This is a genomic window from Microbacterium canaveralium (assembly GCF_047238045.1).
Lineage (GTDB): Bacteria > Actinomycetota > Actinomycetes > Actinomycetales > Microbacteriaceae > Microbacterium.
Map to the genome: position 1 here is coordinate 1981014 of NZ_JBDFMA010000003.1, position 57671 is coordinate 2038684.

At 69.5% G+C, this 57671-nt stretch carries 51 protein-coding genes and 2 riboswitches (2 of these 53 cut by a window edge); of the genes, 20 read left to right on the forward strand and 31 right to left on the reverse strand.

Translation table 11 applies throughout. From position 1 onward, the window contains the following. A protein-coding gene (locus ABC271_RS10480) for an ATP-dependent helicase (protein ID WP_412924812.1) crosses the window boundary here: on the reverse strand, positions 1-1899 show its 5' portion. Its footprint begins 1383 nt before the window's first position; the window shows 1899 of its 3282 coding nt (coding positions 1-1899); its start codon is at positions 1897-1899; the stop codon falls past the left edge of the window. Next, complete coding sequence (locus tag ABC271_RS10485; protein WP_412924813.1) at positions 1896-5111, reverse strand: ATP-dependent helicase; 3216 nt, start codon at positions 5109-5111, stop codon at positions 1896-1898. The genes ABC271_RS10480 and ABC271_RS10485 overlap by 4 nt, the downstream gene beginning before the upstream one ends. Before the next feature lie 160 nt (positions 5112-5271). Here ABC271_RS10485 and ABC271_RS10490 point away from each other — a divergent pair, with 160 nt between their 5' ends. Next, complete coding sequence (locus ABC271_RS10490; protein WP_412924814.1) at positions 5272-5496, forward strand: DUF3107 domain-containing protein; 225 nt, start codon at positions 5272-5274, stop codon at positions 5494-5496. 7 nt (positions 5497-5503) lie between these two features. Beyond that, a complete protein-coding gene (locus ABC271_RS10495; RefSeq protein WP_412924815.1) occupies positions 5504-5791 on the forward strand; it encodes a hypothetical protein in 288 nt (95 codons plus the stop codon). Positions 5792-5826: 35 nt separating this feature from the next. Here the strand turns inward: ABC271_RS10495 and ABC271_RS10500 are convergent, their stop codons facing one another. Continuing rightward, positions 5827-6540 carry a ferritin-like fold-containing protein gene (locus tag ABC271_RS10500; RefSeq protein WP_412924816.1) on the reverse strand — a complete coding sequence of 238 codons (714 nt, stop codon included), beginning with the start codon at positions 6538-6540 and terminating at the stop codon, positions 5827-5829. Between the two features lie 150 nt (positions 6541-6690). Between ABC271_RS10500 and ABC271_RS10505 the strand changes: the two genes are divergently transcribed. Further along, positions 6691-8139, forward strand: coding sequence for a DEAD/DEAH box helicase (locus ABC271_RS10505; protein WP_412924817.1), 1449 nt, complete (start codon positions 6691-6693; stop codon positions 8137-8139). 56 nt (positions 8140-8195) lie between these two features. Here the strand turns inward: ABC271_RS10505 and ABC271_RS10510 are convergent, their stop codons facing one another. Continuing rightward, a complete protein-coding gene (locus tag ABC271_RS10510) occupies positions 8196-9056 on the reverse strand; it encodes a PHP domain-containing protein (protein ID WP_412924818.1) in 861 nt (286 codons plus the stop codon). 103 nt (positions 9057-9159) lie between these two features. Here ABC271_RS10510 and ABC271_RS10515 point away from each other — a divergent pair, with 103 nt between their 5' ends. The 4 genes from ABC271_RS10515 (at position 9160) to ABC271_RS10530 (ending at position 13802) form a co-directional block, all read left to right on the forward strand. Beyond that, the gene (locus tag ABC271_RS10515; RefSeq protein ID WP_412924819.1) at positions 9160-10191 is read left to right on the forward strand and encodes an endonuclease/exonuclease/phosphatase family protein; all 1032 of its coding nucleotides are present in this window, start codon (positions 9160-9162) and stop codon (positions 10189-10191) included. Between the two features lie 37 nt (positions 10192-10228). After that, positions 10229-11647: an aminopeptidase P family protein gene (locus tag ABC271_RS10520; protein ID WP_412924820.1), complete on the forward strand. Its 1419-nt coding sequence runs from the start codon at positions 10229-10231 to the stop codon at positions 11645-11647. 68 nt (positions 11648-11715) lie between these two features. Further along, the gene (locus ABC271_RS10525) at positions 11716-12081 is read left to right on the forward strand and encodes a DUF6507 family protein (protein WP_412924821.1); all 366 of its coding nucleotides are present in this window, start codon (positions 11716-11718) and stop codon (positions 12079-12081) included. Beyond that, the gene (locus tag ABC271_RS10530; protein ID WP_412924822.1) at positions 12078-13802 is read left to right on the forward strand and encodes a hypothetical protein; all 1725 of its coding nucleotides are present in this window, start codon (positions 12078-12080) and stop codon (positions 13800-13802) included. The genes ABC271_RS10525 and ABC271_RS10530 overlap by 4 nt, the downstream gene beginning before the upstream one ends. A gap of 490 nt (positions 13803-14292) precedes the next feature. On the opposite strand, the gene ABC271_RS10535 is transcribed toward ABC271_RS10530, so the two are convergent. Both ABC271_RS10535 and ABC271_RS10540 read right to left on the reverse strand, forming a co-directional pair. Then, positions 14293-14961 (reverse strand): alpha/beta hydrolase family protein, encoded by a 669-nt coding sequence (locus ABC271_RS10535; protein ID WP_412924823.1) that lies wholly within the window; start codon positions 14959-14961, stop codon positions 14293-14295. Further along, positions 14958-15767 carry a YflT domain-containing protein gene (locus ABC271_RS10540; protein WP_412924824.1) on the reverse strand — a complete coding sequence of 270 codons (810 nt, stop codon included), beginning with the start codon at positions 15765-15767 and terminating at the stop codon, positions 14958-14960. The genes ABC271_RS10535 and ABC271_RS10540 overlap by 4 nt, the downstream gene beginning before the upstream one ends. 71 nt (positions 15768-15838) lie before the next feature. On the opposite strand from ABC271_RS10540, the gene ABC271_RS10545 reads away from it, so the two are divergent. From ABC271_RS10545 to ABC271_RS10555, 3 genes are read left to right on the forward strand one after another with little or no spacing between them, the layout of a single operon-like run. Beyond that, the gene (locus tag ABC271_RS10545; protein ID WP_412924825.1) at positions 15839-17158 is read left to right on the forward strand and encodes a magnesium transporter MgtE N-terminal domain-containing protein; all 1320 of its coding nucleotides are present in this window, start codon (positions 15839-15841) and stop codon (positions 17156-17158) included. Then, positions 17158-17691 (forward strand): DUF1003 domain-containing protein, encoded by a 534-nt coding sequence (locus ABC271_RS10550; RefSeq protein ID WP_412924826.1) that lies wholly within the window; start codon positions 17158-17160, stop codon positions 17689-17691. The genes ABC271_RS10545 and ABC271_RS10550 overlap by 1 nt, the downstream gene beginning before the upstream one ends. Continuing rightward, on the forward strand, positions 17688-18839 hold the full coding sequence (locus ABC271_RS10555; RefSeq protein WP_412924827.1) for a P-loop NTPase: 1152 nt from the start codon (positions 17688-17690) through the stop codon (positions 18837-18839). Before ABC271_RS10550 ends, ABC271_RS10555 begins: the two co-directional genes overlap by 4 nt. 3 nt (positions 18840-18842) lie before the next feature. Here the strand turns inward: ABC271_RS10555 and ABC271_RS10560 are convergent, their stop codons facing one another. Then, on the reverse strand, positions 18843-19214 hold the full coding sequence (locus ABC271_RS10560) for a twin-arginine translocase TatA/TatE family subunit (protein WP_412924828.1): 372 nt from the start codon (positions 19212-19214) through the stop codon (positions 18843-18845). Positions 19215-19285: 71 nt separating this feature from the next. On the opposite strand from ABC271_RS10560, the gene ABC271_RS10565 reads away from it, so the two are divergent. Further along, positions 19286-19924: an O-methyltransferase gene (locus tag ABC271_RS10565; protein WP_412924829.1), complete on the forward strand. Its 639-nt coding sequence runs from the start codon at positions 19286-19288 to the stop codon at positions 19922-19924. Between the two features lie 76 nt (positions 19925-20000). Here ABC271_RS10565 and ABC271_RS10570 read toward each other — a convergent pair whose 3' ends face one another. The 3 genes from ABC271_RS10570 to dapE form a co-directional block, all read right to left on the reverse strand. Continuing rightward, positions 20001-20174: a DUF3117 domain-containing protein gene (locus tag ABC271_RS10570; protein ID WP_076490128.1), complete on the reverse strand. Its 174-nt coding sequence runs from the start codon at positions 20172-20174 to the stop codon at positions 20001-20003. A gap of 95 nt (positions 20175-20269) precedes the next feature. Continuing rightward, positions 20270-21493 carry a hypothetical protein gene (locus ABC271_RS10575; RefSeq protein WP_412924830.1) on the reverse strand — a complete coding sequence of 408 codons (1224 nt, stop codon included), beginning with the start codon at positions 21491-21493 and terminating at the stop codon, positions 20270-20272. Next, the gene (gene dapE / locus ABC271_RS10580) at positions 21490-22566 is read right to left on the reverse strand and encodes a succinyl-diaminopimelate desuccinylase (protein WP_412924831.1); all 1077 of its coding nucleotides are present in this window, start codon (positions 22564-22566) and stop codon (positions 21490-21492) included. Before dapE ends, ABC271_RS10575 begins: the two co-directional genes overlap by 4 nt. Positions 22567-22606: 40 nt before the next feature. On the opposite strand from dapE, the gene dapD reads away from it, so the two are divergent. After that, complete coding sequence (dapD, locus tag ABC271_RS10585; protein ID WP_412924832.1) at positions 22607-23521, forward strand: 2,3,4,5-tetrahydropyridine-2,6-dicarboxylate N-succinyltransferase; 915 nt, start codon at positions 22607-22609, stop codon at positions 23519-23521. 222 nt (positions 23522-23743) lie between these two features. On the opposite strand, the gene ABC271_RS10590 is transcribed toward dapD, so the two are convergent. From ABC271_RS10590 to ABC271_RS10615, 6 genes are all read right to left on the reverse strand, one after another. After that, positions 23744-25042, reverse strand: coding sequence for a citrate synthase (locus tag ABC271_RS10590; protein WP_412924833.1), 1299 nt, complete (start codon positions 25040-25042; stop codon positions 23744-23746). A gap of 223 nt (positions 25043-25265) precedes the next feature. Continuing rightward, the gene (gene dapC / locus ABC271_RS10595; protein ID WP_412924834.1) at positions 25266-26369 is read right to left on the reverse strand and encodes a succinyldiaminopimelate transaminase; all 1104 of its coding nucleotides are present in this window, start codon (positions 26367-26369) and stop codon (positions 25266-25268) included. A gap of 3 nt (positions 26370-26372) precedes the next feature. Continuing rightward, the gene (gene fdxA / locus ABC271_RS10600; protein ID WP_022878250.1) at positions 26373-26693 is read right to left on the reverse strand and encodes a ferredoxin; all 321 of its coding nucleotides are present in this window, start codon (positions 26691-26693) and stop codon (positions 26373-26375) included. Between the two features lie 50 nt (positions 26694-26743). Next, the gene (locus ABC271_RS10605) at positions 26744-27139 is read right to left on the reverse strand and encodes a histidinol dehydrogenase (protein ID WP_412924835.1); all 396 of its coding nucleotides are present in this window, start codon (positions 27137-27139) and stop codon (positions 26744-26746) included. 21 nt (positions 27140-27160) lie between these two features. Continuing rightward, the gene (locus tag ABC271_RS10610; RefSeq protein ID WP_412924836.1) at positions 27161-27475 is read right to left on the reverse strand and encodes an AzlD domain-containing protein; all 315 of its coding nucleotides are present in this window, start codon (positions 27473-27475) and stop codon (positions 27161-27163) included. Then, complete coding sequence (locus ABC271_RS10615) at positions 27472-28191, reverse strand: AzlC family ABC transporter permease (protein WP_412924837.1); 720 nt, start codon at positions 28189-28191, stop codon at positions 27472-27474. The genes ABC271_RS10610 and ABC271_RS10615 overlap by 4 nt, the downstream gene beginning before the upstream one ends. Positions 28192-28255: 64 nt before the next feature. Here ABC271_RS10615 and ABC271_RS10620 point away from each other — a divergent pair, with 64 nt between their 5' ends. Together ABC271_RS10620 and ABC271_RS10625 are read left to right on the forward strand one after the other, a co-directional pair. Further along, positions 28256-28807 (forward strand): helix-turn-helix domain-containing protein, encoded by a 552-nt coding sequence (locus ABC271_RS10620; RefSeq protein ID WP_412924838.1) that lies wholly within the window; start codon positions 28256-28258, stop codon positions 28805-28807. 38 nt (positions 28808-28845) lie between these two features. Further along, complete coding sequence (locus ABC271_RS10625; protein WP_412924839.1) at positions 28846-29199, forward strand: DUF2200 domain-containing protein; 354 nt, start codon at positions 28846-28848, stop codon at positions 29197-29199. Between the two features lie 9 nt (positions 29200-29208). Here the strand turns inward: ABC271_RS10625 and typA are convergent, their stop codons facing one another. The 10 genes from typA to ABC271_RS10675 form a co-directional block, all read right to left on the reverse strand. Then, a complete protein-coding gene (typA, locus tag ABC271_RS10630; protein WP_412924840.1) occupies positions 29209-31122 on the reverse strand; it encodes a translational GTPase TypA in 1914 nt (637 codons plus the stop codon). A 138-nt stretch (positions 31123-31260) separates the two neighbouring features. Beyond that, entirely contained in the window at positions 31261-32940 is a 1680-nt protein-coding gene (locus tag ABC271_RS10635) for an ABC transporter family substrate-binding protein (RefSeq protein WP_412924841.1), read from the reverse strand. A 4-nt stretch (positions 32941-32944) separates the two neighbouring features. Continuing rightward, positions 32945-35137, reverse strand: coding sequence for an ABC transporter ATP-binding protein (locus ABC271_RS10640; RefSeq protein WP_412924842.1), 2193 nt, complete (start codon positions 35135-35137; stop codon positions 32945-32947). After that, positions 35130-36053 (reverse strand): ABC transporter permease, encoded by a 924-nt coding sequence (locus ABC271_RS10645; protein ID WP_412924843.1) that lies wholly within the window; start codon positions 36051-36053, stop codon positions 35130-35132. Before ABC271_RS10645 ends, ABC271_RS10640 begins: the two co-directional genes overlap by 8 nt. A gap of 1 nt (position 36054) precedes the next feature. Next, complete coding sequence (locus ABC271_RS10650) at positions 36055-37035, reverse strand: ABC transporter permease (RefSeq protein ID WP_412924844.1); 981 nt, start codon at positions 37033-37035, stop codon at positions 36055-36057. Between the two features lie 226 nt (positions 37036-37261). Then, entirely contained in the window at positions 37262-37807 is a 546-nt protein-coding gene (locus ABC271_RS10655; RefSeq protein ID WP_412924845.1) for a PH domain-containing protein, read from the reverse strand. 38 nt (positions 37808-37845) lie between these two features. Continuing rightward, positions 37846-39510, reverse strand: coding sequence for an ABC transporter ATP-binding protein (locus ABC271_RS10660; protein ID WP_412924846.1), 1665 nt, complete (start codon positions 39508-39510; stop codon positions 37846-37848). Next, on the reverse strand, positions 39507-40454 hold the full coding sequence (locus ABC271_RS10665) for an ABC transporter permease (RefSeq protein ID WP_412924847.1): 948 nt from the start codon (positions 40452-40454) through the stop codon (positions 39507-39509). Before ABC271_RS10665 ends, ABC271_RS10660 begins: the two co-directional genes overlap by 4 nt. Beyond that, complete coding sequence (locus ABC271_RS10670) at positions 40444-41373, reverse strand: ABC transporter permease (RefSeq protein ID WP_412924848.1); 930 nt, start codon at positions 41371-41373, stop codon at positions 40444-40446. The genes ABC271_RS10665 and ABC271_RS10670 overlap by 11 nt, the downstream gene beginning before the upstream one ends. A 160-nt stretch (positions 41374-41533) precedes the next feature. Beyond that, complete coding sequence (locus ABC271_RS10675) at positions 41534-43147, reverse strand: peptide ABC transporter substrate-binding protein (protein WP_412924849.1); 1614 nt, start codon at positions 43145-43147, stop codon at positions 41534-41536. A gap of 164 nt (positions 43148-43311) precedes the next feature. Between ABC271_RS10675 and ABC271_RS10680 the strand changes: the two genes are divergently transcribed. Next, positions 43312-44169, forward strand: coding sequence for a CPBP family intramembrane glutamic endopeptidase (locus ABC271_RS10680; RefSeq protein WP_412924850.1), 858 nt, complete (start codon positions 43312-43314; stop codon positions 44167-44169). Between the two features lie 16 nt (positions 44170-44185). Here ABC271_RS10680 and ABC271_RS10685 read toward each other — a convergent pair whose 3' ends face one another. After that, positions 44186-45925 carry an ABC transporter substrate-binding protein gene (locus ABC271_RS10685; RefSeq protein WP_412924851.1) on the reverse strand — a complete coding sequence of 580 codons (1740 nt, stop codon included), beginning with the start codon at positions 45923-45925 and terminating at the stop codon, positions 44186-44188. Between the two features lie 247 nt (positions 45926-46172). Between ABC271_RS10685 and ABC271_RS10690 the strand changes: the two genes are divergently transcribed. Next, positions 46173-47183: a hypothetical protein gene (locus tag ABC271_RS10690; RefSeq protein WP_412924852.1), complete on the forward strand. Its 1011-nt coding sequence runs from the start codon at positions 46173-46175 to the stop codon at positions 47181-47183. Positions 47184-47230: 47 nt separating this feature from the next. On the opposite strand, the gene gcvP is transcribed toward ABC271_RS10690, so the two are convergent. The 4 genes from gcvP to ABC271_RS10710 all read right to left on the reverse strand — a co-directional run bounded on the left by gcvP (position 47231) and on the right by ABC271_RS10710 (position 53158). Next, positions 47231-50110: an aminomethyl-transferring glycine dehydrogenase gene (gcvP, locus tag ABC271_RS10695; protein ID WP_412924853.1), complete on the reverse strand. Its 2880-nt coding sequence runs from the start codon at positions 50108-50110 to the stop codon at positions 47231-47233. Next, positions 50107-50481, reverse strand: a complete 375-nt coding sequence (gene gcvH, locus ABC271_RS10700) for a glycine cleavage system protein GcvH (protein WP_412924854.1) — start codon at positions 50479-50481, stop codon at positions 50107-50109. The genes gcvP and gcvH overlap by 4 nt, the downstream gene beginning before the upstream one ends. Beyond that, positions 50478-51665, reverse strand: a complete 1188-nt coding sequence (locus tag ABC271_RS10705; RefSeq protein WP_412924855.1) for a glycine cleavage system aminomethyltransferase GcvT — start codon at positions 51663-51665, stop codon at positions 50478-50480. Before ABC271_RS10705 ends, gcvH begins: the two co-directional genes overlap by 4 nt. A 47-nt stretch (positions 51666-51712) precedes the next feature. Next, positions 51713-51822: riboswitch (glycine riboswitch) on the reverse strand. Continuing rightward, positions 51823-51917, reverse strand: a riboswitch (glycine riboswitch). It lies immediately after the preceding riboswitch. A gap of 65 nt (positions 51918-51982) precedes the next feature. Beyond that, a complete protein-coding gene (locus ABC271_RS10710) occupies positions 51983-53158 on the reverse strand; it encodes a MarP family serine protease (RefSeq protein WP_412924856.1) in 1176 nt (391 codons plus the stop codon). A 107-nt stretch (positions 53159-53265) separates the two neighbouring features. Between ABC271_RS10710 and ABC271_RS10715 the strand changes: the two genes are divergently transcribed. The 4 genes in view from ABC271_RS10715 to nadC are tightly spaced (at most 12 nt apart) and all read left to right on the forward strand, a layout consistent with a single transcriptional unit that may run on beyond the window. Then, positions 53266-53988 (forward strand): NUDIX hydrolase, encoded by a 723-nt coding sequence (locus ABC271_RS10715; RefSeq protein ID WP_412924857.1) that lies wholly within the window; start codon positions 53266-53268, stop codon positions 53986-53988. A gap of 12 nt (positions 53989-54000) precedes the next feature. Next, a complete protein-coding gene (nadA, locus tag ABC271_RS10720; protein WP_412924858.1) occupies positions 54001-55332 on the forward strand; it encodes a quinolinate synthase NadA in 1332 nt (443 codons plus the stop codon). Further along, the gene (gene nadB, locus ABC271_RS10725) at positions 55329-56840 is read left to right on the forward strand and encodes an L-aspartate oxidase (protein WP_412924859.1); all 1512 of its coding nucleotides are present in this window, start codon (positions 55329-55331) and stop codon (positions 56838-56840) included. Before nadA ends, nadB begins: the two co-directional genes overlap by 4 nt. Continuing rightward, a protein-coding gene (gene nadC / locus ABC271_RS10730) for a carboxylating nicotinate-nucleotide diphosphorylase (RefSeq protein ID WP_412924860.1) crosses the window boundary here: on the forward strand, positions 56834-57671 show its 5' portion. It continues 20 nt past the right edge of the window; 838 of the gene's 858 nt are visible here — the first part of the coding sequence; it begins with the start codon at positions 56834-56836; its stop codon lies off the right edge, out of view. Before nadB ends, nadC begins: the two co-directional genes overlap by 7 nt.

Sequence of the window (57671 nt, forward strand, 5' to 3'; positions counted from 1 at the left end):
CTCCGTCTCGATCAGACGGATGAGCTCGGGAATCGGCACCCCGATGTTGCGGCGCAACCCGGCGAAAACGGCACCCGCCTCGCGCAAACGCTCCCGCCCTTCGGCGGTGATGTCCGCGAGCCACCCGTGACCGTCCGCCTGCCGGCTGAGGAAGTCCAACGCGTCCACGAGCGACGCGCGGTCGGCGCCCGGAGTCGAGCGAAGGCGATCCACGACCTCCGGGGAGAGTGGCTGCAGCGCCACGTCGTGGGTGGCCAGCCGGCGCGCGAGCTGGGCGAGAGCGCGTAGGTCGGCAAGCCCGATCGACCACCGCGGACCCGACAGCAGCCGGATGAGGGCGGACCCGGCCTCGGGGTCGCTGATGACTCGCAGCGCCGACACGACGTCGACGACTTCGGGCGTCGTCAGCAGCCCACCGAGCCCGAGGATCCGGTGCGGGATGCCACGGCGTCCGAGCGCGTCGCCGAAGCGCACCATGTGCTTCTTGCTGCGGAACAGCACCGCGCCGGTCGTCTGCTTCCCCCCGGCCGCCCGTGAGCCGCGCACCCCGGCGAACCACTCCGCGACGCGATCGGCCTCCGTATCGAGGTCGCGCTCGAAGAGAACGTCCACAACGCCGTCGGGCGCTCCGGGCCGCGCGCGCAGTTCCTCCACCGCCACCGGCGATCGGCTGGCGAGCGGGGCCAACACCGCGTTCGCCGCCGTGAGAACGCGCGCGCTGTTCCGCCAGCTCGTCAGCAGCGAGAAGGTCTGGCATCCGCCGTCGGGAGCGAACGCGGCCGGGAATCCGCCGAGGTTGCCCGCACTCGCTCCGCGCCACGCGTAGATGGCCTGGTGGGGGTCGCCGACGGCCATCACCCCGGTGCCCGCGAACAAGGTCGCGAGCAGGTCGGTCTGGACGACGGAAGTGTCTTGATACTCGTCGAGCAGCACGACGCGATAGCGCGATCGCAGCTCCGCGACGACCGGCGGGTGCTCGCGCACGATGCGCAGGGCACCGGCGACCTGGTCGGCGAAGTCCATCACTCCGAGCCGCGCCTTCTCGCGGTCGTACGCGGCGGCCAGCCCGGCGAGCATGCCGAGCGCGGAGACACGGGATGCCGCGTCGGCGACGTCTTTGTACACGCTCACGCGCGCCGAGGTCGACGGGCGTTCGACGATGCGGCCGAAATCGTCCGGGAACGCGGCGAGGCGGTCGAGGTCGACGAGATTGTCGACGCTGTCGCGCGCGATGCGAAGCGCCGCGTCGATGAGGGTCCGTGGGGACTCCTGCCGCTCCTCCAGCCGAGGGTCGTCGGAGGTGAAGACGACCCGCCGCATCAGCAGCCACGCCGCAGACTCGGAGAGGACCGCGGATTCGGAATCGCGGCCGATACGCAGTCCGTGCTCGCGCACGAGCGCGTCGGCGAAGCTGTTGTACGTGGCGACCGTGGGACGGTGCAGCAGCTGGTCTTCGTCGCCGACCGCGGGGCCTGCGCCGACCTCGAGCGCGAGAGCGTCGAGGACCCGCCGCCTTTCCGCGTCCCCGCGAGCTCCGTCAGCCTGTGCGAGTTCGGCGAAGACAGCCAGTTGGCCGCTCGCGTGCAGCTCGGGGAGCTTCGGAAGCAGGCCGCGGCTCTCGAACTCGGACAGCCGGTGCAGGCGACGGTGGATCCGCTCGGCCAGCTCGCCAGCCGCCTTGCGTGTGAAGGTCAGCCCGAGCACTTCGTCACGCCGGACGAGACCATTCGCAACGAGCCACACGACCCGTCCGGCCATGGTCTCGGTCTTTCCGCTCCCCGCCCCCGCGACGACGAGCGCGGGTGAGAGAGGAGCCTCGATGACGGCCGTCTGCTCCACCGTGGGCGGGAACTGGCCGAGGGCGGCCGCGATCGTCGCGGCCGAGAGTGAGGCCGTCACGACGCGCTCACCGCGGAGACCGTGTGGATGCGACACAACCCGAACGAGAACTCGTCGCGGCAGTGCACCTCGTAGGGCGCGGCGAAGGAGTGTCCCCGCATGACGTCGACAGCCCGCTGCACGCGCTCGACGAACTCCGCTCGCGCGGCCTCATCGAAGGGAGCTTGACGCGGCTCCGCGTAGTCCTTCGTCGCCGCGGTCGGGCGCAGGACGAGGAGCTTCGCCCCGCCGGGCGGCATCCCCGCGACCTGCTCGATGGCACCCGACGAGAAGGCGAGCTGGTACGCGGCCAGTTGCGGGTTGTCGGCGACTCTGGCGTCGGTCTGCGGCTCGTTCTTTCCGGTCTTGAGATCGACGATGACGACCTCGCCGCTCGGCGTGATCTCGACCCGGTCGATGTCACCACTGAGGAGCGCGCCGTGCTCCCCCGCATCGGCGACGGGGATCGGGACCTCGAAGTGTCTCTCGGCGCCCACCAGTCGACCTCCCGCGTCGTCGAAGCGCCGCAGGTAGGCCGCGAGCCGTCGGACGAGTTCGCGCGCCCGGACTCGCTCGGCACGCTCGCGCCAGGCGGCGTCGAAGACGAGTTCGCCCCAACGCTCTTCCACGACCTCCCACAGTGCCTCTTCGGTCCCCGCGGCGGCCGTTTCGAGCGCCGCGTGGATGATCGTGCCGATGCCCGCGGTGGTACCGCTGCGATCGCCACCCAGGTCGCTGATGACCCAGTCGAGCTCGCACTGCTCCAGCGCGTGCAGACGGGACGGCGACACACGGACGTCCTCGTGTTCGAGGTCGCGCAGAGGCGCGGTGGAACTGGGGGCCGCCACGCCGTACCACTGCTCCGGTGCCGCCCCGGCGACGTCCGCAGCCGCCAGCAGCGCGAGCTGGCCCGCCGCGTGTCGACGCTCGCGAGCAGGCGAGCGGGGAGACGTGAGCGTACGCCGGTGACGGGCGACCAGACCCCGCAGAGAAAGAGGGTGTTCGGGAACCGACGACGCCGGTTCGGGCGTCGGCAGCATCTCGAACAGCACGCTGGGTCCGGTGTCGTCGTCGTCCACCGCGGTGACGATGAGTCGGGAATGGGCGCGCGAGACCGCGCGGACGAACAGTCGCAGCTCGTCGTGCATGGCGGCCCGGCGACGATCCAGCATCCCGGCGGACGGAAGGTCGGGGAACTGAACGGCGTCGGCCAGGCGCCATGTCTCGAGCAGGCCGCCGCGCAGACGGGTGTTCGGCCAGACGCCCTCTTGGACACCGGCGACGACGACGGTGTCGAAGGCGTTGCCCGCGGCGGCCGCGGGCGTCAGCACGCGGACCGTGTCGACGACCGCGGGCTGCTCGATGCGGTCTTCGGCGACATCACTGTCGATCACCGACCGTAGGAAGCCCGCGGCCTCTCCGTCGGGCTCACGCTCGGTGAACCGCTTGGCGGCCTGGAACAGTGCCACGATCGCGTCGAGATCGCGGTTCGCCTGTTCCGCGAGCGGACCGTGTCCGCGCGACGCCTCACGCCACGACCGCGCGAGACCGCTCCGCTCCCACGCGGTCCACAAGAGCTCGTGTGCGGTCGCCCGCCCGTCGGCCTGGGCTCGCAGGGCCGAGAGCGTCTCGCCGAGCCGCGCCGCACGGCGGGCCTCGCGCGTATCGATCGTCGCGAACTCGAGCGGATGCCTCAGACCGGATGCCACGAGTTCCGCGGCTGAGCGCGTTCCACCGGACGCGAGCTCCTCCTGTCGCAGCGCGGCACGCAACCGGCGCAGCTCGATCGGATCGAGTCCGCCGTACGTGCCGAGGAGCGCATCGAGAACGGCATCCGGGCCCCAGCTCTCGGGGTCGGCCATGCCGAGCTCGACCAGGGCGACGAGGTCTCGGACCGGCCGCTGCACACCGAGCGCCAACCCCGGTCCGCTCGCGCGTGCCGGGACCTCACGCGCGGCGAGTTCTGCTTCCAGCGCGGCCACCTGTCGTGAATCGTGGGCGATCACGGCGCACGCACCCCACGGGACACCGTCGAGGACATGACGCTCGCGAAGGAGGCGGGCGATGGCGTCTGCTTCTTCCGCGGGCGAGCGCAGCAGGAAGGTCCGCACCGAACCCTCGGGCGCCGCACCGACCGGCGCGCGGCGGTGGGCCACCACACCGGCGGCGCCGATGCGCGCGGCCACGCCACGAACGAGATCGATCTGCTCGGACGTGCCTCGATGCGGGTCGCCGAGAGCGACCAGATCTCCCAGTTCCGCTGCGAGTCGCGCGAAGTTCTCCGGCGTCGCACCGCGGAACGCTCCGGAGCCGACATCGGGATCACCGAAGGCGACCACGCCGATTCCGCGCTGGCGGCACGCTCGCAACAGATCGATACCGCCGGAGGTCAGCTCTTGGGCGTCGTCGACGAGGATGCACCGGATGGATGCGAAGCGGCCCAGGAGTTCGCGATCGACCGCCGCTGCATCGACCACCGCCACCGCCTCGCGTGCCAGGTCCGCTGCATCGCGGTGTGCACCGCGCATCTCGGCGCGAACGGCGCGGTACTCGGCCGCGAAGGATCCGACGGCAGCCCACACCGGGATGCCGTGGCGATCGGCCAGACCGGGGAGGTCTTCGGGCGCGATCCCCAGGTCGGTGCATTCGGCGAGGAAGGCGCGCAAGTCGCCGCGGAATCCGCGCGTCGCCCGGATCGAGGGCCCGAGCCACTCGGGCCACCGCGACGGCCCGTCGACCTCATCGAGCGCGTCGCCCTCGAGCAGTTCACGGATGATCTGGTCTTCGTCTCCACCGGTGAGCAACTGCGGCGGCTCGGCACCGCGCCGCACCTCCGCGCCGCGCACCACCTGGAACGCGAAGGACGCCAAGGATCGAGCGAGAGCGCCGGCGGTCGCGCGCCCCACCGCCAGGGCGAGGGGATCGCGGAGCGCGGTCGCCGCAGGACGCGTCGGGGTCAGGACCAGGATGTGGTCGGGGTCGACGCCCCGGGCGACGAGGGACCGCACCCGCGTGAGCACCGTCGACGTCTTGCCTGAACCGGGTGCACCGACCACCGCGCCGCTCGCTTCGGGTGCCCACCCCACGACGACGCGTTGTTCCGGGTCGAGGTCGGACGTCTCGAGGGCCCGCGCCGCCCAGCGATCACGCGCGACCTCGGGTGCCGGCTCCGCCGCGACGCCCGACACCGGACCACCCGCCGGGGCGACGGTGACGGCATCCGGATCCTGCATGTGTCCCACGGTAGCCGCGGCCTCCGACACCGGCTCGACGACCCGCCCCGTTCGCCGTCCGCGAAGCGGGCCCGCGCGCGGGGAACCCCCCTCCGCCCGTGTCGTAGAGTCGGATCATCGCGCCGGGTGGACCGAGATGCCCGGGCGGAAAGGGAGCATCGTGGAGATCCGCATCGGCATCACCAACACCGGCCGCGAGCTGAACTTCGAGACGAACGAAGCCCCGGATGCCGTGAAGTCGTCGATCGCCACGGCGCTCGACCAGTCCGCCAGCCACGTCACTTTCACCGACGTCAAGGGCAACTCCTACATCGTCCCCACGGCGAACCTCGCGTTCGTCGAGCTCGGTACCGAGGAAGCCCGCCGGGTCGGCTTCGTCGCCTGAGGCCACCGTGCAGATCCTCCTCGGCCTGATCATCGGCGCCGTCGTCGGACTCGCCGCCCACTTCACGTTGCCGCATCGCGATCTGCGCGGGGTGGCTCTGGCACCACTGGCGGGTGCGACCGCGTCGGCGATCTCGTGGACAATCCTGACCTGGGCCGGCATCGCGTCCGACTCCCCCGTCCTGTGGATCGTCGCGGTCATCGCTCCCGCGATCACGACGCTGGTCCTGATCACGGCCTTGTCGCGTGTACGTCAGCGCAACGACGCCGCTCTGCGGTCGCGCGCCGGCATCTGAGGCACCCGCAAGACGATCGCGAGCGTGGGCGATCCTCAGGCCGCGAGGCCCATGGCATCCATTCGACGGGCGTGTGCTCCCATGAGTTCCGTGAACACCGGCTCGACCTTCGCCTCCTCCGCGAGGTCGAGTCGCGGGTGGGTGAGGGCTGCCCGTGCCACGAGGAGCGTGTCGCCCACGAGACGACGACCCCACAGGGCGAGCAGCCACCGCCATTCGTCGTCGCTCGCGATCGTCGCGCCCAGGATCTCGACGATCGCCTGCCGGTCGTCATCCGCCTGCAGGATGCGGGCGACCCGGCGCCCGGTGTCGCCGTAGCTCGATGACAGCGCGAGATAGAAGTCGTCGAGCATGCCTGCCGTGATGTGGACCGAGAGCATCGTCTCCTGCGGTCGCACGCCGTGCGTGTTGCGACGGAACGCGTCGAGCGACTCACGGAACGGCAGCATCAGCTGGGTCGGATCCGCACCTCGCTCGCGGATCAGAGCGACGATCTCCTGATGTTTGATGAGGGCGGCCCCCGCAGCGCGGGAGAGGGATTCCTTCTCCGCGAGCTCGGGCGTGGAGGCAATCAATTCGCTGAGCGTCTCGAAGAATCCGAGTTGCAGGTAGGCGGCCTGGCCGAGGAACGTCTCGACATCGGGGGCCAGCTCGGCGAAGTCGACGCGCATGGCGTCGCCGAGGTCTCCCCGCGAGCGCAACTGCAGCGTGCGACCGACCGGTCGACGACGACGTAACCACTCGAACACGCTGTACAGCCTAGGCGTCGGACCCCCGAAACACGCGCCGGGTAGAGTGGACTCGCCCCGGCGATGGATCGGGGCCCCGCGCCTGTGGACGAGTGGAGGGCGTGGATCCGACTCCCCAGGCGGTCTCTCACCGCCGGAACAGGCACGCTCATGACGACTTTCGCCGAGCTCGGCGTCGATCAGGACATCGTCGATGCCCTGGCATCCAAGGGCATCGTGGATGCCTTCCCGATCCAGGAACAGACGATCCCTCTCGGCCTCCCCGGCCAGGACATCATCGGTCAGGCCAAGACCGGAACCGGAAAGACCTTCGGTTTCGGCATCCCCGTGGTCCAGCGCCTCGGGCTGAACCCCGAGCCGGGGGTGAAGGCGCTCATCGTGGTGCCCACGCGCGAGCTCGCCGTCCAGGTCTACGAAGACATGGACATGCTGACGCAGAACCGCGCGACGAGCGTCGTGGCGATCTACGGCGGCAAGGCCTACGAGGGCCAGATCGATCAGCTCAAGGCCGGCGCGCAGATCGTCGTGGGGACGCCCGGGCGCCTCATCGACCTGAGCAACCAGCGGCTGCTCGACCTGTCGGGCGCCGTCGAGGTCGTTCTCGACGAGGCCGACAAGATGCTCGACCTCGGCTTCCTCGCCGACATCGAGAAGATCTTCCAGAAGGTGCCCCCGGTGCGCCACACGCAGCTGTTCTCGGCGACCATGCCCGGACCGATCGTGGCGCTCGCCCGCCGGTTCATGTCGAACCCGATCCACATGCGGGCGAACGACCCCGACGAGGGTCTCACGCAGGCCAACATCAAGCACCTCGTGTACCGCGCGCACTCGCTCGACAAGGACGAGGTCATCGCCCGCATCCTGCAGGCAGAGGGCCGTGGGAAGAGCGTTATCTTCACGCGCACGAAACGCGCCGCCCAGAAGCTCGTCGACGAGCTCGGCGACCGCGGCTTCAACGCCGCCGCCGTCCACGGCGACATGAGCCAGGAAGCGCGCGAGCGCTCCATGGCCGCGTTCAAGGCCGGCAAGCGCGACGTGCTCATCGCCACCGACGTCGCCGCGCGCGGCATCGACGTCAACGACGTCACCCACGTCATCAACCACACGATCCCCGACGACGAGAAGACCTACCTGCACCGCGCGGGTCGCACCGGCCGTGCGGGCAAGACCGGCATCGCGGTGACCTTCGTCGACTGGGACGACCTGCACAAGTGGGCGCTCATCAACCGCGCGCTCGAGTTCGGTCAGCCCGAGCCGATCGAGACCTACTCGTCGAGCCCGCACCTGTACACCGACCTCGACATCCCCGAGGGTACGAAGGGCCGCCTCGTCACCGCCCCCAAGGCGCAGGCTCCCAAGGTCGAGAAGCCCGACACCGCCGACGGAACGGATGCCACGGGCGAGGGCGCCGAGCGTCGCCGCCGCCGGCGCCGCGGAGGCTCGGGCGACCAGGGTTCCGGCCCGGCGCCGCGAGCGGAGGGTGCGGGCACGCACGACGGAGGCGGCAGCGAGCACCACGACGGCAACGCGGCCCCGCGCCGTCGTCGCCGCCGCCGCAGCAGCGGATCCGGCGGCGGCACGACCGCCCCGACCGCCTGAGACGACAGCACGCGAACGGCGCCGCTCCTCTTTCCGAAGGGCGGCGCCGTTCGTCGTCAGGGATAGACGGGTGTGGAGCCTGTGCCGGCGGCGATCAGACGCTCCACCATGTCGTCGTCGGTGGTGTTCTCGCCGGGCAGGTTGGGCTTGCCGAGGCCGTGGTAGTCGCTCGACCCGGTCACGATGAGATCGCGCTCGACCGCCAGTCGCGCGAGGGTGGCGGTGGCATCCGGAAGATTCTCGCGATGACGCAGTTCGAACCCCGCGAGCCCCACCGTCAGCATGGCCTCGAGCACGGGCCGGGGCAGAAGAGCCCTCCCGGCCGGGTGTGCGATGACCGGCACGCCACCGGCACCGACGATGAGCTCCACCGCGGTGACGGGGTCAGGAGCGAACAGGGAGACGTAGTACTCGTTCCTCGGGTGCAGGATGCCGGCGAACGCCTCGGTGCGGTCGGCGACGATGCCCCGTGCCACGAGCGCATCCGCGATGTGCGGTCGCCCGACCGTCGCGCCATCCGTGGTCTGCTCAAGGATGTCGTGCCAGTCGATGTCGAAGTCGCGCGAGATCCGCTCGGCCATGATCTGCGCACGATCCAGACGCGACGACCGGATGCGGTCGGTCATCGCGCGGAGGGAGTCGTCATCCGGGTCGACGAGGTAGGCCAGGAGGTGAACGCTCCGCCACTCGTGCTGAGCCGACAGCTCCATCCCCGGGAGGAAGGTCATTCCCAGCGACGACGCGGCCTCCGCCGCCTCGGCCCACCCCGACGTCGTGTCATGGTCGGTGAGGGCCACGGTCCGCAGACCGTGGCGGTGTGCCGCAGCCATGACGAGGGCGGGTGACTCCGTGCCGTCGGAATGCGTCGAGTGGAGGTGAAGGTCACTCGGCCCTTCGAATCGTCGATCGTGCTCCACCCGTCGAGCGTACCGCCCGGGTCCGCGGGGCCGCGGTCGCCGTGGAGGTGCCGCAGTGGCGGCATCCGTCGATCTCCCAGGCGCCTCGCCTAGGGTCGGGTGCGTGCGTCGGCTGTTCGGGATCGTGTTCGCTACGGTGTGCGCTGCGGCGGCCGTGGCGCTGACCTGGCCGACCGTTTTCGGCATCGAACGGACGTTTCCGCTCGCCCAGGTGATCTCCTTCCGCGTGCCCGTCGCCGCAGGATTCGTCGCCGCGGCAGCTCTTGCACTGCTGTTCGCGCTCCTCCGCCCCGTGCGCGCTCTGGCCCTCACGGTGGCCGTGATCTTCGTCGCCGCAGCGGGGGTCAACGGCGCCGTGGTGCTGCAGCGCGGCACGGGCACCGACGCACTCCCGGCGAAGACCGACACGAGCCTTCGCGTCATGACGTGGAATACGGCGGGCTCGGCGACCTCGGCCGATTCCATCGCGCAATTCGCGGTCGGCATGAAGGCCGACGTGGTCACCCTGCCCGAGACGACGATCGAGACCGGCGCTCGAGTCGCCGAGCTCATGCGCGACATGGGTCAGCCGATGTGGGCGCACCACGCCGAGTACGGCCAGTACGGGATCACCGGATGGGATGCCACCTCGACAACGGTGCTGATCCGGCCCGAGCTGGGCGACTACAGCGTCATCGAGTCGTCGCTCGACGGATCCAGCAACACGTCCACGGTGCCCAGCGCCGTAGCGATGCCGGTCTCGGGCAACGGCCCGATCATCGTGGCCGCCCACGCCGTCGCCCCGCGTCAGGAGTACATGACGGAGTGGAAGTCGGACCTGCAGTGGCTCGCCGATCAATGCGCGACCGACAACGTCATCCTGGCCGGCGACTTCAACGCGACGCTCGACCACATGACGGGCCTCGGCGTCGACGGCGGCACCCTCGGTCGCTGCCGAGACGCGGCATCCGAGAGCGGCAACGGCGGGGTCGGCACCTGGCCAACCGACGTGCCGGCTGCGCTGGGCGCCCCGATCGACCACGTCATGGCGACGCCGGACTGGACGGTGACGGGCTCCGTCGTCATGCGGACGCTCGACGGCTCGGGCAGCGACCACCGCCCCATCGTGGTGCAGTTGGAGCGGACGACCGGCTGACCGTGCGGTGAAGGGCCGGCGGTGCGAGACTGGACGAATGGACTCCCCCGCTGACCGCGACACGATCGCCCCCGAAGAGCAGAAGCCCGTCGAGACCACGACGAACCGCAAGGCCCCGTTCCCGCGCGGCTTCCTCGACACGATCTCGACCGGATGGGCCGAGCGCCCCGAGACGCTCCCCGATCGGCGCGAGCAGTCCGCCTGGGCGGCTCGCCGCCGCGAGCGCGTGTCGGCCGCCTTCCCGGGACAACGGCTCGTGGTGCCGGCGGGGTCGCTCAAGCAGCGCAGCAACGACACCGACTACCCGTTCCGCGCCCACTCGGCGTTCTCCCACCTCACGGGATGGGCGGCGGACTCCGAGCCCGACTCCGTCCTGGTCTTCGAGCCGCGCGAGGGCGGCCACGAGGCCGTGCTCTACTTCCGGGAGCGCGCCGACCGCACGACGCCCGAGTTCTACGCGGATGCCTCGATCGGTGAGTTCTGGATCGGCCCGCGCCCCGCTCTCGCCGGCGTTGCCGCAGACCTCGGCCTCTCGACGGCGCACGTCGACTCGTTCGTGGCCTCCGACGAAGACCGCGTCGTGGGTGTGGACGACGAGCTCACGCGCTTCGTCTCCGAACTGCGCCTGGTGAAGGACGAGTACGAGCTCGCCCAGCTCGCGTTGGCCGTCGAGGTCACGGCATCCGGTTTCGACGACATCGTGGCCGAACTTCCGCGCATCATCGAGCACCCCCGGGGCGAGCGCGTGGTCGAGGGAGTCTTCCATCGACGCGCACGGGCCGACGGCAACGCGGTCGGGTATGACACGATCGCCGCCTCCGGACCGCACGCGTGCTACCTGCACTGGACCCGTAACGACGGCGCCGTGGTACCGGGCGACCTCATCCTCATCGACGCGGGAGTCGAGGTCGACAGCCTGTACACGGCCGACATCACGCGGACGCTGCCCGTGTCGGGTCGATTCACCGAGGTTCAGCGCCGGGTCTACGAGGCGGTGCGCGAGGCCGCCGACGCCGCGTTCGCCGCCGCGCGTCCCGGCGTGCCGTTCCGTCGCGTGCACGAGGCCGCGATGGAGGTCATCGCGGCCCGCGTCGCCGAGTGGGGCCTTCTCCCGGTCACGGCGGAGGAGGCTCTGGATGCCGACCGCGGCGGCCAGCACCGGCGCTACATGGTCCACGGCACCAGCCACCACCTCGGCATCGACGTCCACGACTGTGCGCAGGCGCGACGCGACATGTACTACGACGGCCTCCTCGAACCGGGAATGGTGTTCACCATCGAACCGGGCCTCTACTTCCAGATCGATGACCTCACCGTCCCCGAGGAGTACCGCGGCATCGGTGTGCGCATCGAGGACGACATCGTGATGACGGCCGATGGACCGGTGAATCTGTCCGCGGGGATTCCGCGCACGGCCGATGAGGTCGAGGAGTGGATCGCCCGGCTCGCGCGGTGACCCCCGTTTCTGGAGCGTTGTCCACAGGGTGAAGTCACGCCCCGCGCGGGTTCTTTACGATCCCGCGCATGTCGTACTCGGTGGATCCCCCGCAACTCCTTAGCGTCGCTGAACGTCTGCGCGGCTGCTTCGATGACCTCGACGAGGTCGTGGCGTCCGTGCGCAGAGCAGTGGATGCCGTCTCCCACTCCCTCGCTCGTGCGGCGGTCGTGCGCACCGCATTCACGGAGGTCGCCGACCCGAGAGTCGACCTCGCGCGGCGCCTCCTTGGACGAGGGCGCTCGGCGATCGTGGCTCTGCAGTCCGCGGCGCTGGCCTACCTCACCGCGGACGACGAGATGGCGACCGAGACCGCGTCGCGCGCGGCGAGTGCCGACATCGCTGACGGAGGCAACCCTTACGACCCGACGGTCTTCGCCGGGAGGCGCCCGTGACCGCCGCGATCGTGCTGCCCGAGCCACCGGTGGACGCCGAACTTCTTCGCGAGGCCGCGGACGCGTTGCGGCAGAAGACCGACAGGTTCGAGACGTCCTTCCAGGAGGCACTCGTCCTCTGGAACCTGGCCCCGCAGGCGTACCGCGCGCCCGAGGCCGACGCGCTGCACCGATCGCTCACGACCACACGTCCGGTCGCGCGCGAGATCGCCGCCGGGATGGAAGCGGCATGCCGCGCTTTCGAACGATACGCGGACGACCTCGACGATCTCGCCCTCCAGAGAGGATCCCTTCTCGACGCGCGGGCGCTCGGAGCGCCGCCTCCCGTCTGGGACAACGGTGCCGATGGCGCCGCCGTCGCGATGAACGAGATCGCGCACCGAGAGTGGCAACTCAGCATCGATCGTGACGCCGCTGTGCTCACAGCGAGGTACGACGAGGTCACGCAGCGCTGCGCGGCGGCCCTGCGCGCCATCGCGGATGTCCCCTGGCCCGTCTTCGCGTCCTGGGCAGGCCCCGAAGCTGCGCAGCCGTCGTCGCCGACCGACGCCGCAGGACTCGCTCTGCTCGACAGACTGGCGACGTCCCCGGGCGACGCCGGAGCGCTGCTGTCGGCGCATCCCGAGTGGTCGGTGGTCATCGGTCGCACGGCACCCGCGGGGATCGCGCGGTGGTGGAACACGCTCGACGCCGAGGTCGCCGGGGCTCTCCTCGCCACCGTCCCGAAGTTCTTCGGGAACCTCGACGGAGTGGCGATCGCGGATCGCGTGGCCGTCCACCGCAGCCAGGCGCGCGAGTATCTTCGCGCGCTCCGTACCGAACGTCAGACCCTGAAGGATCTCCGGATCCCCCGGGGACGACCGACGGCGCTCCAGGTGCTCGACCGCCGCCGCGAACGCGCGCGCCTCGATCGCGAGATCGCGTATTTCGAGAGAGTCGCCGACGGGTCGACGCTGCTGTACGCGTGGGATCCCGACCACGGATCATTGATCGAGATGACCGGTGATCCTTCCACCGCAGAAACGGCCCTGTTCGTCGTCCCCGGGACGAACGTCGACGCGGACGCGTTCATGGCGGAGCACCCCGTGACCAGGTTCGCGGAATGGCAAGTGCGCTCAGGGGGCGGCTCCGTCGTCGCTTTCACGGTCATGACCGGCCCCATGCCCCAGCTCAGCACGTTCATCGAGGCCGGGCCGGAGTGGAATCGATTCGCCGAGGAGCGCGGCGGCGAATATGCCCGATTCATCCGGGGAGTGGATGCCACCCGACCGGGGCTCTGGACGATGAGCTACGAACACTCCTACGGCGGAGGGGTCGGAAGCGAGGCGGAGAAACATGGCGGGACCGTGGACACCCGTTTCCTCGCCGCCAGCGTCGGCGCGATCGGACCGTACGAACCACACGACGGGACGGTTTACTTCGCGACCCAGGCCGCGGACGACATCAATCGCTACTACGCCGGTATCGGAATCGGACCTCTCGGGTTCAGCGTCGCTCCGGAATCGATCCCCGGGGTGCACATCGTCGATTCGGGGCTCCCCGGACCCGACATCGCGATGCTGGCCGAATTCGCGTACACCTCCAACCCCGGGGCGCTCGTCAACATCGTCCACGACAGCGTCGAGCATCACACCGCGCTGATGAGCGACGACGAATCCATCAACGGTCGCGTCCTGGACACCGTCCGTTCACTTCTCGACGAGAAAGGCAAGGTGCAATGAGGTCCGTCCGCATTCTGACCGTTATTGGAGTCGTGAGCGCAACTTGCGTTGGGTGCACCGCGACCGAACTGCCTCGGTATTCGGAAGTCCGGGCCGAAACGATCGAGGTGCTGCAGCAGGTGGCAGACCTCGTCCCCGGACCCAAGGAGATATCGGAGACTCCCGAGTTCGAACCATATCCGTGCGATGACGCGTTGACCTTCGGGAATACGCCCGGAGCGTTCTTCACTGGGCAATGGCGAATATTCGTTGACGAGACCTTCGACGTTGCGGACTTCGTTCGAACCGTTCCGTCACTCCTGGGCGAACCATGGCGCGAAGAGCCGCTGGATATCCCCGTGAGCTTCACTCAGGTGAGACTGGTTCGAGAATCGCCTCGCATGTCGCTCACCGTCGAAGAGTCCGTTCCCGGAGATCGCAGGGCGGTTGAGCTTCTGGCGATCTCGCGGTGTGGAATTGAGGACGAACTCCCCTCCGCAACGCCAGAGCGTCACAGCCCTCGCACGAACTCCCCCACGACGCCGGCGAGCCCGGCGCCGATCTCGTCCGCCGGCCGCCGCTTCCCCTTCACCTCGAACGAATGATTCGCCGACTCGACCCAGTGCACGCGCGCGTCCTGACAGGTCGCGACGACGTCGTCGAACTGCGTGCGCGGCGTGATGAACGGGTCGTTCTCCCCTTCGACGAACAGCTGCGGTACGGCGATCGCCGGAAGGTGCTCAGCACGGGGCTTGTCGGGACGGTCCGGCGGGTGCAGCGGATAGCCGAGGTACACGAGGGCCTGAGGAGACAACGCTCCCTCGGCGGTGGCGACGGAGGCCATCCGTCCCCCGTACGACTTGCCCGCCGCGATGAACGACCCGGTGCCGGTCGCGGCGAGCCACGCCTGGACACCCGTCCAGGTGGCGACGGCGTGGGCGGCGGGGCCCGGCATCCGTCGTCCGGCCTCCACGTACGGGAAGACGAACCGCAGGACCGAAAAGCGTGCATCGGACAGTGCCGCCGACAGCCCTTCGAGGAACGGGTGGGTCATGCCGGCTCCGGCGCCGTGCGCGAGCACGATGGTCGCGTCGGCCCCCGGAGCTTCGGACCACAGGCCGGACACATCGGTTTCACCCGTCGGCAGCGCGACGGCGATGCGAACGGACTGTGCGGTCACCGTTCTTCGCGAGGCTCGCCTGGGGTCGGATCGGCCTGAACCGGGGGCGCGGCGTCCGGCGATGAACCGGGTTCCGGCTCGGGCGACGCGGCGGGCTCGACGTCCGACTCCGACGGGGCCTCGGGCTCCGACGGTGCCTTCTCTGCGGGAGGTACGGCCGGCGGCGCGATGCGCTCACCGTAGCGGGGAGGCTCGTCGTCCGTGGTCCGCTGCGGAACCGGCGGACGCGGCGGCACGGCGGGAGCGGCTGCCCCCGGGTTCTGGACGCGCTCCCCATACTGGGGCGGGGTGGGATCGGTCGAGGCCGACGGTCGGGCGACCACGGTACGCGCGGCACCGGCGGGCCCGAGGACGCCGCGTGCCTTGGCGAGGCTCGGCGCGGCGACACAGACGTCGTAGTGGTCGGCGGTGACCTGCATCACCGACGCGAAGTCCCGTCGGCGACGCACGATCGCATACGTTCCCAGGCTCAGCAGCATGCCGAGAGCCATGCCCACCAGCAGAACGCCGATGAACGCCGAGATCTGCGCGGTCGGGGTGCCGAGCACGAAGATGAAAGCGAACAGCAGACCGAGCATGAGCCCGTTCAACGCGCCCGAGCGCGCGGCCGTGGCGTAGCCCAGCCGCCCCGTGATCCGCTCGATCGAGCGCAGACCACTGCCGACGATCGCGATGTCGCGGGCCGGAACTTCGCCCGCGATGAGCGAAGACACGGCCTTCTGCGCCTTCTCGTACGTCGGGAACGAGGCGACCGTCTCGCCGACCTCATCCCGTCCCGCGCCGACAGGTCCCGCGAACATGCTCATTTCTCCATCTTGTCACGCACCCCTATGCCCCCGATGGATGCTGCCGACAGATCGCGGACTACGCTGGGACGGTGAGCACGCAAAGGGTTTTCGTCGCCCGCTTGGCGGGCTGCACGGTGTTCGATCCCGCGGGAGACCGACTGGGGAAAGTGCGCGACGTCGTGGTGATCTACCGCGCCTCCGCCGCGCCGCGCGTCGTGGGCCTCGTGGTCGAGATCCCCGGTCGGCGACATGTGTTCGTCAGCATCGGTCGCGTGACCTCCATCCAGTCCGGCCAGGTCATCACGACCGGTCTGATCAATGTGCGTCGCTTCCACCAGCGCGGTGGTGAAGTCCGCGTGATGGCGGAGATGCTGGGCCGGCGTGTCCACCTCGTCGACGGCTCCGGCGACGCCGTGATCGAGGATGTCGCGATCGAGCGCAACCGCCTCGGCGAGTGGGACGTGGGCCAGCTCTTCCTCCGTCGCCCACGCACAAGCGCGTCGCCCTTCGCCAAAGGCGCGACGACCTTCGCCGCGTGGAAAGAGGTCCGCGAGCAGCAGAAGCCCGGGCAGGCGCAGTCGGCCGAACAGCTCGTGGCGACCTACTCCGACCTGAAGCCCGCTGACCTCGCCAACACGCTCCTCGACCTGCCCGAAGAGCGCCTCATCGAGGTCGCGGAAGAACTCAGCGACGACCGCCTCGCCGATGCTCTCGAAGAGATGCCCGAAGACGAGCAGGTCCATATCCTCGAGCAGCTCGGTGACGAGCGCGCCGCCGACATCCTGGATGCCATGGAGCCCGACGACGCGGCCGACCTCCTGGGTCAGCTGCCCGAGTCGCGCTCCGAGCAGCTCCTCGAGCTGATGGAGCCGGACGAGGCCGACGACGTCCGGGCCCTGCTGCAGTACGGCCCCGACACGGCAGGCGGCCTCATGACGCCCGAGCCGATCGTGTTGTCGGCGGATGCCACCGTCGCCGAAGCGCTCGCGCTCATCCGTCGGCACGAGCTGCACCCCGCCCTCGCGGCATCCGTGTTCATCACCCTCCCTCCGTACGAGACGCCGACGGGACGCCTGTTGGGCACGGTGCACTTCCAGCGCATGCTGCGGTACCCCCCGCACGAGCGGCTGGGCGCGATCATCGACGACACGCTCGAGCCCGTGCCCGCGGACGCCACCGCGGCGGAGGTGGCGCGACTACTCGCGAGCTACAACCTGGTTTCGCTGCCCGTTGTCGATCAGGCCCACCGTCTGGTCGGCTGCGTCAGCGTCGACGACGTCCTGGACTACCTGCTGCCCGACGACTGGCGCACACACGACGGCGATGATCCGAGACCGAAGACGACGATCAGACCGCTCGCGACCGCGAGCATCCCCCAGATCCCGACCCAGACCCCGAGGAGGCGCTGATGGCACGTGCACAACGACAAGCCGCCCTCGACGCCCCGCGCGGTCGCACCGGGATGCTGGCGCCCCGCACACCTCAGCCCTCCCGCGACCGGTTCGGCCGGTTCACGGAGTGGGTGGCGCGCGCGATGGGGACGCCGACGTTCCTGCTCTCCCTGACACTGTTCTGCGTGCTGTGGATGGGGTGGAACTCGCTCATGCCGGAGGAGCTTCGTTTCGACTCCGCGGCCATCGGGTTCACCGCCCTCACCCTCGTCCTGTCGTTGCAGGCATCGTACGCGGCGCCCCTCATCCTGCTCGCGCAGAACCGCCAGGATGACCGCGACCGGGTTCAGATCGAGCAGGATCGCCAGCGCGCCGAACGGAACCTCGCGGACACCGAGTACCTGGCTCGCGAGATCGTCGCGCTGCGCATGGCGGTGCGCGATCTGACCGACGAGGTGATCACGAAGGAGAGCCTCCGGGCCGAGTTGAAGGCCGCGCTCGAACGCCTCGAAGATCACGACACCGCCGAACCGAAGACGGCCACCCCGTGAGCACGGCGGTCGCCGACCGCGTGCGCACCGCCGTCGCCGCGGTCACCGATCCCGAGCTGCGGCGACCCCTCGGCGAACTCGACATGGTACGCGACATCGCGGTCGTCGACGGCGTCGCCGAGGTCGGAATCGCGCTCACGATCGTCGGCTGCCCCGCAGCCGATCGAATCGAGAGGGACGTCCGCGCCGCGGCGGCATCCGTCGAAGGCGTGTCCCGCGTCGATGTCGCGGTGGGCGTCATGTCTCCCGACGAACGCCGCGTGCTCACCGAACGCCTCCGGGGAGGACGCGCCAAGCGCGAGATGCCGTTCGGTCCGGACTCCCTCACGCGCGTCATCGCGGTGACGAGCGGCAAGGGCGGCGTGGGCAAATCGACCCTGACGGCGAACCTCGCGGTCGCCCTGGCGGCTCTCGGACTCCGCGTCGGACTCGTGGATGCCGACGTCCACGGCTTCTCGATCCCCGGGCTGCTCGGCCTCGTCGACGCTGACGGCCTTCCGCCCGCCCCGACGCGGCTCGACGACCTGATCCTCCCGCCCGTGGCCTACGGGGTGAAGGTCATCTCCATCGGCATGTTCCTGCGGCGCCCGGGCGAGGAGGCAGCCGGGGCCGTCGCCTGGCGGGGGCCCATGCTCCACCGCACCGTCCAGCAGTTCCTCACCGACGTGTACTTCGGCGATCTGGACGTCCTGTTGCTCGACATGCCTCCGGGCACGGGAGACGTCGCGATCTCAGTCGGTCAGCTCCTCCCCCACGCCGATGTGCTGGTCGTCACGACACCACAGGCCGCGGCCGCGGACGTCGCCGTCCGCTCGGGACTCGTCGCACGCCAAACGGGTCAGACGCCGATCGGCGTCATCGAGAACATGGCGGCGATGGCGCTTCCGGACGGGACACTGCTCGACCTCTTCGGCTCAGGTGGCGGCGACGCCGTCGCCCGCGCGCTATCCACCGACGGTCATTCAGTGCCGCTCCTGGCATCCGTCCCTCTGAGCCCGGCCCTGCGCACCGGAGGTGACGACGGACGTCCCGTCGTCATCTCCCACCCGGACGACCCGGCCTCGATCGCGATCGACGCCGCGGCCGCCGCTCTCGCCGTGCGGCCGCGAGGACTCTCGGGGCGATCGCTGCCCCTCCGACTGAGCTGAGCCTCAGGTCGCCTCGTCGTCGAAGGGCGGCTTCTCGCCCGAGACGAACGTCGGCTTGTCGGCGGAGGCCTCGGTCGCCAGGGCGGCGGCCCCCGCAGCACGCATCGTGGCGGTCGGCGTATCGTCGAGCAGAGCCTCGCGGATGATGCGTCTCGGATCGTATTGGCGAGGGTCGAGCTTGCGCCAGTCGACCTCGTCGAACTCGGGGCCCATCTCGTCGCGCATGCGGGTCTTCGCGCCCTGCATCGCCTCTCGAGCGCGCTTGGTCAGGCGGGCGAGGCCCTCGGCATACCGGGGCAGCCGTTCGGGTCCGATGATGAGCGCGGCGATCACACCGATCAGCAGAAGCTTCTCGATCGTGAGGCCGAAGAACATGGATTCAGATTACCCGCCGCGCCTCGGCCGTCCGCACCACCCTCGCGTCTAGCCTGACGGAGGAGGTCCACGTGAGCGGTTACGAGGCGAACGAGCGGTTCGTGCAGGAGTCGACGGTCGAACCCGAGCACATCGCGCGCGCCCGCGCGCACGCGCTCGAGCTCGGGGCGGCGCCCATCAGCCCGGCCGTCGGCGCGCAGATCGCGGTCCTCGCGGCTGCCTCCCGCGCGCTCAACGTCGTAGAGGTGGGCACGGGCGGCGGTGTGTCCGGCCTGTGGCTGCTGCACGGGTCGCCGCGCGCCACCCTCACGACCATCGACAGCGAGCCGGAGCACCTCGGAGCCGCGCGTGCCGCGTTCGCCGAGGCCCGGATTCCCGCGGCGCGCGCCCGCTTCATCACCGGCCGAGCGGCCGAGGTCCTGCCGCGCATGAACGAGGCGTCGTACGACATCGTCCTCATCGACGCCGACCCGGACGGAGTCATCGAATACGTCGAACACGGTCTCCGCCTGGTGCGCGCGGGCGGAACGGTGCTCGTTCCTCGCGTGCTCGCGGGCGGTGCGGTGGCTGACCCCGTCCGTCGAGACTCCGTGACGACCGCGTACCGCTCCCTGATCCAGGAAGTGCAGACGTCCCCCGCCGTCTTCGGCGCACTATCCACTACGGGCGAGGGACTGCTTCAGCTCACGACGGTCACCCCTCTCACCTGAGGCTCTCCTCGACATCACCCGAGCACGAACGACGAAGGCCGGCCCCTCAGAGGGACCGGCCTTCATCGATCATGCGTCAGGCTGCGCCGACGACACCACCGAGCACGTCATAGAGCTCCTTGGCCTCGGCGTCGTTGACCGACACCACCAGGCGTCCACCGCCCTCGAGCGGAACACGCACGATGATCAGCCGGCCCTCCTTCACGGCCTCCATCGGTCCGTCACCGGTACGCGGCTTCATGGCTGCCATCGCGGCCCCCTTTTCGTCGTTGGTCTATGGACTAGTTTAGTCGGTCCCCGGAGCAGCCGAGGATCGCGGCCCTCTCTGGCGTGCGTCCCGCGTCGTCACGGGATCTGCCAGAACGTGTTCCCGAGCCCGTACATGTTGTAGATCCACCACCACTGACCCAGGAGAGCGGCGGCGAGCACGCCGACGCGCCACCGTCGAGACGGCGGGATGGCCAGCGCTCCCCACAGCGGCGACAAAGGAACGAGGAGCCGGAAGATGCTCGACTGCGGAAAGAAGACCAGCAGCAGATAGACCAGGTAGCTCGCCGACCACAGGCGCAGTTCGACGCCCAGGCGCTTCACCTGCGGGGCGAACAGGAGCACCGCCGTCACGCCGAGCACGAGCACGACGAGGGCGACGTACCCCACCACGGGACCGAGACCCCACTGGGTGAACCAGAAGGCCGCGCCCTGGACCCACCCCTCGACCGGTACGAACTGATCGCTCGCGCCCGGTATCCAGTTCCGCCGCCACGCCAACTCGGTAGCGAGGTAGGCACGGGGGTCGCCTGTCACCGCTCCCGCGATGACCTGCCAGGCGAACCCCGCGACGACCGCCACCGCGGCAACCCCGACGAGGTGTGCCATCTCGCGCAGTGGGAACGCGTCGACACGGCGCCGCACGAAACGGTGCACTCCGTACAGCCCGAGGAACAGCGCGAACGCCAGGATGCCGGGGCGTGTGAAGCCCATGATCGGCACCAGGACATACAGCCATCCCCACCGCCGGAGCCGCACGCACCGCAACGCGAGGAACAGCAGGAACAGGAACAACGACTCGGCGTAGCCGACTTGGAAGAGCGCGGCCAACGGACCGCACGTGAAGAACGCGACCGCCCACATCGCCGCCGAGTCGCCGATGCGGTCGCGCAGGAGCCCATGCAGGACGACGCTCGCCCCGAACCCCGCCACCAGCGAGATCACGACCCCGCCGGCACCCCACGAGCCGAGCACCGTCCCCAGCGCGTTCGAAAGATAGGGGTACACCGGCAGGAACGCCCACGCGTTCTCGGCCACATCGCCCTGGGGTGTGAGCGGCAGGGCCGCGGGGTAGCCCGAGACCGCAGCGAACCAGTACCACTGCGCATCCCACCCCAGCGCGAGTTGCCCCAGCGAGGGCGCGACACCGTAGCGCGAGGACGGGCCGGAAAGAGCGGAGGCGAGCAGGAAGAAGCCTGTCGTCACCAGCCGCGCCGCGATGTAGATGACCGCGATGCGGGCCATGACGGGCCAGCCCCGCCAGGACCGGGCTCGCTCGGTGGTCGCGGGCTCGGCGGTCACGACCCGGTCAGCCAGGACCGGAGGCCGCGCTCGACGGCGTCGATCTGAGCGAGCGGAACCCGCTCCTCGTCGTGATGAGCGAGATGCGGGTCGCCAGGACCGTAATTGACGGCCGGGATGCCCAGGGCGGAGAAGCGCGCGACGTCGGTCCACCCGTACTTGGGCTTGGGTGTCGCACCCACGGCTGCGACGAAGTCACGGGCGACCTCGGCATCCAGTCCGGGACGCGCTCCCTCGGCGACGTCGACGATCTCGACGTCGAATCCGGTGAAGACATCGCGCACGACGCGCTCGGCGGCGGCAGCGTCGCGACTCGGCGCGAAGCGATAATTGACTTCGATCTCGCACGCATCCGGGATCACGTTGCCGGCGACTCCGCCCGAGATGCGCACGGCGTTCAGCCCCTCGCGATACACGAGCCCGTCCACCTCGATCTCGCGCGCCCGGTACTCGGCCAGTCGAGCCAGGATCGGAGCAGCCTTGTGGATCGCGTTCTCGCCGATCCATGATCGGGCGCTGTGGGCGCGCACGCCGGTCGTCCGCACCAGTGCGCGAAGGGTTCCGTTGCATCCCCCCTCGACCTCGCCGTTGCTCGGCTCCCCGAGGATCGCGAAGTCGCCGGCGAAGAGATCGGGTCGGTTGCGCGCCAGACGGCCGAGACCGTTCAGAGACGAGTCGACCTCTTCGTGGTCGTACCACATCCAGGTGATGTCGACCGGGGGCGCGGTGAGTTCGACGGCGAGCTTCAGCTGGACGGCGACGCCGGCCTTCATATCGACCGTGCCTCGTCCCCAGAGGAACGGTTCGCCATCGATCTCCACGTCGCGCGTGGGGAGGTTGTCGTTGATCGGAACCGTGTCGATGTGGCCCGCGATCACCACGCGACGCGAGCGTCCGAGCGACGTGCGGGCGACGATCGTGTCACCGTCGCGGATGACTTCGAGGTGGGGGTGGCCGGACACCGCCGCCTCGATGGCATCCGCCAAGGGCGTCTCCTCATCGGACACGCTGGGGATGTCGCAGAGGGCTCGCGTGATCTCGACGGAAGAGGCTGTCAGGTCGAGCGAGGGCATGCGTCCGATCCTACCCAGGGCGCCCCGCTAGCCTGTCGGAGTGAGCAACGAACGACAGATCACCGGTACCGGCCTCTCGACGATCGCCTCGGACGGCACGGCGCTCGACGCATGGTTCCCCGCCCCCGCTGCGGGCGCTTCCGACACCGGCGCAGACCACGGCCTCGAGGCCCTCGCGGGAACGGACGAGCGCCGCGCCGTACGGATCGAGGTCGTCTCGCTCACGATCGACGCGGACGCCGCGCCCGCGTCGACCGCCGACGCGTACCTGCGGCTGCACGCGCTCTCGCACCGACTCGTTCGCCCCAACGAGATCTCGCTCGATGGAATCTTCGCGCACCTGCCCAACGTGGCGTGGACGAACGCCGGGCCGGTCCACCCCGACGACGCGACCCGTCTGCGTCCCGCGCTGCTTCGCCACGGCATCCAGGTTCAGGGACTCGACAAGTTCCCGCGTCTGCTCGACTACGTCACCCCGCCGGGAGTGCGCATCGCCGACGCCTCGCGCGTGCGGCTCGGCGCCCACCTCTCCCCCGGCACGACCGTGATGCACGAAGGCTTCGTGAACTTCAACGCGGGCACGCTCGGCGCGTCCATGATCGAGGGACGCGTGTCGCAGGGCGTCGTCATCGGAGACGGCTCCGACATCGGCGGCGGCGCGTCGATCATGGGCACCCTGTCCGGCGGCGGCACGCACCGCGTCTCGATCGGGGCGCGCACCCTTCTCGGGGCCAACGCGGGCATCGGCATCTCGCTCGGCGACGACTGCGTCGTCGAGGCGGGCCTCTACGTGACCGCGGGGACGAAGGTGCGCGTCGGCGACCAGACGATCAAGGCCGCGGAACTCTCCGGCCGCGACGGCATCCTGTTCCGCCGCAATTCGCTCACCGGTGCGGTGGAGGCATCCGCTCGCGCGGGGGTCGGTGTGACCCTCAACGCAGCGCTGCACGCCTGAGGCCACGCCCGACGACGCGAGGCCGGGTGGGTGGCCTGGCGTGAGCGGCCCGCCGTTGCACGCCTGTCCCCTCGGGAAGCGCCTCCCGCACCGGGAAACGCGCGCAGCGAGCGTTTCTCGTCGCGGGGCGCGTTCGTCGGGCGGAGGCGCGGTCGCAGCGCGACCCCGCGCAGACGAACGCCCCGCCCCTCGCGAGAGGGACGGGGCGTTCTGTGAACGTGGTCAGACAGCGCCCGGGTAGTCGCGCTGCGCGGCGCCCGTGTACAGCTGCTGCGGGCGGCCGATCTTCGTCTGCGGGTCGGTGATCGCCTCGCGCCACTGCGCGAGCCAGCCGGGCAGTCGACCGATCGCGAAGAGCACGGTGAACATGCGGGTCGGGAAGCCCATCGCCTTGTAGATGACGCCGGTGTAGAAGTCGACGTTCGGGTAGAGGCGACGCTCCTTGAAGTAGTCGTCCTCCAGGGCGATCTGCTCGAGCTCCTTCGCGAGGTCGAGAAGCGGGTCGCTGACGCCGAGGGCTTCGAGCACCTCGTCGGCCGCGCCCTTAACGAGCTTCGCGCGGGGATCGTAGTTCTTGTAGACGCGGTGCCCGAAGCCCATGAGCTTCACGCCGTCTTCCTTGTTCTTCACGCGCTCGACAAAACGCTCGACGCTCTCGCCCGAGTCGCGGATACGTCCGAGCATCTGCAGCACGGCCTCGTTGGCGCCGCCGTGCAGCGGGCCGGAAAGAGCCTGGATGCCGGCCGAAATCGACGCGAACTGGTTGGCGCCCGTGGAGCCGACCAGACGCACCGTCGACGTGGAGGCGTTCTGCTCGTGGTCCGCGTGCAGCATGAGAAGCAGATCGAGAGCCTTCGTCATGACGGGGTTGACTTCATAGATCTCGCTGAGAACACCGAAGTTCAGCTTGAGGAAGTTGTCGACGAAGCTCAGCGAGTTATCGGGGTACAGGAACGCCTGACCGATGCTCTTCTTGTGCGCGTACGCCGCGATCACGGGGAGCTTGGCGAGCATGCGGATCGTGTTGAGCTCGACGTGCTCGGGGTTGTGCGGGTCGGACTCCGACTCGTAGTAGGTCGAGAGGGCCGCGGTCGCCGCCGACAGCACCGACATCGGGTGCGCGGTGGGCGGGAGGGAGGAGAAGAAGCGCTTGAGGTCTTCGTGGAGAAGCGTGTGCCGGCGGATGCGCTCGTCGAACGATGCCAGCTCGGACGCCGAGGGGAGCTCACCGTAGATCAGGAGCCAGGCGACCTCGAGGTAGGTGCTGTTCTTGGCCAGCTGTTCGATCGGATATCCGCGGTACCGCAGGATGCCCTGATCTCCGTCGATGAACGTGATGTTCGACTTGGTCGACGCGGTGTTGACGAAGCCGTAATCGAGCGTGGTGTGACCGGTCTGCTTCGTCAGCGACGCGATGTCGATGCTCGGAACGCCGTCGGTACCTCGCAGAACCGGGAATTCGGCGGTGGTGTCCCCCACCGAGAGGGTGGCCTTGTCCTGCTGCGTGCCCGCGTCGCTCACCGCGCCTCCTTGCGATTTCTGGTCGCCCATGTGGTGTGAACCGTGGGAGCGTGAGGCGCCCGCGGCCTTCTCGGCGGGACCCGCGTGAACGGTTCCCGACACGGCATCCGGCGGAGGGTGGCCCGCTCGAAGTGCTCCTACAGCCTATCGGGGCCGACGGCGTACAGATGACACCGCCAAAGGATGCCCCCTTCGGATGGAGGGATCCTCACATCGAGCGCACTCACGGAGTCAAGCGCTCCGCCGCGGCCGCGATGCGCTCGTCGGTGGCGGTCAGCGAGAAGCGCACGTGCTCGGGATAGTGGCTGCCGTAGAAGTGCCCCGGACCGACGAGGATGCCGAGATCGGCGAGCCGTCCCACGCTCTCCCACGCATCGCGCCCCTCGGTCGCCCACAGGTACAGGCCACCCTCGCTGTGATCGATGCGGAACCCTGCGGCCTCGACCGCGGGCTTCAGCACGGCCCGACGTCGTGCGTAGCGTTCGCGCTGTTCGACGACGTGCGCGTCATCCCCCAGCGCCACCGTCATGGCCTGTTGGACCGGCGCGGGCGGCATGAGTCCGAGATGCTTTCGGCCGGTGAGAAGTCGCGCGACGAGATCGGGATCGCCGGCGAGGAACGCCGCGCGGTAGCCGGCAAGGTTCGACTGCTTGCTCAGGGAGTACACCGAGAGGACGCCGGTCGTATCGTCACCGACGACGGCCGGGTCCAAGACGCTGGGCACGCCCGCGGTGTCCCACGGGGAATCCCAGCCCAATTCGGCGTAGCACTCGTCGGAGGCGAGCACGGCGCCCAGCGCGCGAGCCCGGGTGACGGCATCCGCCAGCTCGTCCGTCGAGAGCACGCGTCCGTCGGGGTTACCGGGTGAGTTGATCCACACCAGTCGCGTGTTGTCCGGCCAGTCGGCCGGATCATCGGATGCCACGGGCTCGGCACCCACGAGACGGGCGCCCACCTCGTACGTCGGGTACGCGGCACGCGGGTGCACGACGGCATCGCCGGGGCCGAGGTCGAGCAGGAGCGGCAGGAGAGCGACGAGTTCTTTCGAGCCCACGGTGGGAAGCACGTGCGCCGGGGTCAACCCGGGCACGCCGCGACGGCGGGCGTACCAGTCGACGATGGCCTCGCGCAGGGCGGGCGTGCCCATGGTCTGGGGATACGCGTGCGCGTCGGTCGCTGCGGCCAGGGCCTCGGCGACGACGGCGGGCGTCGGGTCGACGGGCGAGCCGATCGAGAGGTCGACGATACCGGCCGGATGACGACGCGCACGTTCCGCATACGGTGCGACGGCGTCCCAGGGGTAGTCGGCGAGGTCGGCGACGCCCACGGCTCAGTGGCTCTGCGGAGGAAGTGCGGAGATGACGGGGTGGTCCTTGGCGATCACGCCGACCTTTGCCGCACCGCCCGGCGAGCCGATGTCGTCGAAGAACTCGACGTTGGCCTTGTAGTAGTCGGACCACTCCTCGGGGAGGTCGTCCTCGTAGTAGATCGCCTCGACGGGGCACACGGGCTCGCAGGCACCGCAGTCGACGCATTCGTCGGGGTGGATGTAGAGCGAGCGCTCACCCTCGTAAATGCAGTCGACCGGGCATTCGTCGATGCACGCGCGATCTTTGACATCGACACACGGGAGGGCGATCACGTAAGTCACCCGCTCAGTCTACGCGTGACCACGACCGGGCCCGGCCGGACACCCGTCCCCTATGATCCGTCGGCGGGCTGAACGCGCAGCTTCGAGACGTCCGGCCAGAAGGCGACGAGCGCCAGCAGGATCGGCCCGACGAACGTCCAGGCGATGGCGATCCACTCGGTGTCGGGGGTCGCGGCGGCCACGATCGCGGAGCCGCCGGGACCGACCTGCGAGAACAGGTACGTGGCCGCGATGATCCCCAATCCGCCGGCGATCGCGTTGACGCGATCCTGCGTCAACGTGCGCAGCGCGATGAGGAGGGCGGCGCAGCCGATCGTCCCGAGGATGAGTCCGACGGGGACGAAGCCGATCCGGAACGCGTGTCCCACCGTCGCCGCCGTTCCGTAGAAGGCACCGACGGCGAACGCCACGACCCAGCCGATGACGCGAACGATGCCTGAACCCACCCGATCAGTCTACGTTCGGGCTCATATGGCCCAGCCGAGCGCGCGCAGGAGGGCGGCGGTCACGGCGGCCGCGGCGACGACCACGAGGAACGGCGCGCGCAGCCACAGCAGGACGGCCGCGACCGCGACGGCGGGGAGCCTCGCGTCGACGACGATCGCGGGACCGGTGGCCAGCGCCTGCACCACGACGAGCGCCGAAAGCAGTGCGACGGTCAGCAGGTCGGCGATGCGCGCCGGGCGCGGAGCATCGAGCCATCCCTGCGGCAGCAGATACCCCACCGCCTTCAAGCCGAGACAGAGAATGGATGCCGCGAGCACGGCGGTCCACAGGGTCATGGCATCCCCTTCTCATCGTCCGCGACGGGGGCGGCGGCTCGCGGGTCGAACCATCCGAGCACGACGGCGACACCGGCCGCCGCGATGACGGGGATACCGGGCATGACCCAGGGCGTCAGCACCGCGGCGACGATCGCCGCCCCGACCGCGACCGCGATCGGCTGGCGTCCGCGAAGGCGCGGCCACAGCAGGGCGAGGAAGGCGGCGGCCGCCGCGGCATCCAGCCCCCACGCGCGAGGGTCGCCCAGGACGTCGCCCAGCAGTGCCCCCGCGAGTGTCGTGACGTTCCAGCCCACCCAGATCGCCACTCCCGTGACCCAGAATCCCGTTCGCCGGGCGACCGGCGTCGCTTGCGCGAGCGACACAGCCACCGACTCGTCGATCGTGAACGGCGTCGCCAGGGCGCGGCGCCAGGGTCCGCGGCCGATCACGGGCGACATCCTCATCGCGTATGCGGCGTTGCGCACACCGAGCAGCACCGCCGAGGCGATCGCGGCCGGCGCCGCGGCCATGCCACCGGCGGCCAGGACGCCGACGAAGGCGAACTGCGAGCCACCCGTGAACATGAGCAGGCTGAGAACGCACGTCTGCCAGACATCGAGACCGGATGCCACCGACAGCGCCCCGAACGAGATGCCGTAGGCGCTGGTCGCCAACGCCACGGCGAGGCCCTGGCGGGCGGCGTCGTGGCGGGGTGTTCGGTCGATCGAACGCATGATCAGAGTCTTGAACGTCGCACGGTGTTCGTCAAGTCGAACGTTCGGCGACCATAATGAACACATGAGCGATCTCGGCGACCGCATCGCGGCGACCCTCCGACGCGAACGCGAGCGCCGCGACCTGAGCGTCTCCGAGCTGGCGCGGCGGGCCGGCGTCGCGAAGGCGACGGTGTCGCAACTCGAGAACGGCGGCGGCAACCCCAGCGTCGAGACGCTGTGGGCGCTGGCCACCGCCCTCGAGGTCCCGTTCGCGGTCCTCGTCGACGAGGGCGTTCCCTCCCCCACCCTGATCCGTCGCGGCGAGGCGGCGACGGCGGTGCCCTCGTCGGCGTCCGACTACCTCGCCGTGCTGTTGTCCGCCAGTCCCCCACACGCCCGCCGCGACATCTACCTGCTCACCGCCGAACCGGGGAGCCCCCGCCTGTCGGATCCGCATCCGCGCGGCACCGTCGAACACGTGATCCTGGTGAGCGGGCGGGGCCGCGTCGGCCCTGCCGACGCTCCCTACGAGCTCGATCCCGGCGACTACCTCTCCTACCCCGGCGACGCACCGCACGTGTTCGAAGCCCTCACGCCGGGCATGAGCGCGGTCTGCGTCGTCGAATCGCGGTGACGTCGCGGCGAGACCGGAACGGGACTATCCTGCCCCGCATGAGCCGCATCTTCGACACGGCGTTCTCGGCGGTGTACCCGCTCTACCTCGCGAAGGTCGAGCGGAAGGGGCGCACGCGTGACGACCTCGACACCACGCTGCGCTGGCTCACCGGATTCGACGAGCACGAACTCGCGCAGCACGTCGACGGCACCACGAGCTTCCGCGACTTCTTCGCCGCCGCTCGCCTCAATCCCCTGTCGGTCAACGTCACCGGTGTCATCTGCGGCGTCCGCGTCGAAGAGATCGAGGACCCGCTGATGTATCGCATCCGTGTGCTCGACAAACTCGTCGACGAGCTGGCGAAAGGACGACCCCTCACGAAAGTGCTTCGCGAGGGGTCGTCGGTGTGACGCGGAGGGTCAGACGTTCGCGTCCTGACGCTTGGCGCGGGAGGCCGCGCGACCGCGCTCGGTCGCATCCAGCACGACCTTGCGGATACGCACCTTCTCGGGCGTGACCTCGACGCATTCGTCGTCGCGGGCGAACTCGAGCGACTCCTCCAGCGTGAGGATGCGCGGGGGCGTCATCGACTCGAAGGAGTCGGAGGTCGACGAACGCATGTTCGTCAGCTTCTTCTCCTTGGTGATGTTGACGTCCATGTCGTCGGCGCGCGAGTTCTCGCCGATGACCATGCCCTCGTAGACCTCTTCGGTCGGCTGCACGAAGAAGCTCATGCGCTCCTGCAGCGCGATCATCGCGAACGGCGTGACGACGCCCATGCGGTCGGCCACGATGGAGCCGTTCTGGCGGGTCGTGATCGAGCCGGCCCAGTCGTCGTAGCCGTGGGAGATCGCGTTGGCGATACCGGTGCCGCGAGTGATCGTGAGGAACTCGCTCCGGAACCCGATGAGACCGCGCGACGGGACGACGAACTCCATGCGCACCCAGCCGGTGCCGTGGTTCGTCATGTTGTCCATGCGGCCCTTGCGCGCGGCCATGAGCTGCGTGATCGCACCCAGGTGCTCCTCGGGGGCATCGATCGTGAGGTGCTCGTACGGCTCCTTCAGCTTGCCGTCCTCGCCGCGCTTGGTGACGACCTGCGGCTTGCCGACGGTGAGCTCGAAGCCCTCACGACGCATGTTCTCGACGAGGATCGCCAGCGCGAGCTCGCCACGGCCCTGGACTTCCCAGGCATCCGGGCGTCCGATGTCGACGACCTTCAGCGAGACGTTACCGATGAGCTCGCGGTCGAGGCGATCCTTGACCATGCGGGCGGTGAGCTTGTGACCCTTGACCTTGCCCATGAGCGGCGAGGTGTTCGTGCCGATCGTCATCGAGATCGCCGGGTCGTCGACCGTGATGGCCGGCAGCGGCCGAACGTCCTCTGGGTCGGCGATCGTCTCGCCGATCGTGATGTCGGGGAAACCGGCGATCGCGACGATGTCACCGGGACCGGCGGACTCGGCGGGGAAACGGTCCAGAGCCTTCGTGATGAGCAGCTCCGTAATGCGCGCGTTCGAGTGCGAACCGTCGTGACGCACCCACGCGACCGTCTGCCCCTTCTTCAGCGTGCCGTTGAAGACGCGCAGCAGCGCGAGGCGGCCGAGGAACGGGCTGGAGTCGAGGTTGGTCACCCACGCCTGCAGGGGCGCCTCGTCGTCGTAGGACGGGGCCGGGACGTGCTCGAGGATCGCACCGAAGAGCGGCTCGAGGTCGTCGTTGTCGGGCAGCGAGCCGTTGTCCGGGCGGTTGAGCGACGCGGCACCCGCGCGGCCCGAGGCGTAGACGACCGGAACGTCGAGCAGCGCGTCGACGTCGAGGTCGGGCACGTCGTCGACGAGGTCGGAGGCCAGGCCCAGCAGAAGGTCGTGCGCCTCTTCCTCGACCTCGGCGATGCGCGCGTCGGGGCGGTCGGTCTTGTTGACCAGGAGGATGACGGGGAGCTTCGCCTCGAGCGCCTTGCGCAGCACGAAGCGGGTCTGGGGCAGCGGACCCTCGGACGCGTCGACCAGCAGCACGACGCCGTCCACCATGGACAGCCCGCGCTCGACCTCGCCACCGAAGTCGGCGTGACCCGGGGTGTCGATGACGTTGATCGTCACCGGAACGTTGGTGTGGGCACCGTTGTACGTGATCGCCGTGTTCTTGGCGAGGATCGTGATGCCCTTCTCACGCTCGAGGTCGTTCGAGTCCATCGCGCGTTCTTCGACGTGCGCGTGGTCGCCGAACGAGTTGGTCTGGCGGAGCATGGCGTCGACGAGGGTCGTCTTGCCGTGGTCGACGTGCGCGACGATCGCGACGTTACGGAGGTCAGGACGAAGGGCGTGCGCCATGGAGGGTCTCCAGGAAAATTCGGGGTTGCGCCCGGAATCGGGCCTCTACAGTCTACCGGGCGCTCGCGACACTCCCGGCAGACGACGCGAAAGGGGCGGCATCCCCTCAGGAATGCCGCCCCTCGTGAGCGCGGAGACTCAGCTGTTGGCGAAGCCCACGATGGACCAGTCGATCGTCTCGAACTGGGTCGCGCCCCAGTTCACGAGACCTTCCTTGACGGCCCAGACGTTGGGCAGCGGCGCGATCGGGATGATCGGCACCGACTCCCACAGCACCTTGTCGATCTCCTGCGCGGTCTCGATGCGCTTGGCCGGGTCGAGCTCGTTGTTGGCCTGCTCCCACAGGCCGTCCAGACGCTCGTCTGCGATGCCCGTGAAGTTCTGCTCGGAGTCCACGGGCGTGAACAGCGACCGCGACGACGAGATCGGGTAGGCCGTACCCACCCAGGAGAACGTCACCATCTCGAAGTCGCCCGGGATGATGTAGTCGCTGAAGTACCCGCCCACCGGAACCGAGACCAGGTCGACAGGGATGCCGAACTCACCGAGGTCGGCCTGGATCTGCTCCGCGCGCTGGATGTTGGTCGCGGTGTCGGCGGGGACCGTCACCGTGAACTTCAGCGGCGTGCCGTCCTTGACCCAGGAGTCGCCGTCCTTGGTGTAGCCGGCGTCTTCGAGGAACTTCGCCCCGGCATCGGTGTCGTACGGCAGCGCCTCGTCGGTGTAGCCGTCCTGACCGGGCATGAAGATGTAGCTGCCCTGCGTGATGGCGGGGACTCCCACCGGCGAGTTCGCGGTGTTGGCGATCTGCTCGCGGTTGACGATGGATGCCACGGCCTTGCGGACGTTGACGTCGGCGAGGGGTCCGTCCGAGGCGCGCATGGTGATGTGCGTCCACGTGAGACCGTTCGAGGCCTGGATCTGGGCGCCCTGCACGTTCTGTGCGGTCTGGTAGAGGTCGGCGTTGGCCGAGATCTCGACGGCGTCGATCTCACCGTTGCTGAACGAGGAGCCCTGCTGGTCCTGGCTCACCGCCTGGAACACGATCGTGTCGAGCTTGGGCGTCTCGCCCCACCACATGGGGTTGCGCTCGAGCGTCACGATGCCGGCGGTGGAGTCGATCGAGCGCACCTTGAACGGGCCCGAGGACGGCACCGCCTGCGAGGTGTAGCCGGTGTTGAAGGTGGTGGGGTCGGCGGTGACGCTCGCCTTGAGCACGGGGCTCAACAGCGACTGCCAGTCGGCGAAGACCGAAGAGAAGGTGATCTTCAGGTCGAATTCGTTCTCGCCCTGCTCCACCGACTCGACCTGATCCCATCCGGTGGTCGAGGTGACGACGTAGTCGGGGTTCGAGCCGTTGTTGGCCTTCCACATCCCCTGGTAGTCAGCGACGGTGATGGGCGTGCCGTCCTCCCAGACGGCATCCGGGTTCAGCTTGACTTCGACGACCTGGGGGTCCTCGCTGACGAGCTCGGCCGAGGACGCGTAGTTCTCGTCGACGACGGGCTCACCCGACTCGTTGATCTTGATCGGACCGCCGCTCATCGTCGCGTAGATGTCGTTGGTGTCGCGCTCGTTGCCGTCGATCTGGTAGATGTTCCAGTTCACTGGCAGCGCCGAGACAGCGAGCTTGAGGTCGCCGCCATCCTGCACGTCGGCGGCATCGGCACGAACCCACGCGGTCGAGGGCAGGGCGTTCTGGTCCTCGGGGTTGGCGGACGGGGCCGCCGTGTTGCCCGGGGCGCAGCCGGCGATCGCCAGCGCGGCGGCGCTCAGCAGCGCGAGCGCGCCGAGTGCCTTTGCTTTGCGCATTCTCATGTGATCAGTCCTCTCTGTGGTGATCGGGGAGGGCCCCCGACGACGTGGTGCCGTCGATCGGGGACGTTCGGGGGGATCCGGCCGCTGTCTCGAGGACGAGGTCGGACCGTTCGGCGTAGTGGCACGCCACCCGGGACCGCGCCGAGGGGCGCAGGCTCGGGTCGTCGGAGTCGCACCGGCGCCGGTCGGCGTCGGGCAGCAGGCGGTAGAGCGGGCACCGCGTGCGGAATCGGCATCCCGATATCTCCTGGGTGGGGCTGGGCAAGTCGCCGTCCAGCAGGATGCGGGTGCGCGAACGCTCGACGCGCGGATCCGGGATGGGCGCCGCGGAGATCAGGGCCTTCGTGTACGGATGCCTCGGGTCGTCGAACACGGCGTCGACCGGGCCCTGCTCCACGATGCGACCGAGGTACATCACGGAGACGTCGTCCGCGATCTGCCGGACGACCGCGAGGTCGTGCGCGACGAAGAGGAACGACAGCCCGAGCCGTTCCTTGAGGTCCTCGAGGAGATTGATGACACCGGCCTGGATGGAGACGTCCAGGGCCGAGACGGGCTCGTCGAGCACAACGACGGACGGGTCGGTCGCGAGAGCGCGCGCGATGCCGATGCGCTGACGCTGGCCGCCTGAGAACTCGTGCGGGTAGCGGTCGGCCATGGCCGGGTCGAGTCCGACGAGTTCGAGCAGCTCGGTGACCTTGCGGTCGCGCTCGGCGCGGGGCACCCCCTGGACCAGCAGCGGTTCGGTGATCACTTCACCAACCGGCAGCCGTGGGTCGATCGCTCCCATGGGGTCCTGGAAGACGATCTGGATGCTCTTTCGCAGCGCCGCCTTGTCTTTACGGCCGACCGTCCCGACGTCGGCACCGTCGATGCGGATCGTGCCCTGCTGGGGTGCGACCATCTCCATGATCTCGAGGATCGTCGTGGTCTTGCCGCAGCCCGACTCGCCCACGAGGCCCATGGTGCGTCCCGGCTGGATCGAGAAGGAGATGCCGTCGACGGCGCGCACCGTGCCGATGCGCCGCGGGAAGACCGCACCCTTCATCAGGGGGAAGTGCTTCACGAGGTCGGTCACCTCGACCGCGGGTGTGACGTCGGCCCGCGGCGGCGGTACCTCCCCCAGAGCCACGGGTCGCGGGAAGATGTCGGGCCGCGCGAGGGTCCCCGAGGCGATCTCGTCGGCGCGGATGCACGCCGCGACGTGATCGTCGTCGACCGTCCCGTGCGGGACCAGCTCGGGCTCGACGTCGTGGCACGCGTCGATCGCGATCGGGCACCGCGCCGCGAACGGGCACCCCTTCGGGAGGGCGGACAGGGACGGCGGACGACCTTCGAGGGGCACCAGACGGTGCGATCCGGCGGTCTGCATGTTCGGTACCGAACGCAGCAGGCCCACCGTGTACGGCATGTGCGGGTCGTGGAAGATCTCGTCGACCGACCCGCGCTCGACGAGCTTCCCCGCGTACATGACCGCGACGCGGTCGGCGTGACCGGCGACAACGCCGAGGTCGTGGGTGATGAGGACGACGGCGGCGCCGGTGACCTCGCGGGCCTTCTGCAGCACCTCGAGGATCTGCGCCTGAATCGTCACGTCGAGGGCCGTGGTCGGCTCATCGGCGATGATCACGCGGGGGTCGTTCGCGATGGCCATGGCGATCATGGCGCGCTGACGCATTCCGCCGGAGAACTCGTGCGGGTAGGCGCGGGCGCGACGCTCGGCATCCGGGATGCCGACCAGCTTCAGGAGCTCGACCGAGCGGGCGTGGGCGCCCTGCGCCGACAGGGACCGGTCGTGCAGGCGAAGCCCCTCGGAGATCTGCTCACCCACCGTGTACACCGGCGTCAGTGCGGAGAGCGGGTCCTGGAACACCATCGCCAGCTCGGCTCCGCGGATCTTGGAGAGCTGCCTGTCGTTCATCGACAACAGGGAACGGCCGTTGTACTGGATGTCGCCCTCGACGCGCGCGTTCGAGGGGAGCAAGCCCATCACGGCCAGCGACGACACCGACTTGCCCGAGCCGGACTCCCCCACGATGCCGAGGAACTCTCCCTCGTGCACGTCGTAGGAGATGCCGCGCACGGCGCGCACGGCGTTGCCGTCGCGCTGCGGGAAAGTGACGCTGAGGTCGCGCACCGACAGCAGCGGGGATCCGCCGGCGGTGGGCGACAGCGTCGCGGAACGGGGGTCAGTCACGGTTCGCTCCCGAGGTGGGGTCGATGGCGTCGCGCAGCGCGTCGCCGATGAGGCTGATGGCCAGCAACAGCACGATGAGCACGCCCGCCGGGTAGACGAAGAGCCAGGGCCGCGTCACCGCGGCCGAGGTGCCGGCCGCGAGCAGCGTGCCGAGCGAGACGTCGGGCGGCTGCACACCGAAGCCGAAGTAACTCAGCGAGGTCTCCGCCATGATCGCGGCGACGACGCCGAGGGTCGCGTCGATGATGAGCAGCGAGGCGATGTTGGGGATGATGTGCCGAGCGAGGATCTGTCGCGTCGGCATCCCCATGTACCGTGCCGCACGGACGAAGTCCCGGTTGCGGAGCGATCGCGTCTGGTTCCGCACCACCTGGGCGAGGATCATCCAGCTGAAAGCGGCGAGGAAGAACGTCAGCGCGAGCCACGACAGCCCACGGGTCAACGGGCTCAGCAGCACGAGGATGAAGAACGAGGGGATCACCAGCAGCAGGTGGATGATCCAGCCGATCACGGCGTCGATCTTCCCGCCCAGGTAGCCGGCGACCGAACCGACGGCCGCCGCGATGAGCGTTGCACCGATGCCGGCGAGAGCGCCGATGACGATCGACTTCTGCAGCCCCACGAGGGTTTGGGCGTAGATGTCCTGCCCGATGCCGTTGGTGCCGAACCAGTGCAGCTGCGTGGGGCCGAGGCCGACGTTGAGGAAGTCGCGCTCACTTGCGTCGTAGGGGTACAGCAGCGGCCCGATGAAGGCCCACAGCACGATGAAGACGAGGATGGCTGCGCCGACCCAGAACCGGGGCATCCGACGCAGGCGCGCACGGACCAGCGCGCCGCGCGAGAGCGGCTTGCGCGTGCGCGTCACCGGGCTGATGGCATCCAGGGTGCCGTCGACGGCTTCTTCCTGCATGGTCATGTCAGCTCCTCACTCTCGGGTCGAGGGCTGCATAGAGCACTTCGGACAGGGTCGACGACAGCAGGACGAGGACGGCGACGAACAGCGTCGACCCGGCGACGGCGTTGATGTCCTGCTGCGTCACGGCGTTGAGCTGGAACTGCCCCATGCCGCGCCACGAGAAGACGATCTCGAGCATCGTCGACCCAGCGATGAGCGTGCCGAAGCTGTAGGCGAAGAACGTGGACATCGGGATCAGGGCGATGCGCACGCCGTGACGGAAGAGGGCTTGCGTGCGCGGCAACCCCTTCGCCCGTGCCGTGCGGATGTAGTCCGCACCGAGCACGTCGAGCATCATGCTCCGCTGGTAGCGCGAATACGACGCCGCGCTGATGAGGACGAGGGCGATCGTGGGCAGCAGCAGGTGGACGGCCCGGTCGGCGACGACCGGCCAGAACCCTTCGATTCCGGCCGTGTACTCGCCGGTGAATCGGATGGCCTGCGTGCCGATCAGGTTGTTGAATCCCGTCGCCGCGATCATGAGCAGCACGCCGATGACGAACGTCGGGGTCGCGAACACGAGGTACGACGCGTAGGTCGTCACCTGGTCGGCCGCCCGGTACTGCCGCACCGCGCCCCACACACCGATGAGGACGCCCACGACCGCGCCGATCAGCGAACCGATCAGCAGCAGGCGCAGGCTCGTACCGGCGCGCGCGGCGATCTCGGCGGTCACCTGCTGGCCGCCGATGGTCGTGCCGAGGGAGAACTGGGTGAAAAGGTTCACCAGCCAGTTCCACAGGCGCACGATGATCGGCACGTCGGGGTTGGCACCCAGCGCGTCGAGGCTCGCGATGATCGACTCCTGCGGCGGACGCGGGTTCATCCCGTAGAAACGATCCTGGGGCTTCAGGAGGGCGCTCCCCAGCACGTAGGCCAGGCAGGTCGCCAGAAGGCTGAGAACGGCGTAATTCAAAAACCGTCGGAGGACGTACAGCGTCATGACGCGTGCGGGCCCGTCCGGAGCTCTTCGGAGGTGTACATCATGGGGGGGGGATCCTCTCGCCTTCGAGACCCCCGCTGCTGATCGTGTCCGGCGTGGGATCTGGATCGACCCTACGTCGAGCTCTTCTCGTGAAGGGTGCCGGGGGAACACACTTTTCACGACCGTAACAATGCGATGACATAGCGCTTTGTCACAGAGAGCTACGCCGAGCGCTACATCGCGCTCAACGAACAACTCCTGAAATGAACAAAGAGATCGTAACCCAGACGATCAGTACGCCCAGTGAAATGAGTGAGGGAATGTCCCACGCGCGCCGTACGGCGCCGGCCGGGGCGCCCTCGCGCGCCGACTCCCAGACATCCCGGATCAGCGCGAGATCGCGGATCGCCGGCGGTTCGCGGTGCCGCCCCTCACCGTCGCGTCGCAGCGGCGGGCGTCCGGGCCGTCCGGCGACGGGACCGCCGTACGCCTTGTAGACCCGCGGCTCGTCCGTGCGCACCTCCAGCTGCCACCGCATGGCGATGTCGGATACGCGGGCCCAGGGGATCGCCACGGTTCTCAGGGGGTTGTGGATCCGGATGCCGGAGGCGTCGATGCGCACGTGCGGGGCGAACAGCAACGCGTACACGGCCCACAACGCCAGCAGGAGCCAGGGCGCGATCAGGAGCATCTCCCCCAGGCCCGCGCGCAGCGCGGCGTCGCCGAGGAGGACGATGGCCAGGACCGCGCCGAGGATGAGCCCGAACACGGCGGACGGGGCGCGGAACACCCGTGGGTGCTCCGCGCCCCGGAAGCGCTCGTCGCGCGTCACTGGCCGCCGAGGGACAGCGTCGCACCCGGGATGGCATCCAACAGGCGGCGCGTGTACTCCTGCGACGGCTGCGCGAAGATCTCGTCCACGGTCCCCTGCTCGACGAGCTTGCCCCGCTCCATGACGCACACCAGGTCGGCGGCGACGCGCACCACCGCGAGGTCGTGCGTGATGAACAGGTAGGTCAGTCCGAGCTCGGCCTGGAGCTCTGCCAGCAGCTGCAGGATCTGCGCCTGCACCAGGACGTCAAGGGCCGAGACAGCCTCGTCGAGCACGAGGATGTCGGGCTTGAGCGCCAAAGCGCGCGCGATCGCGACACGCTGCCGCTGACCGCCCGACAACTCGTTCGGGTACCGGGATGCCAGCTCCTGGGGCAGGGCGACCTGCTCGAGGAGCTCCTCCACGCGCTCGCGGCGCGAGGCGTTGTCGCCGACCTTGTGGATGTTCAGCGGCTCCGCGATGAGGTTGCCGATGCTGCGCAGCGGATCGAGTGAACCGTACGGGTCCTGGAACACCGGCTGCATGCGGCGGCGCAGGGCGAAGGTGTCCTTCGCCGACAGCTTGCCGGTGTTCACGCCATCCACCTCGATGGAGCCCGAGGTGGGCTCCTCGAGCTTGAGGACCATCTTCGCGATGGTCGACTTGCCCGAACCCGACTCGCCCACGAGCGCGAGGGTCTTGCCGCGCGGGATCTCGAACGAGACACCGTCGACGGCCCGGAACTGCTCGCTGCGGAACCCGCCCTGGCGGATCTTGTACTCCTTGACCAGGTCCGTGACCTTCACCGTCGCCGGGGCGTCGATGTCGGACTCGCGCAGGATGCCGCGGTCTTCCACGGTGGCCTGGATCCGCTGGGACGCGATGCTGGGCGCCGCGGCGACGAGGCGCTGCGTGTACGGGTGCTGAGGGTTCTCGAGGATCTCGCGGCTCGGACCCGACTCCACGATCTCGCCCTGGTTCATCACCACGATGGTGTCGGCGCGCTCGGCGGCCAGACCCAGGTCGTGGGTGATGAGCAGCACGGACGTGCCGCGCTCCCGGGTGAGGGATGCCATGTGGTCGAGGATCACGCGCTGAACGGTCACGTCGAGAGCCGACGTCGGCTCGTCCGCGATCAGGAGCTTCGGGTCGGCCGCGAGGCCGATACCGATGAGCGCGCGCTGCCGCATACCGCCCGAGAACTGGTGCGGGAACTGGTGCAGACGGCGCTCGGCGTCGGCAAGGCCGGCCTGCTTCAGCACCTCGATCGCGCGGGCTTCCACGTCCTTGCGTCCGGTGGCGATGCCGTTGGCGCGGATCGCCTCCTTCACCTGGAAGCCGATGCTCCACACCGGGTTCAGGTTGGACATCGGGTCCTGCGGCACGTATCCGATGTCGCGACCGCGCACGGACTCGAACTGCCTCTGGGACAGGCCGGTGAGCTCGCGACCGTCGAGCGTGATGCTGCCCGCGGTGACCTGACCGGTGCCGGGGAGCAGACCGATGACTGCGGACGCCGTCGTGGACTTGCCCGAGCCGGACTCACCGACGATGGCGACGGTCTGCCCGGGGAACACATCGAGGCTGACCCCGTGGAGCACCTCGCGGGTGCCCCCCTCGCCCTGGAAAGCGACCTTCAGGTCGCGCACGGACAGCAGAGGCGTCATGGTGGCGTCGCTCATCGGCGGGCCCTCGCTCTCGGGTCGATGGCGTCTCGAATGAGCTCGCCCAGCAGAATGAACGACAGCACCGTCACGGTCAGGGCGATGGACGGCCAGATGAGAGCCATCGGCGCCACCCGCAGCGACTGCTGCGCCTGACTGATGTCGTTACCCCACGACATCGTGTCGCCGCCGAGTCCGACACCCAGGAACGACAGCGTCGCTTCGGCCACGATCGCGGCAGCGAGGCTGATCGTGGTCACCACGAGCAACGGGGCGATCGCGTTCGGGATGACGTGCGTGAGCAGCGTCCGGAACCGGGTCTGCCCCAGCGCTTGAGAGGCCGCGACGAAGTCGGCCTGCCGGACGCGCAGCACCTCGGCGCGCACGACTCGGGCCGTGGACGCCCAGGCGAAACCGCCGATCGCGACCGCGAGGGTGATGACGTTGCGGAACTGCGAGAACACGCTCATCACGACGATCGCCGCGAGGATGTAGGGGATCGAGAAGAAGATGTCGCCGATACGGGACAGCACGGCGTCGAGCCAGCCGCCGTAGAAACCGGCGAGCGAGCCCATGATCAAGCCGATGACGGTTCCGATCAGCGTCGCCAGCAGACCCACCGAGAGCGAGGTGCGGGCACCCCACACGATGCGGGAGAACGTGTCGCACCCCTGGAACGTGTAGCCCAGGATGTGGCCCGGGGCGGGGCCGCCGTTGCTGTTGGAGAGTTGGCAGTCGTTGTTCGGAGGCACCTGAGTGAACAGCGTCGGCCACACCGCCATCAGGATGACGACGGCCATGACCGCCAGGGCGATCCAGAACGTGGGGCGGCGGCGCAGGTCACGCCAGGCGTCGAGCCACAGGTTGCTCTTGCGCGCCGACACGCGCACGGCATCTACCGCGATCGTGTCGGTCTTGGCGGGCGCGACGTAATGCGGCGCGGGGAAGGGACTACTTGACATAGCGGATCCTCGGGTCCAGGAGGCCGTACAGGAGGTCGACGACGAGGTTGACCAGCACGTAGATGATGACGAAGACGGTGACGAAGGACACCACCGTGGGTCCCTCACCGCGGATCGTCGCCTGATACAGGGTGTTGCCGACGCCGGGGATGTTGAAGATTCCCTCGGTGACGGTGGCGCCCACCAGAAGCACGCCGAAGTTGGTGGCGGAGTTCGTGATGACCGGGATGAGCGAGTTGCGCAGCACGTGCACCGGGATGACGCGACGACGCGACAGGCCCTTGCTGTAGGCGGTGCGCACCCAGTCCTGGTTGAGCGTGTCAATGACGGAGCCGCGCATGAGGCGCATGCTCGTGGCGAAGAGGCTCAGACCGAGCACGATCGCGGGCAACCACAGGTCTCCCCAGTCGTTCTGAGACCCCACCGTCGGACGGAACCAGCCCAACTGAACGGCAAGGAAGTACTGGGCGAGGAAGCACGCGACGAAGATCGGCAGCGCCACGAACAACAGGGCGACGATGAGCGCCACGTTGTCGAACAGCTTGCCCTTGCGGATTGCGGAGATCGTGCCGACCACGACAGCGAGCACGAGCTCGATCGCAAGCGCCATGATCGCCAGTCGCGCCGTGACAGGGAGCGTCCGTGCGAGGACTTCGCTCACGGCCTGGCCGGAGAACGTCGTCCCGAGGTCGCCGCGGAAGATTCCGGCGATGTAGAGGAAGTACTGGACGATGAAGGGCTGGTCCAGGTGGTACTGCGCGCGCAGGGCTTCGACGACCTGCGGTGCGGGGGTCTTGTCGCCGAAGAGCCCGAGAATCGGGTCGCCGGGCATGGCGAAGACCATGAAATAGATGAGCAGCGTCGCCCCGAAGAACACGGGGAGGACCTGCAGCAGACGTCTGAGGATGTAGCCGAGCATCCGCTCTCTTTTCGAACGTGGGAAACGCCTCAGCGGACGTTGAGTGGGGGGCGGCGCCGAAAGGCACCGTGCCGTTCTATCACACGTCGTTTGAGGCCTGGCTGGCAGGCCGCGAGGCGGTGACGAATCCGTCACCGCCTCGCGGTTGAGATCGGAAGGGTTACTTCGTGATCTCGTAGTACAGCGGAACCGAGTTCCAGCCGAACTGGACGTTCTGGACGCCGTCGGCGTAGCCGCCGTCGACGTTGGCGTACCAGAGCGGAATGGCGGGCAGGTCCTGCAGGAGAACCTCCTGAGCCTTCTGGAAGTCCGCGTTCTGCGCCTCGAGGTCGGTCTCGGCAATACCGGCGGACAGGAGCTGATCGAACTCGGGGTTCGAGTAGTCACCGTCGTTCGAGGAGGCGTCGGTCGCGTAGAGCGGGCCGAGGAAGTTGTACAGACCGGGGTAGTCGGCCTGCCAACCGGTGCGGAACGCCGTCTGGATGCTGCGGTCGGTGATGGCCGAGCGGGCTTCCTTGAACGTCGGGTACGGCGCGCCGGACGCGTCGATGCCGAGGGTGTTCTTGATCGAGTTCGTCACGGCGTCGACCCAGGACTGGTGTCCACCGTCGGCGTTGTAGGCGATCTGGAAGGTACCGGTCCACGGCGAGATGGCGTCGGCCTGGGCCCACAGTTCCTTCGCCTTGTCCGCGTCGTACTTCAGGACGTCAGCGCCCTCGAGCGAGTCCGACCACCCGGCGATGACCGGCGACGTGAAGTCGCTGGCCGGGGTGCGGGTGCCCTGGAAGATCGTCTCGGTGATCTCGTCGCGGTTGATGGCCATCGACAGCGCCTGGCGGCGCAGCTTGCCTTCCTCACCGCTGAAGTGCGCGAGGCGCTCCGGGATCGTGAACGACTGGAACACGGCAGCCGGCTGGTTGACCGCACGGTCACCCAGGTCGGACTGGAACGTGGCCAGCGAGGCCGACGGGATGCCGTCGATCACGTCGACGTTGCCGCCGAGCAGGTCGGCGTAGGCCGCATCCTGCGTGGCGTAGAAGATGATCGACAGGCCACCGTTGGCGACGGTGCGGCCGCCCTGGTAGTCGTCGTTCTTCACGAGGTCGATCTGCACGTTGTGCTGCCACGCGCCGTCGCCGGAGAGCTTGTACGGGCCGTTGCCGACCGGGTTCTCACCGAACGCCGCCATGTCGTCGAAAGCCGAGTCGGGCAGCGGGAAGAACGCCGAGTAGCCCAGACGCAGCGCGAAGTCGGAGGCCGGCTTGCTGAGCGCGATCGTGAACGTGTAGTCGTCGACCTTCTGCAGGCCCGTCAGCTCGGAATCCTCGTCGTAGCTGAAGCCGACGATGTCCTCGAAGAAGTAGCTGTTGAGCTGGTTGTTCGAGAGCTTCGCGCCGTAGTTCCAGGCCTTGATGAAGTTGTCGGCCTTGACCTCGGTGCCGTCCGTGAACTTCTGACCCTTCTTCAGGGTCACCGTGAGGTTCTGCGGGTCGTTGGTCACGATGGACTCGGCCATGTCGTTGACCGGGGCGCCCTCGGCGTCGTAGTACACGAGTCCGGCGAAGATCGAGTCGAGGATCTTGCCACCGCCGACCTCGTTCGTGTTGGTCGGGATGAGCGGGTTCTGGGGCTCAGATCCGTTGGTTCGAATGATCGCGGTGGCGTCGCCGGACGACGACGATCCTCCGTTGTCTCCGCCCGAGCAGCCGGCGAGCATAAGCCCGACAGCTCCCAGCAGCGCGAGACTGGAGAGGGCAATCTTGTTGCGCTTCACAGTTCCTCCAGGGAAGGGGTAATCAATGCCCGCGCCATACCGAATCGGCGCGACAAAGCGCGACAGGATGAGCCGGGCAGGATGAGAACACCCTAGGCATGTTTACCCAGGTGCCCCAAACCTCATCCAAAAAAGTTACAGAGGCTTTACTCGAGAGGCGTTTCATGTGGCAATCTGACAAGCGGGGTGCACCCGGGGGGCCCGCACTGTGGACATATCCTCCGACGCTTCCGCGCGAGGAGATCTTCGCCCGCCGACGTCTCACGTGGGAGATCGTCCTCATCCTGCTCGTCAGCGTGGGTCAATCCGCGATCTATTCCGTCGTCGCCTTCATTCGCGCCGCGACCCGCGCGCCCATCTCCCAGCAACAAACGCAGCTGAATCCGTCGCGCAGCGACGAACCGTTCTGGGACGCGCTCTACCAGTTCCTCGGCATCTTCTTCTCGCTCGCGTTGGTAGCCGTCGCCGTCTACCTCCTCTGGGAGCCCGCCAACAATGCGCTCCGCAGAATCGGTCTGGATTTCCGCCGGTTCGGCTCGGACACCCTCCGCGCCGTGGCCCTCGTGGTCCTCATCGGGGCGCCTGGAATCGGCGTCTACGCCGTCGGTCGACTCCTCGGCCAAAGCATCACCGTCGTACCCGCTCCCTTGGACTCGTCCTGGTGGGTCATCGCGCTCCTCGTGCTCGCCGCCGTGCGCGCGGGCCTCACCGAGGAGGTCATCTTCCTCGGCTACCTCTTCGACCGACTGCGTCGGCTCGGATGGTCGTGGACCGGCATCATCGTGTCCACGGCACTCCTGCGCGGGAGTTACCACCTGTACCAGGGCTGGCCGTCCGCCTTGGGGAACGTCGTGATGGGGCTGGTGTTCGGATGGTGCTACCGGCGGTGGGGACGCGTGATGCCGCTGGTCATCGCGCACACGCTGATCGATGTGGTCGCCTTCGTCGGCTACCCGCTGGCTGCGGCGTGGTGGCCCGGGGTCTTCGCTCCCCCGACGCCCTCGCCCACCCCGACGTCGTGAGACGCGGCGCGGTGCGTCACGGCGTCGGGGGTGTCCAGGTCCAGAACGCCGGCGGGATGCCATCGGGTTCGGCGGTGTAGGTCACTCCTCCGACGCCCTTCCCCACGGCCACGGCGCCCGTGCGCTCGAGAAGCGGGACTCCCGCGTATGCCGCGAACAGGGCCCGATCGATCTCCTGGGCGCGGGCGAGAACGTCCACCGGGTCGGTGTCGCGGATCATCTCGTCGAAGGCCTGCTCCGCCTCGACGGTGGTCACGCCCTCCGCGAGACGGTCCCGCGCCGATCGGTACAGGCTTTCGTCCTCTCCGACCCAGGCGAGAGTCGCATCCGCGGTCTCGTTCTCGGCCGCCGCGCGGACCGCGATGCCCGCCTCCGCGCCCATCGTGATCATTCTCTCGAAAACCACCGTAGAGATCGGATCCGCCGGGTCGTGAGCCACGCGGAGAACGGCCGGCCGGTCGTCCAGGGCGGAACGCGCCGCACCGGGATCGCTCCCCGTGCCGGGGGCTCCGTTTCCCGAACTCAAATCCTGATACGTCGACCCGGTTGCGGGCGACGAGAGGAAGGACTGCAGGGGACGCGCATCCGTCCTCACCTCGCCCACGGCATCCTTGACCAGCTCATCGCGGTCCAGCGAGAGGCTGACCGCTTGACGCAGGGCGGCCGGCGTGGTGTCGGCGAAGCGCAGCTGCAGCGTCTGCGGGGTGGGTCCCATGGTCACGGTGACCCCGGCGTCGGTGAGGGTCTTCACGTCCGCGGCATCCGGATCACCGATGTTCGCGATGTCCACCTCGCCCGCCGCGACGGCCGCGATCTGGGCGGCCCGATCGGGGAAGAAGCGCACCGTGATGCCCTCGAGCGCGGGGTAGTGGCCGCCCTGGTAATCGTCGCGGCGCGCGAGCGCGAGCGACGTGGTCGTGGCCTCCGTCACCGTCCACGGCCCCGCGGAGACGGCGGCGGCCGGGTCGAGCGTCCCATCCGCGGCCGCGTCGAAACCGGTGTTCCACGCCGCGGCCGCCGCAGCCAACACCGGGTTCGGTGCCTGGGGTGCCGAGGCATCCCCCTCGGGGGTCGTGAGGATCGCGGTCATGAGATCGCGGACGGTCACGCCGGCCTTGGCGGCCACAACGTGCACCGGCCTGTCGAGGAGCCACTGCCGGTTCCAGTCGGCGAACGGCTCGTCATAGGTGAGGGTGAGCGTGTCGGCCGCTCGGTCCATCGTCGGACGCGACGTCCGGGCGTTCGGATCAGCGGGGCTCGCCGTCTCGAAGTACCGCGTCCCCGAGACGACTGCTCCCGTCTCGTCGTAGCTCGCATCGTCGAAGTAGTGCGAGGAGACCGCCCAGCCGAACATGAGGTCGTCGAGGGTGATGGGGGTGCCGTCCGACCAGACCCGGTCGGGGAAGAGTTCATAGCTGACCGTGAGCGGGTCGCCCTCGATGCGCGTGATCCGCCCCAGCCCGTCGTTGGGAACCACCTGCAGGGTCCCGTCGAGCGATCCCAGATGCTCGTCGAGGAGCGCGGACATGGCGCGGTTGGCCGCGGTGTCACCGTGGACGGTGGCGGAGTTGAAGCTCGTGGGCGTCCCGACGACGCCGACGGTCAGGCTCGTGCGGGCGGGCGTCGGCTCGGCGGGCGCCGGCTCCGGAGCCGAACAGCCGGCCAGAACGGCCACCGCGGCAATCGACACGACCACCAGCCGGGAGAGGCGGCGTCGCGAGGTCATCGAGGTCTGCTGGTACTGCCCGAGGTGCACAGGGGCACCCTACCGAATGCACCCTGGGGGTTCCCGGGGCGGCGGCCTCCGGCGCCGGTTTGCAGCCGCGAGACTTCATCGCGCCGACACCACGCGGGCGACCTGCAAGGGAGTTGTCGGCGCAACGAAGTCTCGAGGCAGTAGGCAACCGGGCCACCCCTCCTCCACACGCGCCCGTGGACACGTGCGAGCTGGGGAAAGCCGCGGGCGAGCACCCCCGATCACCGACGCTGGGGCGATGATCCGGATGCCACTTCCCTCACCGATCGCTCTGCTCCCTGCCGCAGCCCTCACCCACACGACGCGCAGCATCCGACGCGGCGACGTCGTCGCCGTCGCGCGGGGCGTCTACGCCGGGGCCGCGGAGTGGGGTGCGCTCCCCCGGTGGGACCGGGATCTTGCGCGGGTGCACGCGCATCTGATGACCCATCCGGATGCCATCGTGTGTCGGGAGTCTGCGGCGTTGCTCTGGGGGCTGCCCGTGGTGGGGGCGCTCGACGCGGTGCACGTCCTGGCGCGGGGCGGGTCGACGTCACGCCGCGTGGGCGGAGCCCGCGTCCACACGAGCGCTCACGACGATCGCGTGATCGAGGAGGTCGGTGGCATCCGCCTCGCCTCCGTCGCCGACACCTGCGTGGACATCGCACGGCATCGGCATCCGGCTGTCGCACTGGCCGTCGCGGATGCCGCGGTGCGCGCAGACGCACGACTGAGCGCGGCGATTCTGGCCGCGGTGAACGAGGAGCGGGCGTCCGGCCGCGGACGACGGCGCGCGCGATGGGCGTTGGCGCGTGCGGACGGTCGCGCGGAGTCGGCGCTGGAGTCGATCAGCCGGGCGGCGATCGAGTGGTGGGGGTTTCCCGCGCCGCAGCTCCAGCAATGGATCGGCCCGGGCGGCGACGCCGACCGCACCGACATGTGGTGGCCGTCCGCGCAGGCCGCCGGTGAGGCGGACGGGCACCTCAAGTACGACGGCCGTCTCGGCGATCCGGGCGGCGCGCTTCGCGCCCGCGAGGAACGCGACCGTCGGCTGCGGCGGCGCGGTGCCCGGGCCATCGCGCACTGGTCCTGGGACGACCTGGCGGAGCCGTCGGCGTTGCGTGACATCATCCTCGGCGTCGGCCTGGTCCCCGAGTCTCTCCCCGATCTCGACTCCCTCTCGTCGCTGTCTCGGCTCCTCCGGCCCTCCCTCAACCTGCGAGACAGCATCGCGCCAACAACCCCGCTGCATTCTGCAAGGGAGTTGTCGGCGCGATGAAGTCTCGGCGAACCAAGTGGCGGCGGATCGGGGCCGCGAAGTGCGACCTACGCGAATGCCTCCGGCGGAGGGCACGAGCACACGAGGTTTCGGTCGCCGTACGCCTGGTCGATACGGCGGACGGGCGGCCAGTACTTGCCGCGGACGAGCGAGCGCTGCGGGTACACCGCCGTCTCTCGGGGATACGGATGGGTCCACTCGTTCGCGACCGCGGCCTCCGCCGTGTGGGGAGCGTTCACGAGCGGGTTGTCGTCGGCGGGCCACTCCCCCGCGGCGACGGCGAGCGCTTCGTTCTTGATCGCGATCATGGCATCCACGAACCGATCGAGTTCGGCGAGGTCCTCGCTCTCGGTCGGCTCGACCATCAGCGTGCCGGCGACCGGGAACGACATCGTCGGGGCGTGGAAGCCGTAGTCGATGAGGCGCTTCGCGACGTCGTCGACCGTGACCCCTGTCTGCTCCTTGAGTGGTCGCAGGTCGAGGATGCACTCATGCGCCACCAGACCGCCCTCACCGGCGTACAACACCGGGTAATGGGCGCGCAGACGCGCGGCGATGTAGTTCGCCGAGAGCACGGCCGCTGCCGTCGCCTGCCGCAGACCTTCGGCCCCCATCATGCGCACGTACGCCCACGAGATGGGCAGGATGCCGGCCGACCCGTACGGCGCGGCCGACACCGGGCCGCCGTCGAACACGCCGCCCGCGTGGTCAGCGCGCTGCGAGAACGGATGCGAGGGGAGGAAGGGCGCGAGGTGCGCCTTCGCCGCCACCGGACCGACGCCCGGCCCACCGCCACCGTGCGGGATGGCGAACGTCTTGTGGAGGTTCAGGTGCGACACGTCACCGCCGAGGTCGCCGAACCGCGCGAACCCGAGCAGCGCGTTGAGGTTGGCGCCGTCGACGTACACCTGCCCGCCGGCATCGTGCACGGCCTGCGTGATCTCCAGCACGTCGTGCTCGTACACGCCGTGCGTCGAGGGGTACGTGATCATCAGCGCCGACAGGGCATCGGCGTGCAGCGCGATCTTGGCGCGCAGATCATCCAGGTCGACGTTGCCTGCCTCGTCACAGGCGACGACGACGACCCGCATCCCGGCCAGGACCGCGGACGCCGCGTTGGTGCCGTGCGCCGACGACGGGATGAGACACACGGTGCGCTCGGTGTCGCCGTTCGCGTGGTGGTAGCTGCGGATCGCGAGGAGCCCCGCGAGTTCGCCCTGGGATCCCGCGTTGGGCTGCAGCGAAACGGCGTCGTATCCGGTCACTTCGGCGAGCCAGCGCTCGAGCTGCTCGATCATCTCGAGGTAGCCGTGCACATCGGCCTCCGGCGCGAAGGGGTGCACGCGCGCGAACTCGGGCCACGACACCGCGGCCATCTCGGTCGCGGCGTTCAGCTTCATCGTGCAGGAACCGAGCGGGATCATCCCGCGGTCGAGCGCGTAGTCGCGGTCGGCGAGCGTCTTGAGGTACCGCATCATCGCCGTCTCACTGCGGTGCGCGTGGAAGACGGGGTGGGTGAGGTAGGCGTCCTCGCGGTGCAGCCGCTCGGGGACACCACGCAGCGCCTCCCCCTCGGGCAGTTCCCCCGCGGTCAGACCGAACGATTCCAGGATCGCCGCGACATCGGCGTCCGTCGTCGTCTCGTCCACCGACACGCCCACGGTCGCGTCGTCGACCCACAGCACCTGGTAGCCGCGCTCGCGGGCGCGGTCGACGACGTCCTGTGCGCGCCCGGGAACGTGCACGCGGACGGTGTCGAAGAACGATTCCGCCGCGAGGTGCAGGTCGAAGGCGACGAGGGCGGATGCCAGCGAGTCGGTCGTCCGCGCGACCCGGGTCGCGATCGCCCGCAGCCCATCGGGCCCGTGGTACACCGCGTACATCGCCGCCATGACGGCCAGCAGGACCTGCGCGGTGCAGATGTTGGACGTGGCCTTCTCACGGCGGATGTGCTGCTCCCGCGTCTGCAGTGACAGGCGGTAGGCGGGGTTGCCCGCGGCATCCACCGACACGCCGACGAGACGGCCCGGAAGCTGGCGCTCCAGCCCACCGCGTACGGCCATGTATCCGGCGTGCGGACCGCCGAAGCCAAGCGGCACACCGAAGCGCTGGGTCGTGCCCACCGCGACGTCGGCGCCGAGCGTCCCGGGCGAGCGCAGCAGCGTCAGCGCCAACAGGTCGGCCGCGGCGACGACGAGCCCGCCGTGGCGGTGCACGGCCGCGGCGACGTCGGAGAAGTCCCACACGCGGCCGGTGGCACCCGGGTACTGGACGAAGGCGCCGAAGCTCTCGGGGATGTCGCCGTCGTAGGTGGTCTCGACCAGCTCGATACCGACCGCGGCGGCGCGGTGCGCGAGCAACGCCTTGGTCTGCGGCAGCGCGTCGGCGTCGACCAGGAAGACGTCGGTCTTGGTCTTCGAGGCTCGACGAGCGACGAGCATGCCCTCGACGACGGCGGTGGACTCATCGAGCATCGACGCGTTGGCGGTGGCGAGGCCCGTGAGGTCGGTCACCATCGTCTGGAAGTTGATGAGGGCTTCCAGGCGGCCCTGCGAGATCTCGGGCTGGTACGGCGTGTAGGCGGTGTACCAGGACGGGTTCTCCAGCACGTTGCGCTGAATCACCGACGGCGTGAACGTGTCGTAGTACCCGAGGCCGATCATCGGGCGGGCCGAACGGTTCGCCGATGCGAGCTCGCGCAGTTCGGCGAGCGCCTCGGCCTCGGTCGCGGCCGGAGGCAGGTCGCTCGTGGCGCGAGGCCGGACGTGGATGGATGCCGGGACGGCGGTCTCAACGAGCCGCTCGACGCTGTCGTACCCGACCACCTCGAGCATGCGGGCGCGGTCGTGGGCACCGATGCCGATGTGCCGGTCGGAGAAGGCGGCGGGTGCGATGGCATCCGTGCGGGGTGCGGTGGTCAGGCTCATGCGGTGAGGTCCTCGTACGCGGCGCGGTCGAGGAGGTCGCCGGGCAGGTCGCCGCCCAGGCGGATCTTCACGAGCCAACCCTGACCGAAGGGATCGGCGTTGACGAGCGAGGGGTCGTCCACGACGGCGTCGTTGATCTCCACGACGGTGCCATCGAGCGGGGCGTAGAGCTCGCCGACGGACTTCGTGGATTCGATTTCGCCGCAGACATCGCCCGCGGCGACCGGGGAATCGGCCGCGGGGAGTTCGACGAAGACGACGTCGCCGAGCTTCTCGGCGGCGAAGTCGGTGATCCCCACGGTGGCGACATCGCCGTCGACGGCGATCCACTCGTGCTCGGAGGTGTAACGGAGTGCGGTCAGGTCGGTCATGCGTTCCTCCGGTAGAAGGGAAGGGCGGTGACGGTCGCGGGGATTCGTGTTCCGCGCACGTCGATGGTCAGGGTGGTACCGGGTTCGGCCGCGGCCGGGGAGACGTAGGCCATGGCGATGGGGTGGCCGAGGGTGGGGCTCAGAGCGCCGCTGGTGATCTCGCCGACGTGGTCGTCTCCGTGCAGCACGGCGTAGCCTGCCCGGCCGGCGCGCTTGCCCTCCGAGACGAGGCCGACCAGCACGGGGGCATCGGCGGCCCCGGACGACAGCCCGTCCCTGCCGATGAACGCGGGCTTGTCGACGGCGACGACGCGACCGAGGCCCGCCTGTGTCGGCGTGATGTCGAGCGAGAGCTCGTGGCCGTACAGGGGCATTCCAGCCTCGAGCCGCAGGGTGTCGCGCGCGGCCAGGCCGCACGGCACCAGGCCCGCCGGGGCGCCGGCCTCCATCAGCGCATCCCAGAGGTCGCCCGCCCGCTCCACGGGGACGAGCAGCTCGTACCCGTCCTCACCGGTGTATCCCGTGCGTGCGACGAAGAGCGAGTCGCCGTCGAAGGTGCCCTCGGTGAAGGCGTAATAGCCGAGCTCGTCGAGAGGCGTCCCGAGGATCGTGACGGTGTCGACCGACTCCAGGATGCCGCGTGCTCGCGGCCCCTGGAGGGCGACCAGGGCCACGGCATCCGTCACGTCCTCGATGCGCGGGGCGCCGCCCCCGGACACGACACCGAATACGCCGCCGGGCGGCGGTCCGTCGATGAACGCCTGCGCCGCCGACCAAGTGGCGCGCGCGTGGTCGAACGCGGAGGCGACCGCCTCGCGGTTGCTCGCGTTCGCGATCACGAGGTAGTACTGCTCGCCGGTGCGGTAGACGATGACGTCGTCGACGATGCCGCCCGACTCGGCGAGCACGAGCGAGTACTTGGCCTTACCGATCTTCATGGCGGAGACGCGGCCGGCCAAGGCGTAGTCGAGGAACTCGGCGGCGCGGCCGTCGTGCACCCAGAACTCGGCCATGTGCGAGATGTCGAACAGCCCGGCGCCTTCGCGGACGGCGCGGTGCTCGGCGAGGTCGGACGAGTAGCGCACCGGCATGTTCCAGCCACCGAAGTCGGTGAACGAGGCGCCGAGAGCCTCGTGCCGATCGTGCAGGGGCGACGAGCGCGGTGGAGCGGGGGTGTCGGTCATGAGTTCTGCCGTTCGCAAGGACGGTCAGACGCCGGTCGACGCCTGAGAACTCCCCCTCTGTCATGAACCTGAGAGTTTCGCCCGGGCGTCGTGCGGACGCGGGCTTTCACCGTCGGCGGACCCGACCTTGGCGGCCCGGATCTCTTTCCAGAGTGGCCCGATCGAGGCGGTACGCGTACCTGAGAGATTGGCGGGGAGGCTTGCTCCTTCGGTGCCCGGCTGCGTTCGCCGGAGCTCTCCCGCATCGATCATGGGGCCGGTGTGGACTTGTGGGCGCCAGCATATCCGAGGCCGCGCGTCGACACAGCCCATCGTGGTCAGCGCGTCGTGCAACTCCCGGATGCCACGGGTGCCGACAACGATCCGAGTTGCGACAGCACGGGCTCGAGCTCTGCGGAGGTCATCGCGTAACCGACGTTGTCGTCTGTCTCGGATCGGGCGAAAACCACCCCGGCCACGTCGCCGGTGGAGGTCAGCAGCGGTCCGCCGGAGTTGCCGGGGCGCACGACCGCGTCGAGCGCATAGATCTCGCGAGGAACGGACTGGTCACCGTAGATGTCGGGGACCGGCACGGTGCCCTCGGACACCACCTGGGCGTTCCCCGAGGTGAAGGGACCTCCGTACGGATACCCCTGCACCACCGCCGCGGATCCGACGGCGAGCGCGGGCACGACCGGGAGGGCCGCGGCATCCAATCCGTCGACCGCGATGACGGCGAGGTCGTCGGTCGGGTCGAAATAGATGACCCGTCCTTCTTTCGCGGGCTGGCCGGGGAGCTCCACGAGCGGCGCGTCGACGCCCGCGACGACGTGCGCGTTGGTGACGACGCGGTCGTCGGCGACGACGAACCCGGAGCCGCTCGCCGTGATGCCGCACGCGTAGGCCGTGCCGGTGATCCGTGCCACCGACTGCGCGGCCTGGGTCAGCGCGGGGTCGTCGAGGGCGATCACCGGGGCGTTGGGGACGGGCCCGATCTGGATCAGCTGTCCGAGTCGCGGGATGCCGTCGGCGAACACGGCGCCCCGCAGTTCGGCGAGCGCCGAGCGGACGGGATCGGGAGTGAGGCTGTCGATTGTGCGGACGACGGTCGAGGAGGCGAGGGCGGCGGACACGACCGGAACGCCGGCGGTGGTCAGGGTGCCCGCGAAGAACGACAGCGCGAGTGCGGCGGCGGCGAGGTTGACGATGCCGCCGAGGATGCGCTCGGGCACGCGCAGCTTGATGCGGTCGGCCCCGCGGCGCAGGGTGTTGCCGACGGCTGCGCCCAGGGCCGCACCGAGAAGGAGGAGCAGGACACCCGCGGCGACGATCGCCGCGCCGCGCCACGCGGGCTCGGTGACCCACTGCCCCACGTACGGGATCAGCCAGAATGCGGCGATCCCGCCGAGCGCGAGGCCGGCGAAGGAGCCGATCGTGGCGAGGAATCCTCGCGAGATGCCCACGATGAGCGCCAGTGCGAGGAGCACGATCAGCACGATGTCGACAACCGGCATCCGTACCTCCAGGGTCTTCCGTCAGCGTACGCGGCGCCCCTGGGAGAGTCCCATTTTGACCTTCGTGTCAGCATGACACTAAGATCGAGGCCGGAGATATGGTCACAATGACACGAACCCCTGCCCCCGCCCCCGTCGACGCGGCACGCGTCGCGGTGTCGACCGTGATCTTCAGCGTGCGCCGCGATGCCCACGACGAACCGGTGCTCTCGCTGCCCCTCGTCCGCCGCACGCGCGACCCCTTCGACGGGCACTGGGCCCTCCCCGGCGGATGGCTCGACCCCGCCGAGAGTCTGGATGCCGCGGCCTCACGCACCCTGGAGGAGACGACGGGTCTCACACCGAGCTACCTGGAGCAGCTCTACGCGTTCGGCGCGGTCGACCGCTCCCCCACACGCGTGGTGTCGATCGTCTACTGGGCGCTGCTGCGCTCCGACGAGGTCGACGCCCAGGTGGCCGCGCACGCGCGCGAAGGCGGCGCCCCCGAGAACGTGGAGTGGTTCGACGCGACGCACCTGCCGGCGCTCGCGTTCGATCACAACGACATCGTCGAGTACACGCTGTGGCGTCTGCGCAACAAGGTCGGCTACAGCCGCATCGCCCACGGACTCCTCCCCGACGAGTTCACCCTCGCCGACCTGCGCGAGGTCACCGAGACGATCCTCGGCCGACGCCTCGACCCGGCGAACTTCCGTCGGCAGATCGACACCTCCGACACCGTCATCCCGACCGAGCGCTTCCGCACCGGAAGCCACCGACCCGCCCGTCTGTACCGCTACAACCGTGACGTTGAACTCGCCGACCGCGGCCCGCTCACGTCCCGTCACTGATCGGACCGTCTCATGACCCTCACCTCCCTCACCCTGCAGCCTCGCCCGGCGATCGACCCCTCCGTGGATCACGTCATCCAGGCGATCGTCTCCGGCGCGTCCACGGACGCGACCTGTACGACCGACCTCGCGGTCGGGCCGTGGGACTTCGACACGCGTCCCGGATACGGTCCGGGGTCGTCGATGGGCGATGTCATCCCCACCGGCGCGCCGCGGCAGGGAGAACTCCCCCGCGAGTACCGCGAGGCGTCCGACGACGAGCTCGACGCGCGGGTCCGCGCGGCGAAGGCGACGCTCGGCGACAGGGTCGTCGTCCTCGGCCACTTCTACCAACGCGAAGAGGTCGTCCGGCACGCCGATTACGTCGGCGACTCGTTCCAGCTCGCGAACGCCGCGAAGGCGCACCCCGAAGCCGAGGCGATCGTGTTCTGCGGCGTGCATTTCATGGCCGAGACCGCCGACCTGCTGTCGCGGCCCGAGCAGTCCGTCATCCTGCCCAACCTCGCCGCCGGCTGCTCGATGGCCGACATGGCCGACATCGACCAGGTCGAAGAGGCCTGGGAGCAGCTCGCCGATGTCCTGGGCGATCTGGAGACCCCGGATGCCGACGGCCTCCTCCCCGTCATTCCCGTGACGTACATGAACTCCAGCGCCGCCATCAAAGGCTTCGTCGGCCGCCACGGCGGGATCGTCTGCACGTCGTCGAACGCCCGCACCGTTCTCGAGTGGGCGTTCGCCCGCGGACGACGCGTGCTGTTCTTCCCCGACCAGCACCTGGGCCGCAACACGGCCAAGGCGATGGGCGTGCCGCTGGACCGGATGCCGATGTGGAACCCGCGTCGCCCGCTCGGGGGATCGACCGCGGAACAGCTCGAGGACAGCCAGGTGATCCTGTGGCACGGGTTCTGCTCGGTGCACCGTCGGTTCAGCGTCGCCCAGATCGACAAGGCCCGCGCCGAGCACCCGGGCGTGCGCGTGATCGTGCACCCCGAGTGCCCGATGGACGTCGTGGATGCCGCCGACGAGGCCGGATCCACCGACGTCATCCGCAAGGCGATCGCCGCGGCCGAGGAGCCCACCACCTTCGCCATCGGCACCGAGATCAACCTCGTCCAGCGCTTGGCCGCGCAGTTCCCGCAGCACGAGATCTTCTGCCTCGACCCCGTGGTGTGCCCCTGCTCGACGATGTACCGCATCCACCCCGGTTACCTCGCGTGGGTGCTGGAGTCGCTCGTCGCGGGCGAGGTCGTCAATCGCATCACCGTTCCCTCCGACGTCGCCGAGCCCGCCACCCTCGCACTGGAGCGCATGCTCGCAGCGAAGCCGAACGGTGCCGTGAAATGACCGACGTCATCGTGGTCGGCAGCGGCATCGCCGGGCTCACCGCGGCTCTGCACGCGGCCGAGAAGGGATGCCGAGTCACGGTCGTGACCAAGAGCGCCCTGGCCGACACCAACACCCGCTGGGCGCAGGGGGGTATCGCCGCGGTGACCGCGCCAGAGGACACGCTCGACTCGCACATCGCGGACACGCTCACCGCGGGCATGGATCTCAACGACCCCGACGCCGTGCGGACGCTCGTCAGCGAGGGACCCGATCGCATCGCCGAGCTCGTCCGACGCGGGGTGGTGTTCGACCGCGCGGCCGACGGCGACTTCGCGCGCGGTCTCGAGGCGGCGCACGCCAGGCCCCGGGTGCTGCACGCCGGAGGGGATGCCACCGGCGCGGCGATCCAAGCCGCGCTCGGGGCCGCGGTGCGGGCGAGCGCCGTCGAGGTGCAGGAGCACACGCTCCTGCGCGATCTCGTCGTCGAGAACGGACACGTCGTGGGAATCGACGTCGAGTCGGGCGGTGCCGTTCGACGCCTGCACGCCGACGCGGTCGTCCTCGCCACGGGCGGCGCCGGTCAGCTCTACGCGCACACGACGAACCCGGTCTCCGCCACCGGCGACGGCATCGCCGCGGCCCTTCGAGCGGGAGCCGCCGTCGCCGACCTGGAGTTCGTGCAGTTCCATCCCACGGCTCTCGCCGCCGGCGAGCCGTTCCTCGTCTCCGAGGCCGTGCGCGGCGACGGCGCGATCCTCGTCGACGACGCCGGACGCCGTTTCACCTTCGATTCCCACCCCGACGGTGAACTGGCTCCGCGCGACGTCGTCGCCCGCGCCAATGCGCGCGCGATGGCGGCGCAGGGCGACCGACCGGTCCGGCTGGATGCCACCGTGCTCGGCGCCGAGCGGCTGGCGCGGCGGTTCCCCACGATCGATGCGGCGGTCCGCGAGCGCGGACTCGACTGGTCGCGCGAGCCGATTCCGGTGACCCCCGCGGCGCACTACCTGATGGGCGGTGTCGTGACCGACCTCGACGGCCGGACCACGGTGCCCGGGCTGTACGCGGTCGGCGAGACGGCGCGCACCGGTGTCCACGGCGCCAACCGCCTGGCATCCAATTCGCTCCTCGAGGGTGCCGTGTTCGGCGCCCGCGCGGGGGAAGCGGCCGCCACGGACACCGCGTGGCCGAAGGTGGACTCCCCCGCCGCCGTTCCGCTCCCGCGGCTGACGCCGGCGACCGACGCTCCCGCCTTCTCCCGAGAGGCGCTCCAAGACCTGATGTGGCAGCACGCGGGACTCGTGCGCGACGCGGCCGGTCTGCGGCGCGCCTCGGCCGTCCTCGCCGCGTGGAACACCGAGCCGCGTCCTCGGAGCACGGAGGACGACGGGCTGCTCCTTCTCGCGCGGCACGTCGTCGCCGCTGCTCTCGCCCGCACCGCATCGATCGGCGCGCACTTCCGCTCCGACGAGGATGCCGCCGCGGCGGCATCCGCTCCCGTCCCCCAGGAGGCCCTCGCATGCTGACCCGAGCCGCGATCGATCGCGTCGTCTCCGCCGCCCTGGAGGAGGACGCGCCGTGGGGCGATCTCACGAGCGAGACCCTCATCCCCGCCGATGCGACGGCGCGCGCGGAGCTCGTCGCCCGCGAGATCGGCGTCTTCAGCGGAGCCGAAGTGTTCCGCGCCGCTTTCACGTTGACCGATCCGACCATCGCCGTGGCGGTTCGCGTCGCCGACGGCGCGGAGTTCGTGCCCGGCGAGGTGCTCGCGGTGGTGACCGGTCCGGCGCGCGCGGTGCTGACCGCCGAGCGCATCGGGTTGAACTTCGTCCAGCGCATGTCGGGCATCGCCACGCTCACCAGTCGCTATGTCGCGGCGGTCGCGCACACGGGTGCTCGCATCGTCGACACGCGCAAGACGACGCCGGGGCTCCGAGCCATCGAGCGCCAGGCGGTCCGCGACGGGGGCGGCCACAATCACCGGTTCTCACTCTCGGATGCCGTCATGGCCAAGGACAACCACCTCGCCGTGCTCGCCGCGAGCGGCCTGCCGCTCACTCAGGCGCTGGAGAGTGCGATCGCGCGCCTCCCGCACACCACGCACGTCGAGGTAGAGGTCGACCGCCTCGACCAGATCGACGCCGTCCTGGCCGCGGGCGTCGACACGATCATGCTCGACAATTTTTCGCTCGACGACCTGCGCGCGGGCGTCGAGAAGATCGCCGGGAGCGCGATCGTGGAGGCCTCGGGCGGCGTGACGCTCGACACCGTCCGCGCGATCGCCGAGACCGGCGTCGACGTCATCTCCGTCGGGGCGCTCACGCACTCGGCCCCCGCGCTCGACCTCGGCCTCGACA

What these genes read in the sequence shown, in the direction of transcription:
- ABC271_RS10520 (WP_412924820.1), top strand. Translation starts at nt 10,229, where the DNA reads ATGGACTCCCCCGCTGACCGCGACACGATCGCCCCCGAAGAGCAGAAG.
- ABC271_RS10670 (WP_412924848.1), bottom strand. Translation starts at nt 41,373, where the DNA reads ATGCTCGGCTACATCCTCAGACGTCTGCTGCAGGTCCTCCCCGTGTTC.
- ABC271_RS10525 (WP_412924821.1), top strand. Translation starts at nt 11,716, where the DNA reads ATGTCGTACTCGGTGGATCCCCCGCAACTCCTTAGCGTCGCTGAACGT.
- gcvP (WP_412924853.1), bottom strand. Translation starts at nt 50,110, where the DNA reads ATGAGCCTGACCACCGCACCCCGCACGGATGCCATCGCACCCGCCGCC.
- ABC271_RS10635 (WP_412924841.1), bottom strand. Translation starts at nt 32,940, where the DNA reads ATGAGAATGCGCAAAGCAAAGGCACTCGGCGCGCTCGCGCTGCTGAGC.
- ABC271_RS10660 (WP_412924846.1), bottom strand. Translation starts at nt 39,510, where the DNA reads ATGAGCGACGCCACCATGACGCCTCTGCTGTCCGTGCGCGACCTGAAG.
- nadA (WP_412924858.1), top strand. Translation starts at nt 54,001, where the DNA reads ATGACCCTCACCTCCCTCACCCTGCAGCCTCGCCCGGCGATCGACCCC.
- ABC271_RS10620 (WP_412924838.1), top strand. Translation starts at nt 28,256, where the DNA reads ATGAGCGATCTCGGCGACCGCATCGCGGCGACCCTCCGACGCGAACGC.
- ABC271_RS10665 (WP_412924847.1), bottom strand. Translation starts at nt 40,454, where the DNA reads ATGTCAAGTAGTCCCTTCCCCGCGCCGCATTACGTCGCGCCCGCCAAG.
- ABC271_RS10680 (WP_412924850.1), top strand. Translation starts at nt 43,312, where the DNA reads ATGTGGCAATCTGACAAGCGGGGTGCACCCGGGGGGCCCGCACTGTGG.
- ABC271_RS10710 (WP_412924856.1), bottom strand. Translation starts at nt 53,158, where the DNA reads ATGCCGGTTGTCGACATCGTGCTGATCGTGCTCCTCGCACTGGCGCTC.
- ABC271_RS10615 (WP_412924837.1), bottom strand. Translation starts at nt 28,191, where the DNA reads ATGCGTTCGATCGACCGAACACCCCGCCACGACGCCGCCCGCCAGGGC.
- ABC271_RS10610 (WP_412924836.1), bottom strand. Translation starts at nt 27,475, where the DNA reads ATGACCCTGTGGACCGCCGTGCTCGCGGCATCCATTCTCTGTCTCGGC.
- ABC271_RS10690 (WP_412924852.1), top strand. Translation starts at nt 46,173, where the DNA reads ATGCCACTTCCCTCACCGATCGCTCTGCTCCCTGCCGCAGCCCTCACC.
- ABC271_RS10540 (WP_412924824.1), bottom strand. Translation starts at nt 15,767, where the DNA reads ATGAGCATGTTCGCGGGACCTGTCGGCGCGGGACGGGATGAGGTCGGC.
- ABC271_RS10550 (WP_412924826.1), top strand. Translation starts at nt 17,158, where the DNA reads ATGGCACGTGCACAACGACAAGCCGCCCTCGACGCCCCGCGCGGTCGC.
- ABC271_RS10705 (WP_412924855.1), bottom strand. Translation starts at nt 51,665, where the DNA reads ATGACCGACACCCCCGCTCCACCGCGCTCGTCGCCCCTGCACGATCGG.
- gcvH (WP_412924854.1), bottom strand. Translation starts at nt 50,481, where the DNA reads ATGACCGACCTGACCGCACTCCGTTACACCTCCGAGCACGAGTGGATC.
- typA (WP_412924840.1), bottom strand. Translation starts at nt 31,122, where the DNA reads ATGGCGCACGCCCTTCGTCCTGACCTCCGTAACGTCGCGATCGTCGCG.
- ABC271_RS10505 (WP_412924817.1), top strand. Translation starts at nt 6,691, where the DNA reads ATGACGACTTTCGCCGAGCTCGGCGTCGATCAGGACATCGTCGATGCC.
- ABC271_RS10650 (WP_412924844.1), bottom strand. Translation starts at nt 37,035, where the DNA reads ATGACGCTGTACGTCCTCCGACGGTTTTTGAATTACGCCGTTCTCAGC.
- dapE (WP_412924831.1), bottom strand. Translation starts at nt 22,566, where the DNA reads ATGCCCTCGCTCGACCTGACAGCCTCTTCCGTCGAGATCACGCGAGCC.
- ABC271_RS10715 (WP_412924857.1), top strand. Translation starts at nt 53,266, where the DNA reads ATGACACGAACCCCTGCCCCCGCCCCCGTCGACGCGGCACGCGTCGCG.
- ABC271_RS10645 (WP_412924843.1), bottom strand. Translation starts at nt 36,053, where the DNA reads ATGACCATGCAGGAAGAAGCCGTCGACGGCACCCTGGATGCCATCAGC.
- nadB (WP_412924859.1), top strand. Translation starts at nt 55,329, where the DNA reads ATGACCGACGTCATCGTGGTCGGCAGCGGCATCGCCGGGCTCACCGCG.
- ABC271_RS10570 (WP_076490128.1), bottom strand. Translation starts at nt 20,174, where the DNA reads ATGGCAGCCATGAAGCCGCGTACCGGTGACGGACCGATGGAGGCCGTG.
- ABC271_RS10485 (WP_412924813.1), bottom strand. Translation starts at nt 5,111, where the DNA reads ATGCAGGATCCGGATGCCGTCACCGTCGCCCCGGCGGGTGGTCCGGTG.
- ABC271_RS10560 (WP_412924828.1), bottom strand. Translation starts at nt 19,214, where the DNA reads ATGTTCTTCGGCCTCACGATCGAGAAGCTTCTGCTGATCGGTGTGATC.
- ABC271_RS10625 (WP_412924839.1), top strand. Translation starts at nt 28,846, where the DNA reads ATGAGCCGCATCTTCGACACGGCGTTCTCGGCGGTGTACCCGCTCTAC.